Source organism: Burkholderia sp. BCC1972 (assembly GCF_905339605.1).
Classification (GTDB): domain Bacteria; phylum Pseudomonadota; class Gammaproteobacteria; order Burkholderiales; family Burkholderiaceae; genus Burkholderia.
This window is the reverse complement of sequence record NZ_CAJPGH010000018.1, coordinates 56818-114066: the sequence shown is the minus strand read 5'-3', so window position 1 is coordinate 114066 and position 57249 is coordinate 56818. Positions and strand designations below refer to the sequence as shown.

The 57249-nt window shown below is 68.2% G+C and carries 49 protein-coding genes (2 of these 49 cut by a window edge); 24 read left to right on the top strand and 25 right to left on the bottom strand.

What is annotated here, in order from left to right:
* From U5798_RS24250 to U5798_RS24235, 4 genes are all read left to right on the top strand, one after another.
* On the top strand, window positions 1-1322 hold the 3' portion of the coding sequence (locus U5798_RS24250) for a PLP-dependent aminotransferase family protein (protein WP_322083465.1). 151 nt of this gene lie to the left of the window's left edge; the window shows 1322 of its 1473 coding nt (coding positions 152-1473); its start codon lies beyond the left edge, outside the window; the stop codon is at window positions 1320-1322.
* A gap of 496 nt (window positions 1323-1818) precedes the next feature.
* Window positions 1819-2664, top strand: a complete 846-nt coding sequence (locus tag U5798_RS24245) for a CPBP family intramembrane glutamic endopeptidase (RefSeq protein WP_322083464.1) — start codon at window positions 1819-1821, stop codon at window positions 2662-2664.
* 41 nt (window positions 2665-2705) lie between these two features.
* The gene (locus tag U5798_RS24240) at window positions 2706-3599 is read left to right on the top strand and encodes a hypothetical protein (RefSeq protein ID WP_322083463.1); all 894 of its coding nucleotides are present in this window, start codon (window positions 2706-2708) and stop codon (window positions 3597-3599) included.
* A gap of 373 nt (window positions 3600-3972) precedes the next feature.
* A complete protein-coding gene (locus U5798_RS24235; protein ID WP_322083462.1) occupies window positions 3973-5541 on the top strand; it encodes a trypsin-like peptidase domain-containing protein in 1569 nt (522 codons plus the stop codon).
* Window positions 5542-5790: 249 nt separating this feature from the next.
* Here U5798_RS24235 and U5798_RS24230 read toward each other — a convergent pair whose 3' ends face one another.
* Window positions 5791-6114, bottom strand: a complete 324-nt coding sequence (locus U5798_RS24230; RefSeq protein ID WP_322083461.1) for a hypothetical protein — start codon at window positions 6112-6114, stop codon at window positions 5791-5793.
* A 1011-nt stretch (window positions 6115-7125) separates the two neighbouring features.
* On the opposite strand from U5798_RS24230, the gene U5798_RS24225 reads away from it, so the two are divergent.
* Both U5798_RS24225 and U5798_RS24220 read left to right on the top strand, forming a co-directional pair.
* Window positions 7126-8337 carry a multidrug effflux MFS transporter gene (locus U5798_RS24225; protein WP_322083460.1) on the top strand — a complete coding sequence of 404 codons (1212 nt, stop codon included), beginning with the start codon at window positions 7126-7128 and terminating at the stop codon, window positions 8335-8337.
* A 126-nt stretch (window positions 8338-8463) separates the two neighbouring features.
* Window positions 8464-9003, top strand: coding sequence for a DUF4303 domain-containing protein (locus tag U5798_RS24220; protein WP_322083459.1), 540 nt, complete (start codon window positions 8464-8466; stop codon window positions 9001-9003).
* A gap of 55 nt (window positions 9004-9058) precedes the next feature.
* Here U5798_RS24220 and U5798_RS24215 read toward each other — a convergent pair whose 3' ends face one another.
* The 7 genes from U5798_RS24215 to cobA all read right to left on the bottom strand — a co-directional run bounded on the left by U5798_RS24215 (window position 9059) and on the right by cobA (window position 15029).
* Complete coding sequence (locus U5798_RS24215; protein WP_124447079.1) at window positions 9059-9757, bottom strand: fumarylacetoacetate hydrolase family protein; 699 nt, start codon at window positions 9755-9757, stop codon at window positions 9059-9061.
* 126 nt (window positions 9758-9883) lie between these two features.
* Window positions 9884-10825, bottom strand: coding sequence for a helix-turn-helix transcriptional regulator (locus U5798_RS24210; protein ID WP_124447081.1), 942 nt, complete (start codon window positions 10823-10825; stop codon window positions 9884-9886).
* A gap of 91 nt (window positions 10826-10916) precedes the next feature.
* Entirely contained in the window at window positions 10917-11705 is a 789-nt protein-coding gene (locus U5798_RS24205; protein WP_322083458.1) for a YkgJ family cysteine cluster protein, read from the bottom strand.
* A 61-nt stretch (window positions 11706-11766) separates the two neighbouring features.
* Window positions 11767-12366, bottom strand: a complete 600-nt coding sequence (locus U5798_RS24200) for a uracil-DNA glycosylase family protein (RefSeq protein WP_124447085.1) — start codon at window positions 12364-12366, stop codon at window positions 11767-11769.
* Window positions 12367-12492: 126 nt separating this feature from the next.
* Window positions 12493-13545 (bottom strand): CmpA/NrtA family ABC transporter substrate-binding protein, encoded by a 1053-nt coding sequence (locus U5798_RS24195; protein WP_322083457.1) that lies wholly within the window; start codon window positions 13543-13545, stop codon window positions 12493-12495.
* A 5-nt stretch (window positions 13546-13550) separates the two neighbouring features.
* Entirely contained in the window at window positions 13551-14147 is a 597-nt protein-coding gene (locus tag U5798_RS24190) for an ANTAR domain-containing response regulator (protein ID WP_124447089.1), read from the bottom strand.
* 120 nt (window positions 14148-14267) lie between these two features.
* A complete protein-coding gene (gene cobA / locus U5798_RS24185) occupies window positions 14268-15029 on the bottom strand; it encodes a uroporphyrinogen-III C-methyltransferase (protein WP_322083456.1) in 762 nt (253 codons plus the stop codon).
* 664 nt (window positions 15030-15693) lie between these two features.
* Here cobA and U5798_RS24180 point away from each other — a divergent pair.
* The 4 genes from U5798_RS24180 to U5798_RS24165 are packed head-to-tail and all read left to right on the top strand — an operon-like array spanning window position 15694 to window position 24201.
* On the top strand, window positions 15694-17019 hold the full coding sequence (locus U5798_RS24180) for an MFS transporter (RefSeq protein ID WP_124447093.1): 1326 nt from the start codon (window positions 15694-15696) through the stop codon (window positions 17017-17019).
* A gap of 21 nt (window positions 17020-17040) precedes the next feature.
* Window positions 17041-19614 (top strand): nitrite reductase large subunit NirB, encoded by a 2574-nt coding sequence (gene nirB / locus U5798_RS24175; RefSeq protein WP_322083455.1) that lies wholly within the window; start codon window positions 17041-17043, stop codon window positions 19612-19614.
* Window positions 19615-19652: 38 nt separating this feature from the next.
* The gene (gene nirD / locus U5798_RS24170; RefSeq protein WP_059585049.1) at window positions 19653-19997 is read left to right on the top strand and encodes a nitrite reductase small subunit NirD; all 345 of its coding nucleotides are present in this window, start codon (window positions 19653-19655) and stop codon (window positions 19995-19997) included.
* A gap of 16 nt (window positions 19998-20013) precedes the next feature.
* A complete protein-coding gene (locus U5798_RS24165; RefSeq protein ID WP_322083454.1) occupies window positions 20014-24201 on the top strand; it encodes a bifunctional nitrate reductase/sulfite reductase flavoprotein subunit alpha in 4188 nt (1395 codons plus the stop codon).
* A 25-nt stretch (window positions 24202-24226) separates the two neighbouring features.
* On the opposite strand, the gene U5798_RS24160 is transcribed toward U5798_RS24165, so the two are convergent.
* The 3 genes from U5798_RS24160 to U5798_RS24150 all read right to left on the bottom strand — a co-directional run bounded on the left by U5798_RS24160 (window position 24227) and on the right by U5798_RS24150 (window position 26149).
* Window positions 24227-24679, bottom strand: a complete 453-nt coding sequence (locus tag U5798_RS24160; RefSeq protein ID WP_124447101.1) for a hypothetical protein — start codon at window positions 24677-24679, stop codon at window positions 24227-24229.
* A gap of 245 nt (window positions 24680-24924) precedes the next feature.
* Window positions 24925-25701, bottom strand: a complete 777-nt coding sequence (locus U5798_RS24155; RefSeq protein ID WP_322083453.1) for an SDR family oxidoreductase — start codon at window positions 25699-25701, stop codon at window positions 24925-24927.
* A 4-nt stretch (window positions 25702-25705) separates the two neighbouring features.
* Window positions 25706-26149 (bottom strand): heme-binding protein, encoded by a 444-nt coding sequence (locus U5798_RS24150; RefSeq protein WP_322083452.1) that lies wholly within the window; start codon window positions 26147-26149, stop codon window positions 25706-25708.
* Between the two features lie 106 nt (window positions 26150-26255).
* Here U5798_RS24150 and U5798_RS24145 point away from each other — a divergent pair, with 106 nt between their 5' ends.
* The 4 genes from U5798_RS24145 to U5798_RS24130 all read left to right on the top strand — a co-directional run bounded on the left by U5798_RS24145 (window position 26256) and on the right by U5798_RS24130 (window position 31986).
* Window positions 26256-27170, top strand: a complete 915-nt coding sequence (locus tag U5798_RS24145) for a LysR family transcriptional regulator (protein WP_322083451.1) — start codon at window positions 26256-26258, stop codon at window positions 27168-27170.
* Between the two features lie 76 nt (window positions 27171-27246).
* A complete protein-coding gene (locus U5798_RS24140; protein WP_322083450.1) occupies window positions 27247-27687 on the top strand; it encodes a hypothetical protein in 441 nt (146 codons plus the stop codon).
* 427 nt (window positions 27688-28114) lie between these two features.
* A complete protein-coding gene (gene mprF, locus U5798_RS24135) occupies window positions 28115-30709 on the top strand; it encodes a bifunctional lysylphosphatidylglycerol flippase/synthetase MprF (RefSeq protein ID WP_124447110.1) in 2595 nt (864 codons plus the stop codon).
* A complete protein-coding gene (locus tag U5798_RS24130) occupies window positions 30706-31986 on the top strand; it encodes a virulence factor family protein (protein WP_322083449.1) in 1281 nt (426 codons plus the stop codon). Before mprF ends, U5798_RS24130 begins: the two co-directional genes overlap by 4 nt.
* Before the next feature lie 80 nt (window positions 31987-32066).
* Here U5798_RS24130 and U5798_RS24125 read toward each other — a convergent pair whose 3' ends face one another.
* The 6 genes from U5798_RS24125 to uxuA all read right to left on the bottom strand — a co-directional run bounded on the left by U5798_RS24125 (window position 32067) and on the right by uxuA (window position 38995).
* Window positions 32067-32504, bottom strand: coding sequence for a DUF934 domain-containing protein (locus tag U5798_RS24125; protein WP_124447114.1), 438 nt, complete (start codon window positions 32502-32504; stop codon window positions 32067-32069).
* Window positions 32501-34285, bottom strand: coding sequence for a nitrite/sulfite reductase (locus tag U5798_RS24120; protein WP_124447116.1), 1785 nt, complete (start codon window positions 34283-34285; stop codon window positions 32501-32503). The genes U5798_RS24125 and U5798_RS24120 overlap by 4 nt, the downstream gene beginning before the upstream one ends.
* Before the next feature lie 201 nt (window positions 34286-34486).
* Window positions 34487-34882: a hypothetical protein gene (locus U5798_RS24115; RefSeq protein ID WP_322083448.1), complete on the bottom strand. Its 396-nt coding sequence runs from the start codon at window positions 34880-34882 to the stop codon at window positions 34487-34489.
* A 92-nt stretch (window positions 34883-34974) separates the two neighbouring features.
* Entirely contained in the window at window positions 34975-36420 is a 1446-nt protein-coding gene (locus tag U5798_RS24110) for a PLP-dependent aminotransferase family protein (protein ID WP_322083447.1), read from the bottom strand.
* Window positions 36421-36551: 131 nt separating this feature from the next.
* Complete coding sequence (locus U5798_RS24105; RefSeq protein ID WP_322083446.1) at window positions 36552-37862, bottom strand: MFS transporter; 1311 nt, start codon at window positions 37860-37862, stop codon at window positions 36552-36554.
* 71 nt (window positions 37863-37933) lie between these two features.
* Complete coding sequence (uxuA, locus tag U5798_RS24100) at window positions 37934-38995, bottom strand: mannonate dehydratase (RefSeq protein WP_322083445.1); 1062 nt, start codon at window positions 38993-38995, stop codon at window positions 37934-37936.
* A gap of 267 nt (window positions 38996-39262) precedes the next feature.
* On the opposite strand from uxuA, the gene U5798_RS24095 reads away from it, so the two are divergent.
* The 3 genes from U5798_RS24095 (at window position 39263) to U5798_RS24085 (ending at window position 43048) form a co-directional block, all read left to right on the top strand.
* Window positions 39263-39985, top strand: coding sequence for a FadR/GntR family transcriptional regulator (locus tag U5798_RS24095; protein ID WP_124447126.1), 723 nt, complete (start codon window positions 39263-39265; stop codon window positions 39983-39985).
* Between the two features lie 160 nt (window positions 39986-40145).
* Window positions 40146-41276 carry an extracellular solute-binding protein gene (locus U5798_RS24090; protein WP_124447128.1) on the top strand — a complete coding sequence of 377 codons (1131 nt, stop codon included), beginning with the start codon at window positions 40146-40148 and terminating at the stop codon, window positions 41274-41276.
* Window positions 41273-43048 (top strand): GGDEF domain-containing protein, encoded by a 1776-nt coding sequence (locus U5798_RS24085; protein ID WP_322083444.1) that lies wholly within the window; start codon window positions 41273-41275, stop codon window positions 43046-43048. Before U5798_RS24090 ends, U5798_RS24085 begins: the two co-directional genes overlap by 4 nt.
* 99 nt (window positions 43049-43147) lie before the next feature.
* Here U5798_RS24085 and U5798_RS24080 read toward each other — a convergent pair whose 3' ends face one another.
* The 3 genes from U5798_RS24080 to U5798_RS24070 form a co-directional block, all read right to left on the bottom strand.
* Entirely contained in the window at window positions 43148-43447 is a 300-nt protein-coding gene (locus tag U5798_RS24080; RefSeq protein WP_124447132.1) for a DUF4148 domain-containing protein, read from the bottom strand.
* 280 nt (window positions 43448-43727) lie between these two features.
* Window positions 43728-43982, bottom strand: a complete 255-nt coding sequence (locus U5798_RS24075; RefSeq protein WP_027791787.1) for a hypothetical protein — start codon at window positions 43980-43982, stop codon at window positions 43728-43730.
* A gap of 51 nt (window positions 43983-44033) precedes the next feature.
* The gene (locus tag U5798_RS24070; RefSeq protein WP_322083443.1) at window positions 44034-45353 is read right to left on the bottom strand and encodes a D-serine ammonia-lyase; all 1320 of its coding nucleotides are present in this window, start codon (window positions 45351-45353) and stop codon (window positions 44034-44036) included.
* A gap of 103 nt (window positions 45354-45456) precedes the next feature.
* On the opposite strand from U5798_RS24070, the gene U5798_RS24065 reads away from it, so the two are divergent.
* A complete protein-coding gene (locus U5798_RS24065) occupies window positions 45457-46413 on the top strand; it encodes a LysR substrate-binding domain-containing protein (RefSeq protein WP_322083490.1) in 957 nt (318 codons plus the stop codon).
* Between the two features lie 367 nt (window positions 46414-46780).
* Here the strand turns inward: U5798_RS24065 and U5798_RS24060 are convergent, their stop codons facing one another.
* Entirely contained in the window at window positions 46781-47629 is an 849-nt protein-coding gene (locus tag U5798_RS24060) for a sulfite exporter TauE/SafE family protein (RefSeq protein ID WP_322083442.1), read from the bottom strand.
* 382 nt (window positions 47630-48011) lie between these two features.
* Between U5798_RS24060 and U5798_RS24055 the strand changes: the two genes are divergently transcribed.
* Window positions 48012-48926 carry a LysR family transcriptional regulator gene (locus U5798_RS24055; RefSeq protein ID WP_322083441.1) on the top strand — a complete coding sequence of 305 codons (915 nt, stop codon included), beginning with the start codon at window positions 48012-48014 and terminating at the stop codon, window positions 48924-48926.
* Window positions 48927-49025: 99 nt separating this feature from the next.
* The gene (locus tag U5798_RS24050; protein ID WP_322083440.1) at window positions 49026-49658 is read left to right on the top strand and encodes a LysE family translocator; all 633 of its coding nucleotides are present in this window, start codon (window positions 49026-49028) and stop codon (window positions 49656-49658) included.
* A 70-nt stretch (window positions 49659-49728) separates the two neighbouring features.
* On the opposite strand, the gene yddG is transcribed toward U5798_RS24050, so the two are convergent.
* The 3 genes from yddG to U5798_RS24035 form a co-directional block, all read right to left on the bottom strand.
* On the bottom strand, window positions 49729-50673 hold the full coding sequence (gene yddG / locus U5798_RS24045) for an aromatic amino acid DMT transporter YddG (protein ID WP_148092899.1): 945 nt from the start codon (window positions 50671-50673) through the stop codon (window positions 49729-49731).
* 191 nt (window positions 50674-50864) lie between these two features.
* A complete protein-coding gene (locus U5798_RS24040) occupies window positions 50865-51146 on the bottom strand; it encodes a hypothetical protein (RefSeq protein WP_322083439.1) in 282 nt (93 codons plus the stop codon).
* Window positions 51147-51248: 102 nt separating this feature from the next.
* On the bottom strand, window positions 51249-52934 hold the full coding sequence (locus tag U5798_RS24035) for a metallophosphoesterase family protein (RefSeq protein WP_322083438.1): 1686 nt from the start codon (window positions 52932-52934) through the stop codon (window positions 51249-51251).
* Between the two features lie 335 nt (window positions 52935-53269).
* On the opposite strand from U5798_RS24035, the gene U5798_RS24030 reads away from it, so the two are divergent.
* From U5798_RS24030 to U5798_RS24015, 4 genes are all read left to right on the top strand, one after another.
* Entirely contained in the window at window positions 53270-53569 is a 300-nt protein-coding gene (locus tag U5798_RS24030) for a YXWGXW repeat-containing protein (RefSeq protein ID WP_322083437.1), read from the top strand.
* Between the two features lie 226 nt (window positions 53570-53795).
* Complete coding sequence (locus tag U5798_RS24025; protein ID WP_124447148.1) at window positions 53796-54581, top strand: RNA polymerase sigma factor; 786 nt, start codon at window positions 53796-53798, stop codon at window positions 54579-54581.
* Window positions 54578-54997, top strand: coding sequence for a hypothetical protein (locus U5798_RS24020; protein ID WP_322083436.1), 420 nt, complete (start codon window positions 54578-54580; stop codon window positions 54995-54997). Before U5798_RS24025 ends, U5798_RS24020 begins: the two co-directional genes overlap by 4 nt.
* On the top strand, window positions 54994-55488 hold the full coding sequence (locus U5798_RS24015; RefSeq protein ID WP_124447152.1) for a periplasmic heavy metal sensor: 495 nt from the start codon (window positions 54994-54996) through the stop codon (window positions 55486-55488). Before U5798_RS24020 ends, U5798_RS24015 begins: the two co-directional genes overlap by 4 nt.
* A 48-nt stretch (window positions 55489-55536) precedes the next feature.
* On the opposite strand, the gene U5798_RS24010 is transcribed toward U5798_RS24015, so the two are convergent.
* On the bottom strand, window positions 55537-57249 hold the 3' portion of the coding sequence (locus U5798_RS24010) for a M48 family metallopeptidase (protein WP_322083435.1). The gene runs 1254 nt beyond the window's last position; 1713 of the gene's 2967 nt are visible here — the last part of the coding sequence; the start codon falls outside the window, past its right edge — the gene reads right to left on this strand; its stop codon occupies window positions 55537-55539.

The following is a 57249-nucleotide window of genomic DNA, read 5'->3' as shown; positions in this document are numbered from 1 at the left end:
TGCCCGGCACGCGCGCGCTGGCCGAGACGCTCGGCGTGTCGCGCAACACGACGGCCGCCGTCTACGAGCAGCTCGTCGCCGAAGGCTTCCTGCAGTCCGACCGTCGCGGCACGCGCGTGGTCGGGCTGTCGCGGCCGGCGCCACCGCGCCGGCGAGCGGCGCCGCCGGCCGTCGCGCAGCGGCTCGGCCGGATTCGCCCGAGCCTCGTCGGGGCCGGCGAGTCGGAGGGGTTCCGGCCGGGCGTGCCCGCGCTGTCGCATTTCCCGGTGGATGCGTGGCGGCACGCGATCGACCGCGCGCTGCGCCGCGCCGGCCGCGACCTGCTGGCGTATGGCGACCCGCTCGGCGAGCCCGCGCTGCGCGAATCGATCGCGCGCCATCTGGCCGTGACGCGCGGCGTGCGCTGCGATCCCGAGCAGATCGTGATCACGGAGGGCGCGCAGGGCGCGATCGCGCTGTGCGCGCAGTTGCTGACGAACCCGGGCGATACGGTGTGGGTCGAGGAGCCCGGCTATCGCGGCGCGCGCACCGCGATGCAGGCGGCTGATCTCGAGGTCGTGCCGATGCCGGTCGACGCGGAGGGGCTGCGCGCGGAAGAGGACGACTGGCGCGAGCGGACGCCGCGCCTCGTCTACACGACGCCGTCGAACCAGTTTCCGACCGGCGCCGTGCTGTCGATCTCGCGCCGGCTCGCGCTGATCGATGCGGCGCGCCGGCATCGCGCGTGGATCATCGAGGACGACTACGACAGCGAATTCCGTCACACCGGCGAGCCGATCGGCGCGATGCACGGGCTCGCGCCCGATTCGCCCGTCGTCTATCTCGGTTCGTTCAGCAAGACGATGTTTCCGGCGTTGCGAATCGGCTTTCTCGTGCTGCCCGAGGCGCTGCTGGCCGCCGTGCGGCCGGCGCTGCCGGAGATGCTGCGCGGCGGGACGCGCCATGTGCAGCTCGCGCTGGCCGATTTCATCGAGACGGGCGAGTACGGCCGGCATCTCGGGCGAATGCGCCGGTTGTATCGCGACCGGCGGCGTGCGCTGCTCGCCGCGCTCGACAGCAGCCTGAGCGTGCCGCACCAGGTCGAGGGCGGGCCGTGCGGGCTGCATCTCGCGTTGCGGATGCCGGCACGCTATCGCGATCGTGCGATCGTCGAAGCGGCACGCGCGCACGGCATCGGACCGTTTCCGCTGTCGGGTTTTTCGATCGATGCGGCGCGGGCGGGCAACGGGCTCGTGCTCGGTTTCGGCAACACGTCGGCCGATGCGTTCGAGCCGATGTTGCGGATGCTGTCGGCGATTGCGGGGCGGGTGGGGCGTGGGTGACGCGTTGCGGCATGGCTCCGCCATTCATGCAAACGGCAGGCGCGGTGCTGGCGGGATGATCGCGGTGACAATCAGAAAGGAATCAGCGTCGTATTGCTGGCGCGTCAAGTCACGGCAAGCCGGCGAAATGCAGCGTTGGCGGTCGTAGCCGGAAAGCGAAGGGCGGGTAGCCAGGCGGCCCCGTGGTCCGAACGTCGAACGAACTCAGTGGCGGTTTGCCAGTGCTTTGGACGCGGCGAAATATAGCGGCGACCTTTTAAATATTAAATATCTTGAAAATCAGGTTGATTACCATCGATTCGCTGTTTCATTTCATGCGCGTATCAGCACTGTCGTTTTGATCGTCAAGAATGGTCAACGGTGCTTGCAAGGGCCAATGGGATAAGCGACGATGAATTCTCCGTAACAAACGGTTACTTTTTCGGGCGTCGTGTGCGGTTCACGTCCTGGCCCGTGTTTATTGCATATACCGATTTGCGAAATCGTATAGCGCCCCATGAACTCCGATTCGAATCGATATTGCTTCCCGAACCTGCTGGAAGCGTTCTTGATCGTCGTCGTGCTGAAGATGGTCGAGTATCTGATGAACTCGGTCATCTGGTCGACCGGCCGAAGCGCCGGGCTCCAAACGATGGCAATCGCCAGCATCGGGCGTGTTCTCGCGAACGGGCTCGTATTTACCGTGCTGCTTCATCACAGCAAATCGACCTACCGTAACCTGCTGCACGACAGCATCGATTCCTGGCAAACGACAATCGGGCGATTTCTCATTCCCGTCTTGCTGATCACACCGGGATTGCTGGTGGTGATGAGCGTGCTGGAAGTCGGCGTTGGGCAGTTTTTTCCGTGGAGCGGGAGCCGCGATGAAGCCCACGAGTTTTATGCGAATGGCGGGCTCGGCGTGATCGTGTTGACATGCCTGATTGCGCCGTTGTTCGAAGAGATGCTGTTTCGCGGCGTCATGCTCCGCAGCTTTTTGCGACAGTATCCGGCGGGAACGGCGATCGCTCATTCGGCTGCGGTGTTCGGGCTTGCGCATTTGAATGTGTATCAGTTCGTGCTCGCATTCGGACTCGGTTTGCTGATCGGCAAACTGTACGCGGCGACACGATCGCTGCTGCCCGGCATCTTGATTCATGCGAGCTACAACACGGCCGTCGCGATCGTCGCACTGAAATCGCCATTCGTATTGACCAGGGAGAGCCTGTTGGAGATCTGGCCCACGTCATGGTGGTTCGGTGCTCTTGTGTCGGGCGGCGTCGGCGCATGGTTGCTGGTCAAGTCGGTCGATGCGCTGCGGATCGGACCGGTGAATGCGACCAACAGCGACGGCGTGAACTGAGATCACGCCATTATTTTTACAACGAGAAAACGAGGTGAAGCATGCGGGGCAAGCAAGTCTGGCTGGCGGGTCTGACGAGTACGGTATTGATGCTGGCAGGATGCGGTGGCGGTGATGACGGAGGCGCCGCCAATACGAGCAGCAATGCATCGAACAACAATACGACGGGAACGTCGCCGACTACACCGACGCCGGGTACTTCGACCCAGCCTTCCGTACAAACGACATGCCGGCCCAACGGCAACTTCAGCTACTCGGGTTCTGCGTCACCGGTCGCGGCGAGCAACGGTCAACTGGCGGTGCTCGCGGTGCCGAATTTGCCGAGCGAATACGCGAGGAATCGTAACTTCACGGCGGCCAACGTGCCTGCGGCAAGCCTGGTTCAGCAGGGAAGCGGCGCGTTTACGACGCTGGCGTCGTCAGCGGCAGCGACCGACTGCCTTGGGCTCGACCATGGCGCTGTCACCGACATCCAGGGCATCGGTACCGATGTCGCGATCGGCCGCTGGAATCGCGCGATGGATACCGACGGCAATACCTATACCGACACCCAAGGCGTTCACTACGCGGTCGGTACGCCGCTGTCGTTGCCCGCAACGGGCGGCCTGCTCGCGTGTACGCAGGTGATTGCCGACACGGTGGCGAGCAACGACGGCAGCACGTCCGGTACGCTCGTTTCGGGTTCGGCCACGCTGGATCCAGGTACGCGGGTGCTCACCACGCTGAACCTGACGATCAAGCTGGCGAGTGCGCAGTACGGGCTGACGTACACGCAGGTGCCGTTGAACGGTGTGTTGAAGACCACCGGGCCCGCGACGATCCAGTCGATCGTCGTCGGGCACGACGCGGCACAGCCGCTGGTGGCCGTCGGGTACTCGGCCGCGTTGCCGACCACGCAGGGGGTCGGCGGCGTGGTGGTGTTGTCGTGCCACTGATTGGGGCCCGTGGAGGCTTGTCGATGGACGAGGGTCGATAGCAGACAGGCTGCGGATTGCGTGCTGTCTGTCAGTGATATGTGACAGGCGGGCCATCCATGGCAGGCAGCAACGTCTGCATTTACAACGACCGGCAACGATTCTCCGCTCGCGCTCGCATTGACGCGTGGTGGATGTTCGGATTGACGAATCGCCGACTTTGTTCGCAACGAGCGCCAACGCGGCTCGGCACATGCCGTCTCCCCGCCATACGGGTTTCGATTCGTATGTTCCGACCGGCGCGTGGGCTATAAATGGTTGGGTGTACCGGTCCTTGTCGGGTGCCTGCGCGTCTCGCGCAGGATGGCGTCGCGACTGCCGGGGGAGGTGCGCCGTGGTTCGCCAGACGCTTGCTCGCGCCGTGCTTCGCACCGCGTTGATCGGGGGCGTGTTTGCCGGAGGTTTGCCGCCGCCGGCCTCCATTGCCGCCACCCTCGCGCCGCCTGCCGCGCCACGCGCCCTGAAGCAACGGCCGCCCGCCGCGCCTTATGCGATGCCGGTCGATTTTCCGGCCATCGTCGAGCGTTACGGACCCGCGGTCGTGACGATCATGACCGCGCTCAACCAGCAAACCGGCGGGCCGTCCTTCGCGATCCTCGATACCGACGATCCGCTCGCCGTGTTCTTCCGGCGCGGCGGCCCGACGCCCGTGCAGGGCGCGCAGGTGCCGACACCCGACCCGGTGCTGCGCGCGGTGTCGGGCAGCGGCTCGGGCTTCATCGTCAGTGCCGACGGCCTGATCCTGACGTCCGCGCACGTGGTCGACGAGGCGACCGACGTGACGGTGCGGCTCACCGACCGGCGCGAATTCAAGGCGACGGTGCTGGCCGTCGATCCGCAAAGCGACGTCGCCGTGTTGCGTGTCAATACAACGAAGCTGCCGTTCGTGCGCCTTGGCGATTCGGCGAAGGTGCGGGCGGGCGAACCGGTGATGACGATCGGCGCGCCGGACGGGGCGGGCAACACGGTCACGGCCGGCATCGTCAGCGCGACGTCGCACCAGTTGCCGGACGGCAGCGCATTCCCGTTCTTCGAAACCGACATCGCGCCGAATCCCGACAACTCCGGCGGCCCCGTGTTCAACCGCGCGGGCGACGTGATCGGCATCGCGGTGCAGGTCTACACGGGCAACGATCGCTACGCGAGCATGACGTTCGCGATCCCGATCGCATTTGCCGCAAAGGTGCGCGCGCAGTTGCAGGCGCAACAACAGGCCCAGATGCAGGTGCAACAGGTTCAGGTGCCCGCTCCCGATGCGCCGGCCGGCAACGCGCTCGGCGCCGACGTACAGGACGTCGGCGTCGGGCTGGCCGCGGCATTCGGGCTGCCGCGTCCGGCAGGCGCGCTCGTCAACGGCGTCGCGCCGGGCTCGCCGGCCGCCGCGGCCGGCCTGAAACCCGGCGACGTGATCGTGAAGCTCGGCGACAAGGCGATCGGCCGCTCGGCCGAGCTGAACGACCTGACCGCCGCGCTGGCGCCCGGCGAAAAGGCGTCGCTGCGCGTGATCCGCAACCGCGCACCGGTGATGCTGACGATCGCGGGCGTCGACGAGACGGCCGGGAACGCACCGGCCACGGCAGCGGGCATGGCCGCGGCGAAGGCCGCGGCACGACCGGGCCCGGGGGCGGGCGACCATGGTGACCGCCTGGGACTGACGATGCACGCGCTGAGCGACGACGAGCGCCGTTCGACGGGGCTCGCGGTCGGGATGATGGTGGACGCGGTGCACGGGCCGGCCGCGAGCGCGGGCATCCAGCCGGGCGACGTCGTCCTGGAACTGAACGACACGCTGCTCGAGACGCCGGAAGACGTGCCGATGCTCGAAGCGAGCGGCGGCAACGTGATCGCGGTGCTGATCCAGCGCAACAACGCACGGAAGTTCGTGTCGGTGCGCGCGCGTTAGGGCGTTGACGCGGCGGGTGTCGCCCGCCTATGGCGCGACGAAGTTCCATTCGTCGACCGTTACGTCACTCGGGCAGGGTCTGCGTTTTTCCGCCCCCTCTTGCACGGCGGCGCCGATGAAAAATGCATAACGCGCCCTAGTCTAGTGAAACGGCGCGCTGAAGAGTAGGCACTCTGTGAGAGCGAGAGGTGACATTATCAATGCTCCTGCCGCAAGGCATATGCGCAGCAGGAGCCAATTCATCGTGCCTTAATTGCGATTGATCCAGAGGCCGATCGTATCAGTGCGAATGGAGCCGCTGTTGTTGCACGGAACGCCATCGGCGGCCCAACGCACGAGGACCGTCTGCCCGCTGCTGATTGCGGTCAAAAGAGTCGCGTGCATATTCTTGGTGTACTGGCCGCTGAACGCCGAAGGGGCTGCAGAATCGAATGCAGCCACAATTGTGCCGTCGTTCCCGGCATAGATGCTCTGAACATTGGCTTTGCACTCCGTGTACGCAAAGCTGGATTGCGCCGCAGCGGCGATCGATGCGGCCAATGCTACTTTGATGATGGTCTTCGTGGTTTTCATTGTTTTGATTCTCGTGAATTAGTCGTTGAGAAGGAGGTCAAGTGCACCGACTGGCGTCGTTGACTTGAGCGTGGCGTCTATCTTTCCCGAAGTTGCGCTAGTTGAATATCGGTCACCGTCGAAGGTTGCATATACCGGTACCGAGCGCGTGCCAGCAGGAAGTGTAATTACGTGTGACGCTTCGACTTGAGCGGTGTTCGAGAAAACCAATTGCGTGGACGAACATCCGTTTGAATTGCAGTTTTGAACGTAGTCATACCTGGGATATTCGGAGGTATGCTTGAGCTGTATCGCTGTGTAACTCGCTACTTCGGTGTTGTTGACGAAAATTCGTATCTTCGATGTTGAATTCTGTGGATTTGGCTGCACTCGCCGTACGACAATATCCCCTTTCAACAAAACGTTAATACTGACGGTCCGATCTTTTGCCGATACTGACTTCGTCGACGCCGTGATCGAGGACTGCGTTGCCGCGATGGCAGTCGAAGCGGAAAATGCGCACAGGACTGCAAGGATTGAGGTTTTTTTCATGTATTTCACAAGTTAATAACCGAGTGCCTCCGTTCGAGTTTGAATGACGGTCTGCGCATGAGATTTATTCGAGATGACATATAAAATCAAACACGTCATGCAGCGTGCGCGTGAAGCCTAATAGAAATTTATCAGAAAGTAAACTGTAATATTGTGCGTGTCAGCCGTGTTCATGCACGCGGTCGCGATGCCGGTAATAGCCTGAGCATTGGGCGGCACGGTGGACCCACGGCAGCAAGGTGATTTGCGTGACGCCGCCGGTACGCTTGAATTCGGAAAACGATGAAACGTTCCCGGAACGGGGGGTCGAGTCTATGATCGGCCATCAAAGCGGTGGTCGTGGGAATCGTCTGATTGGTCGCATAACCAGTCTATTCCGTCGGGCACCGCTTTCCTTTTGAGCTCAGCCTTAACGCGAATCCGTGAAGAACCTGTTTATATTGCGCACGGCGCTGCGGCACGTGCGCGGAGGGCGTCCGCTTGCAATCGAACCTGCCGATCGAATCCGCTCCGGCGTCGCCGCGACATGTGACGCTGATCCTGCTGTGCGCGCTCTCGGTACTGCCGCTGAGCCTGTTCCTGCCGGCGTTGCCGGCGATCGCCCGCGACCTGCATGCCGACTATGGGCTCGTCGCGCTGTCGCTCGGCGGTTACGCGGCGGTGGCCGCGTCGCTCGAGTTCGTGATGGGGCCGCTGTCGGACCGGTTCGGGCGGCGGCCGATCGTGCTGACGAGCGTCGGCGTGTTCGCGCTGGGTTCGCTCGGCTGCGCGACGGCGACCGATATCCGCGTGTTTCTCGCGTGCCGGATGATGCAGGCGGCGATCACGTCGGTCTATCCGGTATCGATGGCGACGATCCGCGATACCGGCGGCGGCGCGCGCGTGGCGAGCCGGATCGGCTATGCGGCGATGGCGGCCGCGTTCGCGCCGATGCTCGGCCCGACGCTCGGCGGCGCACTCGACCAGACGGTCGGCTGGCGGGCGAGCTTCTGGCTGCTCGGCGCGGCCGGCATCGCACTGTTCGGCTGGTGCGCAATCGACCTCGTCGAAACCCATGCGAACCGGTCGTCGAGCTTCCGGCAGCAGCTTCGCGCGTATCCGGCGCTGCTCCGCGCACGCCGTTTCTGGGCCTATGCGCTTTGCATGGCGTTTTCGACGGGCACGTTCTACGCGTTCCTGGCCGGCGCGCCGCTTGCCGCGAAAACGCTGTTCGGCATTGCGCCGGCGGAGGTCGGCTTTTACATGGGGACGATCACGGCCGGTTTCGTCGTCGGCAGCTTTCTGGCCGCACGTGTCGCGCGCCGCTACGCGCTCGCCACGACGATCCTGTGCGGGCGGGTCGTCGCGTGTGCGGGGCCGTTGATCGCGCTCGGGCTCGTGTCCGGCGGCGCGACGCATGCGCTCGCCTGGTTCGGGCCGTGCGTGCTGGTCGGCATCGGCAACGGGCTGACCAATCCCGGCGCGCATGCCGGCGCGGTGTCGGTGCGCCCGGAGCTGGCGGGCAGCGCGTCGGGGCTGGCCGGCGCGATGACGATCGCGGGCGGCGCCGCGCTGTCGTCGCTGACGGGCGCGGTGCTGACCGCACGCAACGCCGGTTATGCGCCGCTCGCGATGATGCTGCTGTCGGCGGCGATCGCGCTGGCGGCGGCCGTGTGCGTGCGGGTCCTCGATGCGCGGGACGCCATGCGATGACTGCGGGTGCGGCCCGGTACCGTGGCGCGGTCGATTGGCGGACAATCCGTCGAATACCGGGACACGATGCACTATCCGCGAGCCGTATTCCCGGACACGCGTGAACGGTGACTGGACGAGGATGCGATGAGCGACTTTTCGGATTTCCAGCGGGACATTGCCGATGCCGCGAGGGCGACCTTCAAGGCACTGCGGGCGTTGCACCCGGACGAGCATTTCTATGCGTTCGCGCTTTATACGGACAGCGGCGCGATGACGGTGGTGCCGGCCGCCAATACGGTCGAAGGGCTGCGCCGGATGCGCGCGCAACAGGCGATTCCGGATGACGATCCGTGGTTCGTGTGGGGCGTTTCCGAATGGGCGTACGAGGCGGCGGAGGCTTCGCCGTTCAACGCGATCTGCGGCAGGCTGGCCGACGAAGTGCTGAGTCCGCAGTTCGTCCCCTCGCGACTGGCGGAATTCTCGCGGCAACTGCAGGCCGACATGATCGAGGCATTGCGGCTGCTCGATCGCGACGGTGTGTTCGGCACGGGCGACGAGCGGGCGGCCATCACGCTGTTCGTGTCGATCAGCGACGACGATGCCGCCGAGGCGCTGGAAAACGCATCGGCGAAAGCGCTGAATCCGCCGGCCGTCGCCGACGCATTCCTGCGCCGCTACGGCTGACCGCCATCGGGATACCGCACGGCGGCCCGGGCGGGCGGCCGCCGTGCGTGCTTCGTTACGGCTTCGCGCCCACGACGAATTCGAACGTCGCGACGCCGTCGACGCCGCCCGTCACGCGGTCGCCGGGCTGCAGCGCGCCGACGCCGGCCGGCGTGCCGGTGAAGATCAGGTCGCCGGCCTTCAGTTCGACCGAGCGCGACACGTACGCGATGACGTCGGGCACGGCCCAGATCATGTCGGCCAGATCGCCTTGCTGGCGCGTGTCGCCGTTGACTGCGAGCCAGATGCGGCCCGTGGCCGGGTGCCCGGTGGCCGACGCCGCGCGCAGTGCGGTCACGGGGCCCGACGCGTCGAAACCCTTCGCCCAGTCCCACGGACGGCTCAGCTTCTTCGCTTCGGCCTGCAGGTCGCGGCGCGTGAGGTCGACGCCGACGCCGTAGCCCCACACGTGCGACAGCGCGTCGGCCGGGTCGATCGACCGGCCGTCCTTGCCGATGGCGACCACCAGCTCGATTTCATGATGGAGGTCGTTCGTCAGCGGCGGATAGGCGACGGTGCCGCTGGCCGGGACGATCGCGTCGCCTGGCTTCGTGAAGAAGAACGGCGGTTCGCGGTCGGGATCGGCGCCCATTTCGCGGGCGTGGTCGGCGTAGTTGCGGCCGACGCAGAATACGCGGCGCACCGGAAAGCGCGCGGACGACTGTTCGACTTCGACGGAAGGACGCTCTGCGGCGTCGATGACATAGGCGGACATCGGATGGCCTCGTTCGGTAGGAAGACGGATGCCGGCGCCCGTGCGGCGCGCGGGCCGGCATGCGTGCAACGATACCCGACGCGCATGCGGCCGGATGCGACGCAACTGCGTTTTACCGGGACAAAACTACGCGTCGGCGGCCGGCGGCGCGTCGTTGCTGTCCGGCAGCGCGGCGTTCGCGTCGCGGTACGCCTTCGGCGACACGCCGACGCGCGCCCGGAAGCGCCGCGCGAAATACCCTTCGTCGCGGAAGCCGACCGAGCGCGCGATGTCGGCGATGCGCCGGCTGGTATGGGCCAGCAGCGACTGCGCGAGCGCGATCCGGCGCTCGGTCACGAGATCGGTGAACGTACTGCCGGTTTCCTTGCGGACCAGGTGCGCGAGGTAGTTCGGCGACAGGAACGCGGCCTCGGCCGTTGCGGCGAGCGTCAGGTCCTCGCGGGTCAGGTTCGCGCGAACGTGCCGCAGCACGCGCGCGAGCGCATCGCGCCGGCCCGCACGCTGGGCGCCGCGCTGGGCGAGCTTGTCGAGCGCGCCCGCGTACTGCGTGCAGACGAGCCCGATCAGCTGCAGCAGGTAGCCGCGCAGCAACGTGGTCGAACCGAACGTGCGCACGCGATCGGTGTCGAGCATGCACAGCGCGAGGCGGCGTGCTTCGTCGTAGGTGTCGCCGGTCAGGATGAAGTCGAGATGTTCCTGGAAACGGAACGGCGTCAGCTCGGGGAAGCGGTGCGCGGGCACGTCCTCGAGGTCGAGCGGATCGACGTCGAGATCGGCGCGCAGGAACGCCTGGCTGAAGTTGATCACGATGAAATGCGCGCCTTCCGGATGCGGGATCAGGTGCTCGCGGTGCGGCAGCACGAACGCGAGCGCACCGCGCGGAAACGGACGCGTGACGCCGCCGATCCGCTGCTCGGTGTCGCCGCCGAGGTTGAACTGGATCTGGAAATACGCGTGCCGGTGCGGCTCGGTAATCGCCTGGCGCGACGCCTGGTCGCGGATGTAGAAGTCGAGCCGGTCGCTGCGTTCGGGCATCCCGTACAGGCGCGGCGGGGCGGTGGAGGGCATGAAGGATTCTGCTGTTCGTGACGCGGTGGAGCCGCGATGGTACAGCGAACCGGGCGCGGCCGGAACGTGCGGGCGCGCTGCGGCGCGGCATTCAGGCGTCCGGATGGAACCCGAGATAGCGGGCGTGCGGCCCCGTGCCGTTGCCGGCGAGCACGCTCGATGCGCCGACCGACACGAGCGTTTCCACCGTTGGCGCGCGGTTCGACACCAGCTTCCATTCGGTTGCCTCGACGGCTTTAGCCGGCGACGGGGCGCACAGGTCGGTCAGTGCGGCGAGCAAGGTGGCGGCGGCCGGCGCATGGACCATGAATCCTTCATTGGCGACGGCCGCCGTGTCGATGCCCAGCACCGCGCACAGCCGCGCGCGCAACGGCGTCTCGGCCTCGCTCGCCGCGCGCGAGCGTGCGATGTGCTCGCGCGTCGCCGCGTCGACGAGCGTGCCGCCACGGATGAGCGGCGCGTGCTGCCAGGCGTCGGGCGGGCATTGCTTGCCGCCGGGCATCAGCGCCACGAACGGATTGACCTCGGCCGGATAGATCCGGCACACGAGTGGGCGTTCGTCGTAGATCCCGCAGCGCAGGTCGTCGCGCAGGTTCGGGCACGGGCCCGCATGGGACGCGGTGAGCATGGCCGTGATGCGGACGGGCAGCGAACCGCTCGTCGCGGCGGTCGACCGCGCGCGCTTGTACGCAGCGAACACGTCGCCCGGCTCGGGTTCGACGGGCCACGGCATCGCGTCGCACAGCAATTCCACGTGGCCGTCGCGCCGCAGCCACGCGATCGCCTCGTCGAGCGTCAGCGGAATGCGCAGGTCGCGGCAGCATGCGCCGCATCCGGTGCAGGCAAAGTCGACGTCGAGGTCGGTCGAGGTGGTATTCATGAGGGTATCGCGGGGACATCGGGCGGCACGCGACGCACCGCGATGGCGCCGGTGATTGCGTTCATCGGTCGAGCAGCGGTGCCACTCGGCGGCGGAGTTCGGGCACGACGTCGGCGTCGAACCACGGATGGTGCTTGAACCACGCCTGGTTGCGCGGCGACGGGTGCGGCAGCGGCAGCACGCCGGGGCCGTAGTCGGGCCACGCATGCACGGTGTCGGTCAGCGTTGCCTTGCGTGTGTCGCGCAGGAAATGCCGCTGCGCGTACTGGCCGATCAGCAGCGTCAGGCGGATCGACGGCAGCTCGGCCACCAGCCGGTCGAGCCACAGTGGCGCGCATTCGGGGCGCGGCGGGTTATCGCCGCTCGCGCCGCGGCCGGGGTAGCAGAAGCCCATCGGCACGATCGCGAAGCGCGTTTCGTCGTAGAAGGTGTCGGCATCGACGTCGAGCCAGCCGCGCAGCCGCTTGCCGCTCGCGTCGTCCCACGGGATGCCGCTCGCATGGACGCGCGCGCCCGGCGCCTGCCCGACGATCAGGATGCGTGCGTCGCGATGGGCGCGCACGACGGGGCGCGGGCCGAGCGGCAGGTCGGCTTCGCAGGCACGGCACGCACGGATTTCGGTGAGCAGCACGTCGAGCGGCGCGCGCGTTCGTTTCGGCATCGATTCGGATCGGGGACGGAAGGGTCGTGCAACGTCGCCCGGACGGCGCCCGCCGGAGCCGCCGGGTGGCCCGGATCGGCGTGGCGCGGCCGTGGAGCGCGCGCCCGCGGCCTCATGCGGCACGCGTTACGCGTGCGACAGGCCCGCTGCGCCGCCTTCGGCGACCGCAGCATCATACAACGCGGTTTGCGCGATTGCCGCGGCGATCGCCGCGTCGTCATGCGGATCGTCGAGCATGCCCCAGCGCCGATATTGGGACAGGAACCAGCGTCCTTCGCGCGGATCGGGCCGGTTCACGGCGCCGCCGTCGTGGAAACGGATCGGCAGCGGCGGCGCGGCGAACGGCCCCGCGCCGTAGTCGCCGAGCAGGCGCGGCGCGATCAGCCGGGCCGGCACGCCGAGCGCATCGGGCGACGCGAGCCAGTCGGCCGCCTCGCGGCGATGCGCGGCGCTGTCGAGCCACGCACACGCGTCGACGAGCGTACGGATCAGCGCGCGCGCGGTGGCCGGATACAGCGCGACGAAGTCGCGCCGGGCGGCCAGCACCTTCTCCGGATGATCGGGCCAGATCTCGCTCGTGACCGCGACGGTCCGGCCCGCGCCGCACGCTTCGGCTACTGCGTGCCACGGTTCGCCGGAACAGAAGCCGTCGAGCTCGCCGCCGGCGAGCGCGGCGACCATCTCGGGCGGCGGGATCACGACGCTGCGCACGTCGCGCAGCGGATCGATGCCGTGTGACGCGAGCCACGCGTTCAGCCACATCGCGTGCGTGCCGGTCGGGAAGGTTTGGGCGAGCAGCGGCTTGCGGCCGAGCGTCGCGAACGCGTCGCGCACGCTGCCGGTTGTGCGAACCGCGTCGGCGAGACCGCGCGACAACGTGATCGCCTGGCCGTTGCGGTTCAGCACCATCAGCACGGCCATGTCGGCCTGCGGGCCGCCGATGCCGAGCTGCAGCCCGCAGACGAGCCCGTACAGCGCATGCGCCGCATCGAGCTCGCCGCTGAGCAGCTTGTCGCGCACGGCTGCCCACGACGGCTGGCGACTCAATTCGAGCGTGAGGCCGTGCCGCGCGCCGAGGTTCAGGCGCTGCGCGACGATCAGCGGGGCCGCGTCGCTCAGCGCGACGAACCCGAGGCGAAGATGCGCGCGTTCCGGCGCGGCGGGAGGTGAGCTATTCATGGCGGTCATGACTGGGGTGACGCGTCGAGCAGTTGTCGCGCGACGTCGACGATGCGCAGGCCCTGATCCATCGCACGCTTGCGCAGTGCCGCATACGCATCGTGCTCGGACAGCTTGCGCTGGTCCATCAGCGCGCGTTTCGCGCGGTCGATCAGTTTGCGTTCCGCGAGTTCGCGCTCGACGTCGGCGAGCCGGCGGCGCAGCGCATCGTCGTGCGAGAAGCGCGCGAGCGCGACTTCGAGAATCGGGGCGAGACGCTCGGCCGACAGCCCTTCGACTAGATACGCGCTGACGCCTGCGCCGACCGCCGCACGGATCAGTTCCTGGTCGGCGTCGTGGCTGAACATCAGCACGGGGCGCGGCGCGGTCGCGTGCATCACCGCGAGCTGTTCGAGGGTATCGCGCGACGGCGAATCGGTATCGATGATCACGACGTCGGGACGCTGCTCCTCGACGGCCGCGGGCAGCCGCGCGGGCGTCGCGACGTCGTTCAGCATCTCGTAGCCGAGGCGCGCGAGTGCGTCGCCGAGTTCGCCGATCGGCTTGTCGGTGTCGGTGACGAGCAGCACGCGCAGGCGGGTGGTCGGGGCAGGCGAACTCATGAGGCGGGCAACAGGGGCGGTGACGCTTCGGCGCAACGCGCGAACGATGCAGGCAGGCCGCATGCGCGGCCGGCGGTGACGGGAAGGGGGAACGGCCGAAGCCGCGCGACGCCGTGCATGTCAGGCGGCCCGCGAAAATGCGGTGTCGGCCGCGGCATCCGCGCACTGCGCGGCTGCTGCGCCGATTGCGCCGCCGACGAGGATCACGGCCGGGCTGCCGAGCCGCGCGGCCTCGATGCCGTGTGCGAGCGTGCCGAGCGTGCCGGTCCAGCGGCGTTCGTCGGGCGTGCCGGCCCATTGCACGGCGGCTGCCGGCGTCGACGACGGCAGCGCGGCGAGCAGGCCGGCCGCGATGCTGTCGACGCGGCTCATGCCCATGTAGATCGCGAGCGTGGTGCCGGTCGACGCGAGTCTTGCCCAGTCGGGTTCGCCGTGGTCCTGGCGGTGCGCGGTGACGAACGTGACGCCCTGGCAGTGCTCGCGGTGCGTGAGCGAGATGCCGAGACTTGCGGCGGCCGCGAATCCCGACGAGATGCCGTTGACGATCTCGACCGGAATCGCGGCGGCGCGCAGCGTCGCGAGCTCTTCGCCGGCACGGCCGAACAGCAGCGCATCGCCGCCTTTTACGCGCACCACGTGCACGCCGCGCAGCGCGTAGCGGCGCATCAGCTTTTCGATGAATGCCTGCGGCGTGGAGCGGCAGCCGCCGCGCTTGCCGACGCGGATCACGCGCGCCTGCGGCGCGAGTTCGACGATGCCGGGCGCGACGAGGTCGTCGAGCAGCAGCACGTCGGCCGCGGCCAGTGCCTTCACGGCCTTCAGCGTGAGGAGATCGAGATCGCCGGGGCCGGCGCCCAGCAGCGTGACTTTGCCAGTCGTCATGTCGTGTTCCATTGCCGCATGCGTCGTGCGGCGGCCGATAACGGATGGTCTGCGCGGCGGCGGGCGGTCGAGACGCACCGGTGTCCTGCCGTGCCGCGCACGGGAGGACGCCGTTGTCCTGACGGGCCCGCCGTGAAGGGCGGGCAGGGTTTGCGGGGACTGCCCACCGGCGCCGTTGCCGGTGTGATGCGTCGATCGAGCAATATCCGGGCCAACCGGCGCGCGGCGCCGGCGCGTGCAGCGCGCGACGAGCCGTATGACGGATGGGGGCGCGCGTGCAGGCTAGCAGGCAGCCGCCGCGCGCGGCGGCCGTCATGCCGCATCGGCGTGCATCGTGCGCCGCCGGCGCGCACCGCGATGTCGCACGGCGACAGTGCTGCAGCGCACCACATCTGTGCCTCGCTGCCTCAAAGCGCGTCGTGCGTCGCGTGTCGCGGCACATCGCCTGCCGACCGGCAAGCCTTGCAGCGCGGGGCCGAAGGCCCGATCGGCGGCGACATGGCACGGCGCTTGCGTTAGCCGATTCGGGCGGATCAATGGCGATTCGTCCGCAGTACCGATTACCGACGCGCCCGGCAACGGGCTTCATGGGCAACGGCGTCCTACGCATCGGGTCTCGACGAGACCGGGTGCGCAGGACGCCGTTTTTCGTTTGGCGGATGACATGACCGACAAAGCTACCCGTATCGATCTCTTCAGCTTCCGCACCGCGCCGATGCGCGCGTTCCACATGACGTGGATGGCGTTCTTCGTGTGTTTCTTCGCGTGGTTTGCGTGCGCGCCGCTGATGCCGCTCATCGCACGCGAATTTCATCTGACGGCGGCTCAGGTCGCCAACATCAACATCGCCGCGGTGGCCGCGACGATCGCCGTGCGGCTGCTCGTCGGCCCGCTGTGCGACCGCTTCGGCCCGCGCCGCGTGTATGTCGGCCTGTTGCTGCTCGGCGCGATCCCCGTGTTCGCCGTGTCGTTCACGCACGACTATCTGTCGTTCCTGATCTGCCGGCTCGGCATCGGCGCGATCGGCGCAGGCTTCGTGATCACGCAATACCACACGTCGGTGATGTTCGCGCCGAACGTCGTCGGTACTGCGAACGCGACGACGGCCGGCTGGGGCAACGCCGGGGCCGGCGCGACGCAGGCGCTGATGCCGCTGCTGGTCGCCGCCGGCCTGATGCTCGGCTTCGGCGAGGATTCGTCGTGGCGCATGGCGCTGGTCGTGCCGGGCATCGCGATGCTCGCGATGGCGTGGGCGTACTGGCGCTTCACGCAGGACTGCCCGCAAGGCGATTTCGTCGCGCTGCGCAAGCAGGGCGTGACAGTCGACAGCGGCAAGAAGGGCGGCTGGGCGAGCTTCTTCGCCGCATGCGGCAACTATCGCGTGTGGATGCTGTTCGTCACGTACGGCGCGTGCTTCGGCGTCGAGGTGTTCATCCACAACATCGCCGCGCTGTACTACGTCAATCACTTCAGCCTGTCGCTGAAGGACGCCGGTTTCGCGGTCGGCCTGTTCGGGCTGCTCGCGCTGTTCGCCCGTGCGCTCGGCGGCTGGCTGTCCGACAAGATCGCCGCACGCCGCAGCCTCGACGTGCGTGCGGCGCTGCTGTGCGCGCTGATCGTCGGCGAAGGGCTCGGGCTGATCTGGTTCTCGCATGCGCAAAGCATTGGCGTCGCGCTCGTCGCGATGCTGGTCTTCGGCCTGTTCACGCACATGGCCTGCGGCGCGACCTATGCGCTGGTGCCGTTCATCGACCGCAAGGCGCTCGGCGGCGTCGCGGGGATCGTCGGCGCGGGCGGCAACGTCGGCGCGGTGGCCGCGGCCTTCCTGCTGAAGGGCGTCGGCGACGTGCAGCAGACGCTGAGCCTGCTCGGCCTTGCCGTCACCGCGACCGCGCTGTGCGCGATGGCCGTGCGCTTCAGCGAAGAACACAAGGCACGCGAAGCCGAACTGCGCGATCGTGCGCTGGCCGCCGCCAATGCCGCGAACTGATCGATCGAAGGAAGCGTCATCATGAAACTCATCGTCATCGGCCACGGCATGGTCGGCCACAAGTTCCTCGAATGCGTCGCGGCGGAAGCCGGCACGGCGGGCGCGCTGCAGGTCACCGTGCTCGGCGAGGAGCCGCGGCCGGCCTACGATCGCGTGCACCTGTCGGAATTCTTCGCGGGCAAGTCGGCGGACGACCTGTCGCTCGTCGAACCGGGCTTCTTCGAGCGCTATCCGCGGTTCGACCTGCGCCTGAACGCGCAGGTCGCGTCGATCGACCGCGCCGCGCATACGGTCACGCTCGCGTCGGGCGAAACGCTCGCGTACGACAAGCTGGTGCTCGCCACGGGCTCGCGCCCGTTCGTGCCGCCGGTGCCGGGGCGCGATCGCGCGGGCTGCTTCGTGTACCGGACGATCGAGGACCTCGAGGCGATGCAGGCGTGCGGCGCGCACGCGAAGCGCGGCGTCGTGATCGGCGGCGGGCTGCTCGGCCTCGAATGCGCGAAGGCGCTGCGCGACATGGGGCTCGACACGCACGTCGTCGAATTCGCGCCGAGGCTGATGGCCGTGCAGGTCGACGACGGCGGCGGCCGGATGCTGCGCGCGAAGATCGAGGCGCTCGGCGTGACCGTGCATACGGGCAAGAACACGCTGGAAATCGTCGATGGCGACGAAGGCACGCACCGGATGGCGTTCGCCGACGGCACGCATCTCGACACCGACATGATCGTGTTCTCGGCCGGCATCCGCGCCCGCGACGAACTGGCGCGCGCCTGCGGGCTCGACATCGGCCCGCGCGGCGGCGTCGCGATCGACGACGCCTGCCGCACGAGCGATGCCGACATCTACGCGATCGGCGAATGCGCGGCGTGGAACGGCATGGTGTACGGCCTCGTCGCCCCCGGCTACGACATGGCGCGGGTGGTCGCGAAGCAGTTCGCCGGCGACGCAGACGACGCGGCCGCTGCCGCGTTCGAGGGCGCCGACATGAGCACGAAGCTGAAGCTCATGGGCGTCGACGTCGCGAGCATCGGCGACGCGCACGGCACGACGGCCGGCAGCCGCACCTACCAGTACGCGGACGAGCGCCGCCAGGTCTACAAGAAGCTCGTGGTGTCCGACTGCGGCAAGTTCCTGCACGGCGCGGTGATGGTCGGCGATGCAGCCGAATACGGCACGCTGCTGCAGATGATGCTCAACCGCATCGAACTGCCCGAGTCGCCGGAATTCCTGATCCTGCCGTCGTCGGACGGCGCGGCGAAGCCGGCGATCGGCGTCGATGCATTGCCCGCGGCCGCCCAGATCTGCTCGTGCAACAACGTGTCGAAGTCGCAGATCTGCACGGCCGTCGCCGACGGCGCGACGAGCCTCGGCGCGCTGAAGACGTGCACGGGCGCCGGCACGTCGTGCGGCGGCTGCGTGCCGCTCGTCACGCAAATCATGAAGGCCGAGATGAAGAAGCAGGGTCTGTCGGTCAACAACCATCTGTGCGAACACTTCGCGTATTCGCGCCAGGCGCTGTTCCACCTGATTCGCGTCGAGCGCATCACGACGTTCGACGAACTGCTGGCGAAGCACGGCCGCGGGCTCGGTTGCGACGTGTGCAAGCCGGCCGTCGCGGGCATCCTCGCGTCGTGCTTCAACGAATTCGTGCTGAAGCGGGAACACGCGAGCCTGCAGGATTCGAACGACTACTACCTCGCGAACATCCAGCGCGACGGCACGTACTCGGTCGTGCCGCGCATGCCGGGCGGCGAGGTCACGCCGGAAGGGCTGATCGCCGTGGGGCAGGTCGCGAAGAAGTACGGCCTGTACACGAAGATCACGGGCGGTCAGCGCGTCGACCTGTTCGGCGCGCGTGTCGAGCAGCTGCCGTCGATCTGGGAAGAGCTGATCGAGGCCGGCTTCGAATCGGGTCATGCCTACGGCAAGGCGCTGCGCACCGTGAAGTCGTGTGTCGGGTCGACCTGGTGCCGCTACGGCGTCGACGATTCGGTCGGCCTCGCGATCGACCTGGAAAACCGCTACAAGGGGCTGCGCGCGCCGCACAAGATCAAGTTCGGCGTATCCGGCTGCACGCGCGAGTGCGCGGAAGCGCAGGGCAAGGACGTCGGCATCATCGCGACCGAAAAAGGCTGGAACCTGTACGTGTGCGGCAACGGCGGGATGAAGCCGCGCCACGCGGAGCTGCTCGCGTCCGATCTCGATCGCCCGACGCTGATCCGCACCATCGACCGCTTCCTTATGTTCTACGTGCGCACGGCCGACCGGCTGCAGCGCACCAGCGTGTGGCGCGACAACCTCGAAGGCGGCCTCGACTACCTGATCGACGTCGTCGTGCACGACAAGCTCGCGATCGCGGCCGAACTCGAAGCCGACATGCAGCACGTGGTCGACACCTACGAGTGCGAATGGAAGAAGGCCGTGACCGATCCCGACACGCGCAAGCGCTTCCGTCACTTCGTGAACAGCGACACGCCGGATACGACCATCGAATTCGTCGAGACGCGCGGCCAGATTCGTCCCGCGACACCCGGCGAGCGCACGGGAGGCAAGCCCGTGTCGATTCCCGTCGTCGCCGAAAGCGCCACCGTTTGATCGTGACCGACGCCAGCGTCTTTTCCAAGGAGCCCATCATGAACGATCGTCTTCCGCTGTCCTGGACCCGCGTGTGCCCGCTCGACGACATCGTGCCGAACACCGGCGTGTGCGCACTCGTCAACGGCGAGCAGGTCGCGGTGTTTCACGTCGCGCATCCCGACGGCGGCGTGTTCGCGATCGACAACGTTGATCCCGTGTCGCAAGCGGCCGTGATGTCGCGCGGGCTGATCGGCAGCCTCGGCGAACGCGTCGTCGTCGCGTCGCCGCTGTACAAGCAGCACTTCGACCTGCGCACCGGCGAATGCCTGGAAGCGCCCGAGCAGTCGGTGAGCGCGTATCCGTCGCGGGTCGAGGACGGCTTCGTGTGGGTCGCGGCCTGAGCGCGCCGGAGCACGCATGACCGCCACTTCCGTCAAGAGCGTGTGCCCGTACTGCGGCGTCGGCTGCGGGATGGTGCTGCACGTCGAGGACGGCGAAGTCGTCAAGGTGTCCGGCGACGCCGACCATCCGACCAACTTCGGGCGGCTGTGCACGAAGGGTTCGTCGGCGCACGTCGCGCTGCGCCGCTCGGGGCGGCTCGACCGCGCGTTCGTGCGCCGCGCGCGCGAGGACGACCTCGTGCCGCTGCCGGCGCGCGACGCGATCGCCGAAACCGCGCGCCGCCTGCGCGCGATACTCGATGCGCACGGCCCCGACGCGCTGTCGTTCTACGTATCGGGCCAGATGTCGATCGAGGCGCAGTACCTCGTCAACAAGCTCGCGAAGGGCTTCGTCGGCACCCACAACATCGAGTCGAACTCGCGGCTCTGCATGGCGAGCGCGAGCACCGGCTACAAGCAGTCGCTCGGCGCGGACGGCCCGCCCGGGTCGTACCAGGACTTCGATCGCGCGAACCTGTTCTTCGTGACCGGCGCGAACATGGCCGATTGCCATCCGATCCTGTTCCTGCGGATGATGGATCGCGTGAAGGCCGGCGCGAAGCTGATCGTCGTCGATCCGCGCCGCACCGGCACCGCCGACAAGGCCGACCTGTTCCTGCAGATCCGGCCGGGCACCGATCTCGCGCTGGCCAACGGCCTGCTGCACCTGCTGCATGCGAACGGCCGCACCGATGCCGCGTTCATCGACGCGTACACGGAAGGCTGGGACGCGATGCCCGCGTTCCTCGCCGACTACACGCCCGAGCGCGTCGCGGCGATCACGGGGCTCGCGGAAGCCGACCTGCGCACGGCTGCGCAATGGATCGGCGACGCGCAGGAATGGATGAGCTGCTGGACGATGGGGCTCAACCAGAGCACGCACGGCGTGTGGAATACCAACGCGATCTGCAACCTGCATCTCGCGACGGGCAAGATCTGCCGCCCCGGCAGCGGCCCGTTCTCGCTGACCGGCCAGCCGAACGCGATGGGCGGGCGCGAGATGGGCTACATGGGGCCGGGCCTGCCGGGCCAGCGCTCGGTGCTGTCCGACGACGATCGCCGCTACGTCGAGCATCTTTGGCGCGTGCCTTCCGGCACGCTGCGCAAGGAGACGGGGCACGGCACGGTCGACCTGTTCTCGCGGATGGCGGCCGGCGACATCAAGGCGTGCTGGATCGTCTGCACGAACCCGGTCGCGACCGTGCCGAACCGGCAGAATGTGATCGCCGGGCTGCAGGCCGCGGAACTCGTGATCGCGCAGGACGCGTTCCTCGACACCGAGACCAACCGCTACGCGGACATCCTGCTGCCCGGCGCGCTGTGGGCCGAGGGCGACGGCGTGATGGTCAACTCCGAGCGCAACATGACGCTGATGCGTGCGGCGGTCGCGCCGCCCGGCGACGCGCTGCCCGACTGGCGCATCGTCGCGGAAGTCGCGCGTGCGATGGGCTTCGGCGATGCGTTCGACTATGCGTCGGCGGCCGACGTGTTCGACGAGATCGTGCGTTTCTCGAATCCGGCGACCGGCTACGACCTGCGCGGCGCGAGCCACGCGGCGCTGCGCGACGGCCCGGTGCAATGGCCGGTCGCGCCGGGCACCGCGCGCGAGCGGCACCCGATCCGCTACCTGAACGACGGCGTGAGCCAGACGCTGCGCGCGGCCGCCGACGGCAACGAGGCACCGCGCGTCGCGTTCCCGACGCCGTCGGGCAAGGCGCGCTTCTTCGCCCGGCCGCACGTCGATCCGGCCGAGCTGCCCGACGGCACGTTCCCGATCGTGCTGAACACCGGCCGGCTGCAGCATCAATGGCACACGATGACGAAGACGGGCAAGGTCGCGATGCTGAACAAGCTGAACCCGCGCCCGTTCGTCGAGTTGCATCCCGACGATGCAAGCGCGCTCGGCATCGCCGCGAAAGACAGCGTCGAAATCCGCTCGGTGCGCGGACGCGCGGTGTTGCCGGCCGTCGTGACCGAACGCGTGCAGCGCGGCAACTGCTTCGCGCCGATGCACTGGAACGACGTGTACGGCGACGACCTGTGCATCAACGCGGTGACGAACGACGCGATCGATCCGGAATCTCAGCAACCCGAACTGAAATACTGCGCGGTCGCGCTGCGACGCGTCGACACGGATGCGTTCGCGTCCGCCGGCGACGACACGGCGCGCTTGGACGCAGGCGAGGACGATGCACCGCCCGCGCCTGCGATCTCGCCGATCGCGGCTTCACAGGAATTCGACATGGCAGACATCGACACTTTCGCGGCCGCACTCGGCGTCGCCGATCTCGCGCCGCCGCCGCTGACCGACACCGAGCGGCTGTACGTGGCCGGCCTCGTCAGCGGGCTGAAGGCGAGCGTCGGCCGTCGCGAAGGCGGCGTGCCCGTGCTGCCGGCCGGCGCACCGTTGACGCCGCCCGTGCGGTTCTGGCTCGACGGGATGCTTGCGGGGCTGTTCAGCCGCTCGCTGCCTGCCGGTGCGCAGATCGCCGCGACGCCTGGACTGCCGGCCGACACCGCTGCCGCCGGCGGCGTGCGCATCGTGCGCGCGCGCCCGAAGGTCGTGCTGCTGTGGGCGTCGCAGACCGGCAACATCGAATCGCTGACCGAGGATTACGCAACGCAATTGATGAACGCGGGCTTCGAGATCCGCACCGCATGCATGTCCGACTATCCGGTCGCGTCGCTCGCCGGTGCGCAATACGTGCTGCTGATGACGAGCACGTTCGGCGACGGCGATGCGCCCGACAACGGCACCGAATTCTGGGACGCGCTGCAGGCCGGCAGCGCTGCGCGCCTCGACGGCGTGCATTTCGCAGTGCTCGCGTTCGGCGACCGCAACTACGACCAGTTCTGCGGCCACGGCCGCCGGCTCGATGCGCGGCTCGCGGAACTCGGCGCGGCACGCCTGTGCGCGCGCGTCGATTGCGACGTCGAATTCCAGCGCGATGCCGACCAGTGGCTCGAGCGCGTCGTCGCGCGGATCAAGGAGGCCGATGCCGCGCTGCACGCGGTGCCGTCCGGCGGGATGAGCGCGTCGGGGCTGCTGCCGACGAAGGCGCATCCGGCGCCGTCGAAGCTCGTCGCGAACCTGCGGCTGAACCGCCCGGGCGCCGCGAAGGATACGCGCTACGTGTCGTTGTCGACCGAAGGGGCGAACCTCGAATACGAAACCGGCGACGCGCTCGGCGTGTGGCCGACCAACTGCCCGGAACTGGTCGACGAGCTGCTGTCGGTCACCGCGCTGAAGGCCGATGCACCCGTGTCGGTGCCGGGCGTTGGCGACATCCGGCTCGGCGAAGCGCTCGCGCACCACTTCGACATCACGCGCCCGCATCCGGACACGCTGGCTTTCATCGCGTCGCGCAGCACGAACGGCGCGCTGAAGTCGCTGCTCGGCGAAGATCGCAAGGCCGACCTCAAGCAATGGTTGTGGGGGCAACAGCTTGCGGATGTGCTGCACGAATACCCGGTCGATCTGTCGGGTACGGAACTGGTCGGCATGCTCAAACGCATGCAGCCGCGTCTCTATTCGATCGCGTCGAGCCCGAGCGCGCACGCGGGCGAGATCCACCTGACCGTGTCGGCCGTGCGCTATCACAACGGCCGGCGCGCACGCAAAGGCGTCGCGTCGACGTTCCTCGCCGATCGCGCGCACGACGGCCGCGTGCCGGTGTTCGTGCAGAAATCCGCGCATTTCCGTCCGCCGGTGAACGGCGACGTGCCGATCGTGATGGTCGGCCCCGGCACCGGCGTCGCGCCGTTCCGCGGTTTCCTGCACGAGCGGCAGGCGCGCGGCGCACGCGGGCGCAACTGGCTGTTCTTCGGCGAGCAGCACGCGCAGACCGACTTCTACTACGGCGACGAGCTGGGCGCGATGCACGACAGCGGCTTCCTCACGCGGCTCGACCTCGCGTTCTCGCGCGACCAGGCCGACAAGATCTACGTGCAGGACCGGATGCGCGAGCAGGGCGCCGAGCTGTTCGCATGGCTGGAGGACGGCGCGCACTTCTACGTGTGCGGCGATGCCGCGCGGATGGCCAAGGACGTCGACATGGCGCTGAAGGCGATCGTCGCCCGGCACGGCGGCATGTCGGACGAGGCCGCGAACGACTACGTCGCGCGGCTTTCGAAGGCGCGGCGCTACATGCGCGACGTGTATTGATCTCCGGCGACGCGCGCCGGGCGGGTTACGCCTGATCGTCCGGTTGCGGGCGGCCGAACCACTGCCGGCTCGAGCGCGACAGCAACAGCAAGGTCGCCAGCACGAAAAGACAGTAGACGGTGCTCAGGAAATCGGACGGTCGGTGGGCGGCCGCGAATGCCATCATGGCCAGCGTGGCGACGACCAGCCCGATCATCGTGATGCGCGCCCAGTTCTTCCGGCGCGCGATCTGCACGACGAGCAGCGCGAGGACGACGGCGAGCGCGATGAACATCGTCGCGAGCATCTGGACGAGCCTGGTGCCGAACGCGTCGCGCGAGAAGCGGCCGAGCAGGGCTGGGACGATCTCCGACTCGAACACGGCGACCCGGTACGCGAAGATGCACCACGCGCCCGTCAGCAGCGTGACGGCTATCCGGACCGTTTCCGGCGCATCGCCGCTGAAAATCGGCATCTTCTTCAGCGAAGTCATTTTCATTCTGGCGTTGTCCTTCGCGGCGGCGGGCATGCCGCTTGCACTCGGCTGGCGGCGTAGCGGCCGCAGGCGGGAATCGATCGTCGCAGCGTAGCACAGGCGCGGGCGCCGGCCGGTTCGTTTCGCAGCCGGCGCGCGCCGTTTCTTCAAGCGGGCGCGAGCAGGGTGCGGAGCTGTTCTCTTCCCCGGAGGACGGCGCGCATTTTCCACGTATGCGGCGGACGGTTGTCCGCCGCTTCGCCGGCCGGTTACTGCTGCCGCTCCCACGCACGCGCCTGCTCGGCGCGCACGAACGCTTCCGACGAGGCCGGCAGCAGGTTGCGGAACGCGCCGCCGTCGCGGTCGATCACGTCGACCATCTTCGCGATCATTTCCTCCGGATCGTGCTGTTCGAGCGGGAACGTCAGCCGCTCGGGCGTCACGGTATGGACGGACGGGTCGTGCCAACGCCGTGCCGTTTCCATCATCCGGTCGTTGAAGCCCGTGCGGTACGGGCCCGGGTTCACGACCGCGACCTTGATCCCGTGCGGCGCCAGTTCCGCGTGCATCGCCTCGGCCACCGATTCGACCGCGTGCTTCGACGCGCAGTACGCGCCGGTGAACGGCCCCGTGATCAACCCGGCGATCGACGACACGAACACGATCTTGCCGTGCTTGCGCGCGAGCATCCCGCGTGCGATCTGCTGCGTGAGTTCGAGCGGCCCGAACACGTTCACGTCGAACAACTCGCGGACGATCTCGACCGGCAGGTCGACGAGCGCGCCGGCTTCGCCGACGCCCGCGTTGTTCACGAGCACGTCGATGTCGAGTTCGGCGGCGCGGGCGCGATCGTAGGCCGACGTGACGTCGAGCTTCACCGCGCGCAACGCGGTGCCGCGCTGCGCGGCGGCGTCCGTCAGTGCGTCGATCTCGACGGCGGTGCGTACGCCGGCCGTCACGTCGTGGCCGCGCTCGGCGAGGCGCAGCGCGACTTCGCGGCCGAAGCCCGTGCCCGCGCCGGTGATGAGGATGCGTTTCCGTGTCATCTGCTTACCTTGTGGAGTGAAGGGTTGCCTGAAAATGGTCGCGGCAGTGCTGCGCGATCGCGGTGTCTTCGTCGACGCTGCCGCCCGAGATGCCGATCGCGCCGACGCAGCGCCCGTCGCCGTCGACGAGCGGCTCGCCGCCGCCGAACGTGACGAGCCCGCCGTGACTGTGTTCGATGCCGCGCAGCGGACCGTCGCCCGACATCGCGCCGAGCGCGCCGGTCGACGCGCGAAAGCGGACGGCCGTCAGCGCCTTGCGCTGCGCGAGATCGATCGCGCCGAGAAAACAGTCGTCGGTGCGCACGAACGCGAGCAGGTTCGCGCCGGCATCGACGACGGCGATCGCGACGCCGGCCACCTGCAGCGATGCGGCATGCGCGAGCGCCGCGTCGATCGTGCTGCGGGCGACGGCGAGCGGCACGGGGCATGCAGCGGTGAGCGGGTTCATGTGAGGCTCCGAGGGGACGACAGCGCCAGTGTAGGCAGTTGCGGTATATGGGAGAATCCGCATTCCGCTCGAAGCAGTTTCAAGTTTTTTTAATGATGGACGGACGATGAGCAGACGCGATCCAATGGCCGGGCTGCACGTGTTCATGACCGTCGCGACGGCCGGCAACTTCACGCGCGCCGCCGCCGCGCTCGGCCTGACGCCGGCAGCCGTCAGCCTGGCGATCGGGCAACTCGAGGGCGAACTCAACGTGAAGCTGTTCAACCGCAGCACGCGCGGCGTGAGCCTCACGGAAGCCGGCCAGCGCTACTGGCGGCAGACCGAACCCGCGTACCGGCAGGTCAGGCAGGCACGCGACGAACTGAAGGATGCGCGCAGCGAGCCGAACGGGCTGCTGCGCGTGACCGCGCTGCCGCTCGCGCGCTTGCTCGTGATCGCGCCGGTGCTCGCCACGTTCCGCGAGCGCTATCCGAAAGTCCGGCTCGAAATTCGCTACGAGAACGAGCTCGTCGACATCGCAAAGGATGGCTTCGACGCGGGGATTCGCCTGGCCGACCGATTGCAGCCGGGCATGATCGGCGTTCGGATCGCGCCTGCGCTGACGTGTGCGCTGGTCGCGTCTCCGGCCTATCTTGCGCGGCACGGCACGCCCGAGTCGATCGCCGCGCTCGCGCGGCATGCGTGCATCCGTTTCCGGTTTTCGGAGAGCGGACGCCTGCACAAATGGCTGCTGCACGACGGGCGACGCGACGTCGATCTCGATCCGGACGGCGTGTTCGTGACGAACGACGACGATGCGGTGATCGACGCGGCGCGCGCCGGTGTCGGCATCGCGTTCGCGTTCGTACGCGAGCGGATCGAGCAGGACCTGCGCGACGGCACGCTCGTCGAGGTGCTGCCCGGTGCGTGCCGGACGCTGCCGCCGATGTGGCTTTACTACGTGAATCGCAAACACGTGCCGGCCAAGCTGCGCGCGTTCATCGACGTGCTGCGCGAGCGCGACGGCGCGGACGTGCCGTAATCGCATCGGCCGGCTGCAGCGATGGCGCTGGCGGTGCATGATGGCGGCTCCAGCCACGAAGCCATGGAGTCGCGTCATGACGGCATCCCCGCATTTCCCGATTCGAACCCTTGTGATTGCCGCGGCGCTGGCCGGCGCCGCGATCTGCAGCGCACCAGCCATCGGCCAGACCCAGACGTCGACCCTGCCGGCCGGCTCGGCGGCTGCGACGCCTGACAACGCAATATTGCTGACGGTTTTCCTGAAACACGACCAGTCGCGCCCGCTTGCCGAGCTGAATGCGCAACTCGCGAAGCAGGGGTTCTACAAGGCGTTTCCGCCGCCGGGCGTCGAAGTGGTGAGCTGGACCGTGACGATGGGGATCGGGCAGATCGTCGTGCTGCGGCTGCCGGCGTCGCGGCTGCGCGAAGTCAATCGCGTGCTCGAGGATACGGCGTGGGGGGCTTACAGAACGGAGTTCTATCCGACGTACGACTACAAGGCGATCGCGTTGGGGGAGCGTGAGCGGAGAAAGTGAGGCGAGCCGAGTGTCTCTGCACTGATGAAGTGCGCGGACGGGCGCCCCGGATCAACCCGTCCCCATTCCCGAAACACCCCGCGCCAACCCGTGTTCATCCTCGCCCGCCGGGCGTCGTCCGGCAGATTTCTCCCAAATGCATCGCAAGTCATTCATCTGATGAAAAAACCGCCGCGGTTCCCGGTATGATGCGCACCTTGCGTTCGTTGGACGCTGTTTCTTTATGCGTTTTTGATGTGCGAGAAACCACAAATCGGCACAAAGCCGACGTGAAAGATTCTGTAATATAAATTCCGTATACTTGAAAGTTCTGATCCAGGCGCTGCCAGCCTTGCCTTTCGGCCGGCCGCCCACGCAGAACAACCAGATTCGTCGCCGCCTGGCTCTCTTGCGCCGCGACACGCTATGCACCACCACTGAACAACTTATGTCTTCCCGCCACTCAGGTTCGCCCGGCCGTGCCGCGGCGGTGATCGCCCGTGCCCGGGCGTTGATCCGCAACGAGCGCGTGCTGTCGCCGCTGCTCGCGCTCGGTATCGGCCTGCTGCTGATCGTGGTCTTCCAGCATCTGTCGGAATCCGTCGACTACCGGTCGGTGATCCGCGAGTTGCGTCACATGTCCGTCGGCGAGTGGGGCGCATCGCTGGCCGCGACGGCCCTCAGCTATCTCGCACTCGTCGCCCGTGACGCGGTCGGCCTGCGCTATGTCGCCGCGAAGGTGCCGCGCGTCGCGTTGTGGATCGGCGCGATCGCCGGTTCCGCGCTCGGCAACGCAACCGGCTTCGGCGCGCTGACGGGCGGCGCGGTTCGCGCCCGCGTGTACGGCGTGTCGGGCGTCACGCCCGCGCAGATCGGCCGGATGACGGTGTTCACGAGCGGTACGCTGGCGCTGGCGATGGTGCTGATGACGGCGGTCGGCATGGTCTGCGTGCCCGAGGCGCTCGCCGCGATGCTGCACGTCGCGCCCGGCGTGCTCACGTGGGGCGGCGCCGCGCTGCTCGTGGTGCTGGCCGCGATGGTCGTGATGTGCGGCAACACCGCGCGCCCGGTCGTCACGCGCTTCAAGTGGCTGTCGTTCGACGTGCCCGCGCGGCGCGATCTCGTCGCGCAGGTCGTCTACGCGGTGCTCGACGTCGTCGCCGCGGGCCTGACGCTGTGGGTGCTGCTGCCGGCCGCACCGGTCGGCTTTCCGACCTTCATCACCGTCTACGCGGCCGCGCTGCTGCTCGGGATGATCGGCCATACGCCGGGCGGAATCGGCGTGTTCGAAGCCGCGATGGTGTTCACGCTCGGCCGCGAAGTGCCCGCGCACGCGATGGTCGCCGCGCTGATCGCCTATCGCGCGATCTATTTCGGCGTGCCGCTCGTGCTGTCGGCCGGCCTGCTGGCCGGCTTCGAGGGCCGCGCGCTGCGGCGCCGGCTCGTCACGCGGCAGGCCGTGCGCGTGTCGCAGCTCGCACCGGTGTTCCTGAGCCTCGTGACGTTCGCGGTCGGCGGGATGCTGGTGATCTCGAGCGCGACGCCCGCGTTCTGGCACCGGATCGCGATCCTGCGCCATATCGTGCCGTTGTGGGTGCTTGAAGGCTCGCAGGTGATTTGCAGCGTGCTCGGCGTCGCGCTGCTGTTCGTCGCGCGCGGGCTGCTGCGGCGGCTCGACGGCGCGTGGTGGATGACCTTCGCGTTGACGCTCGCGAGCCTCGCGCTGTCGCTCGCGAAGGGCCTCGCGTTCGTCGAGGCCGGCGTGCTCGGCACGCTGCTCGTGCTGCTGCTCGTCAGCCGCCGCCGTTTCAACCGCCATTCGTCGCTGCTCGCGGAGCGCTTCACGGTGAGCTGGTTCGTGTCGGTGACGATGGTGCTGATACTGGCCGTATGGGTGCTGTTCTTCGCGTTCCGCGATGTGCCGTACACGCGCGAACTGTGGTCGCATTTCTCGTTCGATGCGCGCGCGCCGCGGGCGCTGCGCGCGACGCTCGCATCCGGCGTGTTCGTCGCACTGTTCGCGCTGTGGCAATTGCTGCGTCCGGCGCCCGGCCGCTTCGTGAAGCCCGTGCCGCAGGACCTGTTCGACGCCGAACGGATCATTCGCGCGCAGGAGTGCAGCGATGCGGGCCTCGCGCTGATGGGCGACAAGTCGTTCCTGTTCTCGGAATCGCGCCAGGCGTTCCTGATGTACGCGAAGAACGGCCGCACGTGGGCCGCACTGCATGACCCGGTCGGGCCGCGCGAGGAGTGGCCGGCGCTGATCAGCAAGTTCATCGCGCTCGCGCACGCGCACAGCGGCCGCGCGGCGTTCTACCAGGTGCGGGCGAATGCGCTGCCGCTGTATCTCGACGCGGGCCTCACGCTGATGAAGCTCGGCGAGGAAGCGCATATCGCGCTCGACCAGTTCGACCTGAAGGGTTCGAACCGGTCGCACCTGCGCTACGCGCTGCGCCGCGGCGACAAGGACGCGCTGACGGTCGAGGTGATCGCGCCGGGCGACGTGCCGGCCGCGCTGCCGGCGCTGCGCGACATCTCGGACGGCTGGCTCGACAGCCGCGATGCACGGGAGAAGAGCTTCTCGGTGGCCGCGTTCCACGACGGCTATCTCGCGACGCAGTCGGTGATGCTCGTGCGCCAGGCCGACAAGCCGATCGCGTTCGTCACGTTCATGACGACCGACCTCAATACCGAGGCGACGGTCGGCGTGATGCGCCATCTGCCGGACGCGTCGCCGTACGCGATGGAGTATCTGTTTACGCAGCTCGCGCTGCATCTGAAGGAAGCGGGTTTCCGCAAGCTGAGCCTGGGTATCGCGCCGTTCTCGGGGATGGGGGCGGCGAAGATGCCGTCGCCGTTGCACCGGATCGGGCTGATGGTCTGGCGCTTCGGCGGCCGCTTCTACAACTTCCGCGGCTTGCGCGCATTCAAGAGCAAGTTCGAACCGCACTGGGAGCCGCGTTACCTCGCAGCCTCGGGCACGGTCGGCGTGTTCGTCACGCTCGCGGATCTGTCATTGCTGGCTGGAGGTCGGCGCTCATGAGTTTGAAGAAGGGAATCGCGCGGGCGGCAGCCGCCTGCGCGGGAATGATGCTGGCCGGCGCCGCGTGCGCCACGCAGCCGGCCGCTGTGAAAGCCGAAACCGTGTCGGGCGGCCGCTATGGGCCCGTCACCGTAACCCGGCCGAGCGGGCCGCTGCGCGGATTCGTCGTGCTGTTCTCGCGCGAGGCCGGCTGGAATGCCGCCGATCAGCAGGCGGCCGATGCGCTGGCGAAAGCCGGGGCGATGACGGTCGGCGTCGATTCCGAGCGTTACGCGATGAATCTCGCGGCGAAGCAGGAGACCTGCCACCACCTCGACGGCGACGCCGAGGCGGTCAGCCACCAGCTCGAACGTCTCGCGCAGTCGTCGCGCTACTTCACGCCGATCGTCGCGGGCGTGGGCCAGGGCGGTGCGATCGCGAAGCAGATCCTGTCGATGGCGCCGGAGAACACGATCGCCGGCGTCGTATCGGTCGGCCCGGCCGCGAAGCTCGATCCGCGCTTCAAGCCGTGCCCGCCCGATCCGACGATCGTGCGCCGCGCGATGCCGGGCTTCGTCGAAACGGCGGCCGCGGGCGACAACACGAAGCTCGTGCCGCTCGTGACGGCGCACCTGCGCGACACCAGCAGCAATGCCGAACTCGACGTGTCGGACCTGCCGCTCGTCGAGCTGCCGGCCAAGGGCGGCAGCGACCGGCTGGCGATCGTGATCTCGGGCGACGGCGGCTGGCGCGATCTCGACAAGACGATCGCCGAGGCGCTGCAGCGCGACGGCGTGTCGGTGGTCGGCATCGACAGCCTGCGCTATTTCTGGAGCGAGAAGCCGCCTGCGCAGGTGAGCCACGATCTCGCACGCGTGATGCGCACGTACGCGGCGCGCTGGCATGCGAGCCGCGTGGCGCTGGTCGGCTACTCGTTCGGCGCGGACGTGATGCCGTTCGCGTACAACCGGCTGCCGGCCGACCTGCGTGACAAGGTCGTGGTGATGTCGCTGCTCGGCTTCGCACCGGCCGCCGATTTCCAGATCCGCGTGACGGGCTGGCTCGGCATGCCCGCGAGCGAGAATGCGCTGAAGGTCGCGCCTGAAATCGCGAAGGTGCCGCCGCCGCTCGTGCAGTGCTTCTATGGCGCGGAAGAGAAGGACACGATGTGCCCGGCGCTCGCGAACACGGGCGCCGACGTGATCAAGACGCAGGGCGATCACCACTTCGGCCGCGACTACATCGCGCTCGAGAAGAAGATCCTCGGCGCGTTCGGCAAGCCGGTGGCGGCACGCTGAACGCCGGCGCCCGCGTCAGCGGCGGGCACCGGCCGGATTGCTTCCGGTGCTTTGTACGGGCGGCCAGCGTGCCGCCCGTTTCATTTTCCGGCCGGCGCTGCCGCGTTCTGCGGCGGCGTGACCGTTCTCGCATCGCGTTGATAGAAACCCGGAAACCGGTCGAGTTGTCGCCGTGCGGCCACGATGTCGGTATCGTCGCCGAGCACGGCGCTCGAGAACCCCGTGCGTTCCATCAGCAGCAACTGGTCGACCAGCACTTCGCCGGTCGCGCGCAGGTCACCCGTGAAACCGTAGCGCTTGCGCAGCAGGTACGCCTGGCTGTACGCGCGGCCGTCGGTGAACGACGGAAACTGCAGGTCGATGCGCGCGGCACGAGCGATCCGAGACGCGAGCGGCGGCAATTCTTCGTCGTTGCCGATCATCAGCGTCGTGTCGTCGTGCAGCGGCGTGTCGCCGGCGTGTTCGGCCGGCGTCAGCAGGCGGATGCGTGCGTGTGCGTTGGACGTTTCCTGGTTCATGCGTGCTCCGCCGAGTGGCGCGCGTCGTTCGCGGCGGCCTTGAAGGGTTCCGCGCCGATGCGGCGCACCGTGTCGATGAATCGTTCGCTGCGGCCGTTCGTATCGATCCGCGCGTCGAGGTATGCATTGACGATCGCGTCGACGACATCGACGATCTCGTCAGCCGCGAATGACGGGCCGATGACCTTGCCCGGCCGCGCGGGGCCGCTCGCGGCCGAGCCGTCCGACCCGCCGAGCGTGACCTGGTACCACTCCGCGCCGTCCTTGTCGACGCCGAGGATGCCGAGGTGGCCGCTGTGATGATGCCCGCACGAATTGATGCAGCCGCTGATGTGCAGGTCGATGTCGCCGATGTCGTGCAGCAGGTCGAGATCCTGGAAACGCTCGGTGATCGCGTCGGCGATCGGGATCGAGCGCGCGTTCGCGAGCGCGCAGAAATCGCCGCCCGGGCACGCGATCATGTCAGTCAGCAGCCCGACGTTCGCGCTCGCGAGCCCGATCGCACGGGCGTTCTCCCACAGCAGGAACAGGTCGTCGACGTGCACCCACGGCAGCACGACGTTCTGCGTGTGCGTGACGCGCGCCTCGCCGGCCGAGAAGCGGTCGGCGAGATCGGCGAGCGCGTCGAGCTGGTCCGGCGATGCGTCGCCGGGGGCCTGCAGGCGGCGCTTGAACGACAGCGTGACGATGCGCAGCGCCGGATCGCGATGTTCGGCGACGTTGCGCGCGAGCCAGCGTGTGAATGCCGGATGGCGGGCCGCCTGCGCGGACACGCGCGCATCCGCATCGGACATGTCGAGCGTGCGCGGCTTGAGCCGTGGCGGGACGAACGACGCGGCGATGCGGTCGAACTCGGCCTGCGGGATCGTGTGCGGGCCGCCGTCGAGGTCGACGATCTGGCGGAACTCTTCCTCGACGTCGTCGATATAGCGCTGCCCCTCGGTCTTCACGAGGATCTTGATGCGCGCCTTGTACTTGTTGTCGCGGCGCCCGTAGCGGTTGTACACGCGGACGATCGCCTCGATGTAGTTCATTGCGTGCTGCCACGGTAGGAACGCGCGCAGCAGCGTAGCGATCATCGGCGTGCGGCCCATCCCGCCGCCGACACTGACGCGAAAGCCGAGTTCGCCTGCGTCGTTGCGCACGAGCCGCAACCCGACGTCGTGCCAGTCGGTCGCCGCGCGGTCTTCGGTGGCACCGGTGATCGCGATCTTGAACTTGCGCGGCAGGAACGCGAATTCGGGGTGCAGCGTCGTCCACTGGCGCATCACTTCGGCGAACGGGCGCGGATCGGCGATTTCGTCCGGCGCGACGCCCGCGCGCTCGTCGCACGAAATATTGCGGATGCAGTTGCCGCTCGTCTGGATGCCGTGCATGTCGACGGTCGCGAGCAGGTCCATCACGTCGGCCGCTTTCGCGAGCGGAATCCAGTTGAACTGCACGTTGGTGCGCGTCGTGAAGTGCGCGCTGCGGGTCGGCAGGCGCAATGTGCCGAGCAGCGCCTGTGCGTCGCGCGCGGCGCGGTAGGTGGCGTCGTCGGGCACGTCGTAGTCGCGCGCGATCCGCGCGAGCACGCGAAGCTGCGCGCTCGACAGTTCGCCGTACGGCACGGCGACGCGCAGCATCGGCGCGTGGCGCTGCACATACCAGCCGTTCTGCAGCCGCAGCGGCCGGAACGCGTCTTCGCTGAGCGTGCCGTGCTGCCAGCGCTCGAGCTGGTCGCGGAACTGGGCGGCGCGGCTGTGCACGAGCGCCCGGTCGAAATCGGTATATCGGTACATGACGTGATACGCGAGAGGAGCCGTGGCGCGGAGCGTGCGGCTCGGGACAGACGTTGCGACGGGTGTCAGGCAACCGGAGACAGCGTAGGGAACGCGGTGCGGCGGGACAAGCAGCAGATGGGGACGAAAAGGGCGCAGCAGATGGCCGGCGTGACGCCGACGTGGGCCGGGCATGCGTGCGGGCATGCCCGGGGCGGGCGTTTATACGGCGGCGTCGACGACGAGCGCCGGATCGAGCGTGCGGATGCGCTGGTCGATGAAGTAACCGCCGCCTTCCTGGTAGCGCAGGAACAGGCGCCCGCACGAGCGGCAGCGGTTGACGGTGCAGCGGTTGTACGGGAAATGGCGCAGTGCGATCGGTGCGTCGTCCGACGCGTAGTGCGTGCCGGCCGGTTGATGTTCGGCGTAGGTCGGCTCCGTCTCGTCGGGCGGCGCGAGCGTGGCGACTTCGGTCAGTTGCGCGTCCTGCAGCGACAGTGGCAGGGTCGTCCATCCGGCGAGCGGCGTTTTCGTGCAGATGCACGACTGCGTGATGTGCGCGGCTTCAGCAGTCAGTTTCAACAGCGCGTCGTGATCGAGGTAGGGCAGTTGACTCATGGGCAATCGTGAAGGGCGGCGGGATCAGCACTGTAACCCGCGTGCGGATTGCGCGCATCACCGTGACGCAGGCGGTGCGCGCCGGGTGAGATTCAACCGCCCTTGCGGACCGACGGCTGCGCGACCAGCTCGCCGAGCACGCGGATCGCGCGCTCGATGTCGCGGCTCCACGGATGGCCGAAGTTCACGCGCACGCAGCGCTCGAAGCCGTGCGCTGCCGAAAACAGCGGCCCCGGCGCGAAGCTGATCCCGCGTGCGATCGCCTGGCGATGCAGTTCCATCGCGTCGATCGCGTCGGGAAACGCGAGCCACAGGAAGTAGCCGCCGTCGGGCCGCACCCATTCGACGCCGGGCGGCAGCCAGCGCCGCAGCGCGTCGTCCATCCGGTCGAGCTGCGCGTGCAACGCGCCGCGCAGCTTGCGCAGATGGCGGTCGTAGCCGCCGTGCTCGAGATAGTTCGCGATGCCGGCCTGAGCGGGAATGCTCGCCGACAGCGTCGTCATCAGCTTGAGCCGCTGCACCTTCTCGGCGAAGCGGCCGGCGGCGGCCCAGCCGATCCGGTAGCCGGGCGCAAGCGTCTTGGAGAACGAACTGCAGTGCATCACGAGGCCGTGTCGATCGAACGCACGTGCGGGCAGCGGATAGTCGGGGCCGAAATGCAGCTCGCCGTACACGTCGTCCTCGATCAGCGGCACCTCGCGCGCCGCGAGCAGCTCGACGAGCGCACGTTTCTTGTCGGCGGACAGCGTGACGCCGGTCGGATTCTGGAAATTGGTCATGAACCAGCACGCGCGGATGTCGTGCCGGTCGAGTGCGTTTGCAAGCGCATCGAGATCGAGGCCCGTGCGCGGATCGACGGGAATCTCGACCGCGCGCAGGTCGAGCCGTTCGATCGCCTGCAGTGCGGCATAGAAGCCGGGCGCTTCGACCGCGACGACGTCGCCGGGCCGCGTGACGGCCATCAGGCACAGGTTCAGCGCTTCGAGCGCGCCGTTCGTGACGACGATCTCGTCGATCGGCTGCGAGATGCCGGTGGCGAGATAGCGTCGCGCGATCTGCTGGCGCAGCGCCTCGTTGCCGGGCGGCAGGTCGACGACCGTGCTCCACGGGCTCACGAGCCGCGTAGCCTGCGCGAGCGACTTCGCCAGCCGCGGCAGCGGAAACAGTTGAGGCGCGGGGAATGCGGAGCCGAGCGGCACGATGCCGGGCTGCGTGGCGGCATCGAGAACGGAGAACACGAGGCTGCTGATGTCGACCTTGCGCGTGGCGCCGGCGCGGCTCGCGCGGCGCTTCGCGGCGGGCCCCGGCTCCGGCTCCGGCTCCGGCCTGGCGCCCGGCGCGACGTAGTAGCCCGAGCGTTCGCGTGCGCGGATCAACCCCCACTGTTCGAGCAGGTAATACGCGCGAAACACCGTGGACTGGCTCACGCCGTGTTGCGCGATGATCTGCCGCAGCGACGGCAGGCGCGTGCCGACCGCGAGGTTGCCGTTGCGGATTTCTTCGGCGATCGTGTGGGCGAGGGTTTCGTAGCGTTTCATCGGCGTGGGCGGAGCGCACCGTCTCCACGCGCGGGCCGGAGCGGCGCCGCGCGGGCGAGGCGCGGGACATTGTCCGACGGGCGGCCCGAAAAGGAAAGCGCGGGGGCCGGCGGCCGCGCGTTCCCGAAGCGTCAGGCCGCGTTCGGCGCCGCATTCCGCCCGTTCGCACCGCCACGCAGCGGCGGCAGCGGCTCGACCTTGCCGACGATGAACAGGTACGACAGCGCGCCCACCACGCACAGTGCGCCGGCCACCGCGAGCGGCACCGCGAACGAGCCTTTCGTGATCGACAGCATCACGCCCGTGAAGGTCGTGATGAAGATCCCCGCGAGATTGCCCGCGAAGTTCTGGATGCCGCCGATCGACGCGACGTGCGCGGGCGTCGGCGCGATTTCGCCGACGAGCGTCCACACGTTGGCGCCCGCGAACGACAGGCTCGCATACGCGAGTGCGAACAGCGCGAGGCACGCCCATACGTTTTCGACGAACGCCGACAGCGCGATCGACGACGACAGCAGCATCCCGAGCACGAGGCAGGTCTTGCGCGCAGCGGTGGCGCTCCAGCCGCGGCGGAACAGGCTGTCCGACACGTAGCCGCCGAGCCAGCCGCCGGGAATCGCGAGCAGCGCGGGCAGCATGCCCCACGTGCCGAGCGACGCGAGCGAGAAGCCGCGCGACTGCAGAAGGTAGCTCGGGAACCACGTGATGAAGAAGTAGATCGCGAAGTTCAGGCAGAACAGGCCGATCATCATGCCCCACACGGTGCGGTAGCGGAACAGGTCGAGCCACGACACCTTCGGGCCATCGGTTGCGGCCGCAACGGCCGGTGCGCCGCGTTGCGCGAGCAGCGCATCGACGGCATCGGGTGCGATCGCGCGGTAGCGTTCCGGGTCGCGATAGACGAACCACCACGCGAGTGCCCACACGATGCCGATGCCGCCCGTGATCACGAACGATCCGCGCCAGCCGACGATCGAGATCAGCCACGCGACGAGCGGCAGCGACAGCGCGGAGCCGACGCGCGAGCCGCTGTCGAAGATGCTGCTCGCGAGCCCGCGTTCGCTGCGCGGGAACCAGTTGAACGCGACCTTCGCGAACGACGGGATCGCGGCTGCTTCGCCGACGCCGAGCATCAGCCGCACGCCGACGAGTTGCGCGAGGCCGCGCGCGGCGCCCGTCGCGACGGTGAACACCGACCACCAGCAGACGGCCAGCGCGAGGCTCACGCGCACGCCGACCTTGTCGATGAACCAGCCGGCCGGCAATTGCAGGAACGCATAGGTCCAGAAGAACGCGCTCAGCACGAGCCCCATGCCGACCGCGTCGAGGCCGAGGTCGGCGCGGATGCTGGGCGCCGCGATCGCGAGGTTCGCGCGGTCGATGAAGTTGATGACGTTGGCCAGGAAGCACATCAGGATCATGGCCCATCGGATGCGTGGCATGCGGTGTCTCCGTGCGGAATGTCGTGACGGGCGGCCGGCGATCCGCAGCGCCGGCCGCCTCGATGGGCGGATCAGCGTGACGCGTGCGCGGTGGTGTCGAACTTCGCGAGTGCTTCCCACAGGCCGTTCAGGTAGACCGCGCCGAGCGCGCGGTCGTACAGGCCGTAGCCGGGCTTGCCCGTTTCGCCCCAGATCATGCGGCCGTGGTCGGGGCGCACGTAGCCGGTGAAGCCGGTGTCGTGGTACGCCTTCACGATCGCGGCGATGTCGAGCGAGCCGCAGCTCGACAGGTGCGCGGTTTCCTCGAAATCGCCGTTCGCGTCGACCTTCACGTTGCGGATGTGCGCGAAGTGGATGCGGCCCATCGCGCCGAACTCGCGTACCAGTGCTTCGACGTCGTTCTGCGGACCCGCGCCGAGCGAGCCCGAACACAGCGTCAGCCCGTTCGCGGGCGTATCGACGATGCGCAGGATCCGCGCGAGATCGTCGCGGTTCTTCACGATGCGCGGCAGCCCGAAGATCGGGCGCGGCGGGTCGTCCGGGTGGATCGCCATCTTCACGCCGGCTTCCTCGGCGACGGGGATGATCGCCTTCAGGAAGTACTCGAGGTTGGCCCACAGCGTGGCTTCGTCGACGTCGCGATAGTCGGCGAGCAGCGCCTGCAGCTGTTCGGGCCGGTAGCTCGAATCCCAGCCGGGCAGTGCGATGCCGTCGTTCGGATCGATCCGGTCGACCGCGTCGGTGCTGAACGCCAGGCAGGTCGAGCCATCGTCGAGCGTCTTCGACAGCTCGGTGCGCGTCCAGTCGAACACGGGCATGAAGTTGTAGCAGACGACGCGGATGCCGGCCGCGCCGAGATGGCGGATCGTCTGCCGGTAATGGTCGATCAGGCGGTCGCGGTCCGGCTTGCCGAGCTTGATGTCCTCGTGCACGGGCACCGATTCGACGACTTCGAACTGCAGGCCGGCGCGCTCGATCGTCGCCTTCAGCGCATCGATCTTGTGCACGGGCCAGACTTCGCCCACCGGTTCGTCGTAGATCGCGGACACGATATGCGTGACGCCCGGGATCTGGCGGATGTATTGCAGCGAGACCGGATCGGACTCGCCGTACCAACGGAAAGACATCTTCACTGGAGCGGCTCCTGGCTGGCGGTTCATGCGCGGACGACCGGGCGACAGCGTGCCGGCCCGTCGTCGGTGTTCGGATTATGATTGGTATGCCAGTTGTGCGGGATAGTGGTTTACCAGTTGTCTGATTCCCGTGCGCGAGACATGACGCTTCGGTGACTGCCCGTCAAGATTGGCCGACAGGACGAATCGGAGATGGGCCGAAATTGGTGTACCATTTTGGCGATCCGGTGCCGCGAAGGCACCAGCCAGCCCGTTGCGAGCCTTTCGATGACCGATCTTTCCAGCCTGCCCGCCAGCCGCGACACCGACGCCGCGGACCGCTCCTATATCGGCCTGGCGCGGCAGATTCACGCGATGGTGGCCGCCGGCGCGTTCGAGGCCGGCGCGCGACTGCCGTCGGAGCGCAGCCTGGCCGACCAGTTCGGCGTCAGCCGCACGCAGGTGCGCGAGGCGATCATCGCGCTCGAGGTGCAGGGGATCGTCGAAGTGCGGATCGGCTCGGGCATCTACGTGTCGGCGGCCGATGCCGCGCGGCCGGTCACGTTCGAGGTACCGCGCGGCCCGGGGCCGATCGAGACGCTGCGCGCGCGCGGGCTGATCGAGGCGGAAGTCGCGGCGCTCGCGGCGACCGAACGCAAGGACGCCGATCTCGACCGCCTGTTCTTCTCGCTGACGACGATGCGCGAGCAGATGGACGACAAGGCCGCGTACGACGCGGCCGATCGCCAGTTTCATCTGCGGATTGCCGAGTCGACCGGCAACACGGTGCTGCTGCACATGGTCACGGCGATGTGGGACTGCGCGCGCAGCGATCCGCTGTGGGACAAGATCGAGGAGCATTTCCACTCGACCGCGCTGCGCGAGGCGTCGCAGGAGGATCACCAGCGAATCTTCGCGGCGATCATGGCGCGTGACGCAACCGGCGCGCGCGACGCGATGCGTGCGCACCTGTCGCGCGTGATCGCCGAGTTCACGCAGGCCTGGCGCTGACGTTCGTTGTCGCGGCCCGAAGCGGGCCGGTGCAACTTGCCGCATTCATCCGCCGGTGCCGGCGACCCTGCATGCTGCGTGCGGCTTCTTCCGATTGCGCGACCGTACGATTTATGGTCTCGTTGCGTGATATCGCATCGACTCGAAAAAGGACAGTCGAATGCAGCCGGGCGATTCATACGGGGTCCGATTGATCAGGGGAATCGGTGCGCGCATGCGTGCCCGCGGAGCCGTGCGCAGGCAGCTCGTCATACTGACAATCGGCTTGCTGGCGCCCGTCCTGCCGGCTTTCGCCGCCTCTCCCGAAACCGTCAACGACAACGTGCTGCGCGTGCTCGCATGGCCCGGCTATGCCGACGGCGACGTCGTCAGCGCGTTCGAGACGCAGTTCCACGCGCACGTCGAAGTGACGTTCGTCGATTCCGACGAAGCGTTGTGGTCGCGCATGCACAGCGCGTCGCCGCCGGCGTACGACGTGCTGGCCGCGAACACGGCCGAGATCCAGCGCTATGCACACGAACGGCTGCTTGCGCCGATCGACCTCTCGCGCATCCCGAACCGGCGGCGGCAGTTGCCGAACTTCCAGCAGCTCGCGGCGATCGGCGGGCTCATGCAGGACGGCGCGACCTACGCGATCCCGTTCACGTATTCGTCGATGGGGCTGATCTACGACCGCAAGCAGGTACCGGCGGCGCCGCGCTCGATGCGCGAGCTGTGGAATCCGCGCTATCGCGGCAAGGTGCTCGACTTCAACAGCGCGCAGCACAATTTCTCGTTCACCGCGCTCGCGCTCGGCTATTCCGATCCGTTTCGGCTGTCGTCCGCGCAGACGCTCGCGGTCGCGCGCAAGCTGATCGACCTGCGCCGCAACCTGCTGACGTACTACACGCTTCCCGAAGAGGCGACCGCGCTGTTCGTCCAGCATCGCGCGGCGCTGATGTTCGGCAACTACGGCACGCAGCAGGTCGAGCTGCTGCGGCGTGCGGGCGCGGACGTCGGCTACGTGATCCCGGAAGAAGGCGCGCTCGCGTGGCTCGACTGCTGGGCCGTCACGCGCGGCGCGCAACGCCCCGAGCTTGCATTCGCATGGATCAACTACATGCTCGAACCGGCGATCGGCGCGCTGCTGACCGAGCGCCAGGGGCTCGCGAATACGCTCGAGCCGCGCTCGGGCCTCGACACCGGGCACCAGCATCTCGTGTGGCTCCAGCCGGTCGAGGACATCGCGCGCCGCGAATCGTTGTGGAGCCGCATCGTGTCGGGCGACCGGCCGGAGCGGTTCGGAAAATGATCCGGCTCGGGCTCACGTCGAAGCTGTCCGTGCTGTTCGCCTGCATCGGCGTGATCGCGTCCGGCACGACCGGCTACTACGCGTATCGCGCCAACCGCGCGATGCTCGTGCAGGAAGCGCAGCATAGCCTGCTGATGTCGACGCAACTGCTCGGGCAGCGCTTCACGACCGTGCTGTCGGACGTTGCCGACGATGCGCTCGTGCTCGCGCAGTTGCCGTCGTCCGCGTTCGTGGCCGGCGGCGACAATCCGGACATCGCGCGACGCACGCGACTCGAGCAGGTCTATCACAGCTTCATGAGAAATCATCCGGAATACCTGCAGATCCGGCTGATCGCGAGCGGGCATTTCGGGATCGAACGCATTCGTGTCTATCGCGATGCGCGCGGCATCGTCGTGCTGCCCGAAAGCGCATTCCAGGAGAAAGGGCAGTTTTCCTACGTATTCGATACGCTCGCGACGGCGCCCGGCCATATCTACCTGTCGCCGATCGTGATCAACCACGAGACGGGGTCGCACGCGGCCGAAGGGCTGCCGATCCTGCGCGTGGGCACGCCCGTCGTCGACACGTCGGGCCGCACGGTCGGCGCGCTCGTCGTCGACGTCGAGCTGTCGCGCGTGTTCGACCGGCTCGAGCGCGACCTGCCGGAAGACTATGCGGTCTATCTCGCGAACGAATGGGGCGACTTCCTCGTGCATCCCGATCCGGCGCAGACGTTCGGTTTCGATCGCGGCCGGCGCGTGCTGATGCAGGATCGCTTCACCGCCACGCGCGCATTGTTCGACAACGCGCGAGCGAACGTGACGCTCAATGGTCTCGCGCAGCCCGACGAGGCGCCGGGCCAGATGTTCGCGTTCGCGCGCACGCCGTTCGGGCACGACGAGGGCAACCGCTTCGTCGTGCTCGGCATGGCGCGTCCGCTCGCGGACGTGCTCGCGCCGGCCGGCGTGCTCGGCGAGCGGATCGTCCGGATGGTGCTCGTGTCGAGCCTGCTGGCGGTGATTCTCGCGATCCTGTTCGCGCGTGCGATCACGCGGCCGTTGCAGACGCTGGCGCGTGCCGCGACGCACGTGTTCGACGATTCGACCGTCGAGCGGCTGCCGATCGCGCGCGCCGACGAGATCGGCGTGCTCGCGCGCTGTTTCGACAGCATGCGGGTCGAGATCCGCACGCAGGTCGCGATGCTGCGTGCGAAGCAGCAGGAGCTCACGCATCTCGCCGGCCACGACCCGCTGACCGCGTTGCCGAACCGGCTGCTGTTCATGGAGCATCTCGATGCGGCGATCCGGCATGCGGCGGCGGTGCGCGAAGGGCTGGCCGTGATGTTCGTCGATCTCGACCGCTTCAAGCAGATCAACGACCAGCACGGGCACTCGGCCGGCGACCGCACGCTCGTCGCGGTCGCGAAGCGGCTGAGCCATGTGCTGCGCAGCGGCGACATGGTCGCGCGGCTCGGCGGCGATGAATTCGTCGTGCTGATCGTGGACGTGCGTTCGCCGGCGGTGATCGGCGACGTCGCGTCGCGCATCCAGATCGTGATGGCCGAGGAGCTGGAGTTCGGCGAGCGGCGTATGGCGGTCGGCGCCAGCATCGGCGTCAGCGAATTTCCGGCCGACGGCGCGTCGGCCGAGGAACTGCTCGTCAAGGCCGATGCGGCGATGTACGCGGCGAAGGCGTCCGCGCAATGTGCATGCGTGCGTTATCAGGATCTGGTCCGCGGTGGTGTCGCGACGGATGAAGGCGACCGGGTCGCATCGGGCGGCAGCCGCTGACGATCTGCCGGCAACGCACGCGTTGCAAACGCGACGAGCCCGTCATGGACGGGCTCGCTGCATGGCCGGACCGCGCGTGAGGCGCGCGGAGCGGCAGGCTTAGTGGCCGAAGTAGACCGAGTCGTGTGCGCTTTGCGGCTTCACGACCGGTGCGCCGCCTTCGACGGTTGCGGCCGGTTGTGCACCGTAGCCGGTGTTGTCGGCACCGCGCACGCGGGCTTGGGCGGCCTGGATGTCGGCGGGGTAGTACGGGCTCGACAGGCCCGGCTTGTAGCCGGCGTTTTCAAGCTGGACGAGTTCGTTGCGCACCTGGGCGCGGGTCACGGTGCTTTGGGCGAATGCGCCGAACGAGGCGGACAGGGCAACAGCGGCAACGACTGCGGAAACGAGCGATTTCATGATGACCTCCGATGTTTGTTGGCTTTCCGCGTTCGACACCATGTCGTCAGCGGTTGATTACATCGTAGGCGCCGGTCGACTTAGGGTAAACGTGAGTTTCAGCGAAAGATCGTTGCTGTAGAGGCAATAATTCCGCGGCAAATGTCTTCCGTCCCCATTGTGTATTGCCGGATTTGCAACGGAACGGTGGTGGGCGCGCCGCGCGGATGGCGCGCACGGGCGGGCTCCCGACGGTAGCGGGAAGCGGGGACGGAAGCGGGCGGGTGGCGGGGAGGCCGGATCAGACGTCGTCGTCGATTTCCTTGCGCTCCCGGCGTTCCTCGTTGCCGCGGCGCGCGCGCAGGCGCTGCCGCGACAGCACGGCAATCACCTGCTGGGTCGGCGCGCCGGACGGCAGTTCGTTGCGGATGCGATCGGGCACCATCGGCAGGCCCGCACGCTGCCGGCGCAGCGCCTTGGCGATTGCCCGGCGGCATTCGTCCCCGTGGCAATCCCATTCATCGCGGATTCTCTGGCAATAACGGCATTGTTCCATCGGGACAGTCTAACCGGTCTTCGGGAACGAAGCAGGGCGCCGGGCGGAAGGTCATGCACCGGGCCCGGCGAGCGCCTCCGCATGAGACTGGAAGCGGCGGTGTTCTTCCGGCGGAACGAGCGAGCCGCCGGTTGCCCAGATGACGTGCGTGGACGCATGCATGTCGATCGCGTGGCGCCGCAGGTAGTCCCTGCCGGCCGGTGACCGCGCCAGCCAGCCCGGCCCGCCGACGGCGGCTGCGGCCGACGGCTCCAGTTCTATCCCCGTCGCGCGTCGAACCGCGAGCAATTGCGCGTAGAGCTGCGCGTCGCTGACCGTGAAGACGCCCGACAACTGCGACGCCATCAACGGGCTGACCAGATGCGACGCCTGCGCAACGGCCAGGCCATCGGCCTCGGTCCGGTTGTCGAGCCCGATGTCGTAGACGGACACCGGGCTGCCTGCACCGGCGGCGAGCTGGACGAGCATGCACGGCGCCGCGACGGGTTCGGCGAAAAAGCAATGCACGTGTTCGCCGAACAGCGCCTTGAGCCCATACGTGATGCCGCCCGGTGCGCCGCCGACGCCGCACGGGAGATGGACGAAGAGCGGATGCGCGGCATCCACGCGGCGGCCCGATCCGGCAAGCTGCGCGGCGAGATGCCGGGCACTCGCCGCGTAGCCGAGGAACAGCATCAGCGAGCCTTCGTCGTCGACGAAGTGGCAGCGCGGTCGATCGCGCGATTGCGCCCGACCGGCCGCGACGGCCTGCGCGTAATCTCCGTCGTGCTCGACCACGCGGACGCCGCGTTTTCGCAGGCGCGCCTTCTTCCACGGTTTCGCATCGGTCGACATGTGGACGACCGACTCGAACCCCAGCGCGGCGGCCATCACGCCGATGCTCAAGCCGAGATTGCCGGTGCTGCCCACGACGACGGTATGCGTGGCGAACAGCGTGCGTGCGGCCGCCGACGCGAGGATCCGCCGGTCGCCCGTGGGGGCGAGCAGCCCGTGGTCGATCGCGATCGACTCGGCGAGCGCGAGCACTTCATGAAAGCCGCCGCGCGCCTTGATCGAACCGGCGACCGGCAATGCGTCGTCGCGCTTGATGAACCAGGCGCCGTGCGCGTCGTCCGCGTGCGGCAACGCGCGCCGCAACGCGTCCGCCGGCATCAGCGGCGATTCGATTTTTCCCGCGGTGGCCGCGAGTTCCGGAAACAGCTCGGCCATCAGCGGCTCGCAGCGCGCCAGCCGCGCTTCGGCCGCCGCGATGGCGTCGAACGAAGGCGCACCGTGCGGCAACGGGCTGCCGGCAGCGGGGTTCAGCCACAGCAGCGGGTGGCGGGATTGCAGTCTGGCTAATAGATCGACAGGTTGAAGCGGAGCGGTCACGGATCGGCCTTGGGTTCGTTGAGCGGAATTCAGAGCTGAAATGCTACGATTCCGCGCAACTGCGCAAAAGCGCCGATTTCTAATCAATGCGTTAGCTGGACTTATACAAATGCGACTGGACGGATCGATTCTCGGTGCGCTGTTCTGTTTTGAAACGGCCGGCCGGCTGTTGAGCTTCACGAAGACGGCGCAGGCGTTCAACCTGACGCAAAGCGCCGTGAGCCAGCAGATCCGGAATCTGGAGGAGCGGCTGGGTTATCCGCTGTTCGTGCGTCAGGCGCGCGGGTTGAGGCTGACGGAGAAGGGCGCGACCCTGCTCGCGACGATGTCGAGCGCATTCGGCGAGATCCATCGCACGCTCCAGACGCTTGGCATGTCGGATGCGCCGCTGCAAGTCAGTTGCCTGCCGTCGTTTGCGTTGCAGTGGCTGATGCCGCGCCTGACCGAATTTCACCGGCAGCAGCCCGACGTGTCGGTGCGTGTGCAGGCCGAATTCCAGGTGCTGGACCGTCATGCGATGGAGACCGGCGACATCGACGTGGCCGTGCGCTACGACCCGGTGCAATACGGCCGGCTGCATGCGGAAGCCGTTCTCGACGAAACCCTGTTTCCGGTCGCCACGCCGGCGTATCTGGCCCGGCATCCTGCGTTCGCCGGCGGGGAATCTCCGGACGGCGTCGTGTTGCTGCACGACGCCGCGCCGTGGGCCGGCGCGCCCGAGTTCGTCGAGTGGCGTACGTGGCTGGAGGCCGTCCGGCCAGCGTGGATCGCGCATCTGGACGGCCCTCAGTTCAACTTTTCCAGCCTGGCGATCACGGCCGCGTTGAACCATCAAGGCGTCGCGATGGGGCGCGCTGCGCTCGTGCATGACGAGATTGCGAGCGGGCGGCTGGTCGATGTGTTCGGCGTGCACGTGCGTGCGCCGGCGCGCTACGTGCTGCTGTCACGCAACCCGGACGATCCTCGAACCGCCGCCTTTTCGGGCTGGCTCAAGGCCGAGTGCGCGCGCTTCGGCGAAGCCTGGGCGCGCGTGATGTCGAACACGGCGCGATCTGCGTGATCGTTGTTGCCGGACGGCTGGATCGGAGTGCGAAGCAACAGGGTCGAAGCACGGCCGCAAACTACAGTTTCCGGTCCATCGCCATACGGATGGCTTGCGCGCGGACGGAGCCGGTCGCCTCACCTGAGCGACCAGATGCCCCAGATCGCGATCAACAGGCCAAGGCCGAGCCCGCAGCCCAGCAACACATAGGTTTCCATTTCGTGCCTCTGAAAACGTGGCAGCGCCGATGTCGGCATCAGTGCGCGAACCGTAAAGTCGGCAGCGTATCGTCGGCGTCGACGGCCGGAGCGCTACGCCGGGTCCGCGCATACTACGCGTTGCAGCTTTCAGAACCCATGCGTGCTCGGTGACGGCGCACCGCCGGCTATTTTCCGGCTGCGTGTGTGCCGTCGATCTGCGCAGCGTGCGGGCCGCCGTGCTGGAACACGCCCGATTTCCAGATCATCTGCGACGCCGCGACGAGCACGAACAGCAGGACGACCATCCGGAAGATTTTCGGCGACATCCTGTCACGCAGCGGGCGCACCAACCACATGCCGGCGAGGGCCGGCAGGCTGGCTGCCGCCGAGATCGCCAGGTCCGCGCCGCTTGCATGCGCGGCGCCGCTGAACGTCGTGATCAGCGTGACGATCGACACCACGAGGATGATCGCGATCTGCTTCGTGAACACGCGCCCGGTCGCGCCGGACGAAATCAGGTAGGTCGCGAGCAGCGGCCCGGGAACCGACGCGATGCTTTCCATCAGTGCCGCGCCGAAGCCGAGCGCGAACCCGACGGGCTTTTGCCATGCTTCCGGCAGGTTGAGTTTCGGTGCGGCGAGCATCAGCGCCGCGGCCACGATCAGCAGTGCGCCGGATGCCGCCTGCGCATGGCCGGGATTGAGCGACAGCAGGATCGCGACGCCGACGATATTGCCGATCACGGTGCCCGCGATCGGCGCGGCGATCTTCCGGGCCGTCGCCAGCACCTGGCCGCCTTCCAGCGCCTGCGGAATGTTGCCGAGGATGATCGGCATCGACAGCAGCAGCACCGCGTGCCGGATCGGCAGGAACTGGCTGAGGATCGGCATCGCGATCAGCGGCACGCCGATTCCGGTGATGCCCTTGGCCATGCCGCCCAGCAGCAACGCAATGGCGATGCCGGCCAGGTCGAGCACCGTGAGCGCCTGCAGGCTGGAAACCAGCACACCTTCAGTCAGATTGAAATGAATCATGGAGCGGCCTGTCGCGGCAGATCCGGCAGCGAGCGCTGTCGGTCGAACCCGTTGCGGTCGCGTGCGTTTCGCACGCATTCGTTCTTGTCTGGCATGAACCGGTCATGCGATCGCATGGCACCGCCTCGTGTGCGGCCGGCGGGCGCGCGGCTCCGGTCCGGGCCGGCAGGTCGTGCCGGCAAGCATGAGCAACGCGGTGGCGTGGTTCAACATCGATTGTCGACCGCCGGCCGGTGCGCATGCAAGGGCGCGGCGGATCGAGCGTGCATCTTACCTGAGCGATGCGGACACGGCGTTTCATGCGATGGTGTCGATTCAATATAATTCATGACGGCTTGCCGCGTCATGCGGCGAATACATGCCATCGACACAAGGAAATCCGATGACGCTTGCCCAGTTGCAGGCCCTCGCGGCCGTAGTCGAACTCGGTTCGCTGACGGCGGCTGCCGACCGGCTCAGCCGCAGCCAGTCCGCGATCAGTCACGCGCTGACCGAGCTGGAGGACATCACGCAGGTCAAGCTGCTGTGGCGTGACCGGCAGCCGGTCGTCCTGACGGCGGCGGGCGAACGCCTGTGGCCGTACGTCCAGAGTGTCGTTCGTGAAGCGCAGATGCTGCGCCAGCAGTTCAGCCTGTCGCGCGGGAAGCTCGAAGGGCGGCTGGTGGTCGCGTCGTTGCCGAGCGTGTCGCTGGCGTTCGTCGTCCCCGCGCTCGAGGCGTTGAAGGCGCTGCACGAGGGCGTATCGGCGGTGCTGCTCGAAGGCACGGACAGCGAAGTCGAAGGGTGGATCGACGACGGGACCGCCGACATCGGCGTGGTGGCCGGCACGAAGACGTTCGCGCACAACCTGCCGCTGCTCGACGAGGATTTCGTCGCCGTGGCGGCGGACGGGATGTTCGCCGGCCGCAAGAGCGTGTCGGCCAGGCAGTTGTCCGCGGCGCCGTTCATTTTTTCGAAGGGCGGGTGCGGGCCGGTGATCGCGGATTACTTCGCGCGCGGCGGCGCGCCGCTGCAGGCGGCGTTCAACGTGGTCGAGATGCGCACCATCCTGTCGATGGCGGAGGCCGGCATGGGCGTATCGATCGTGCCGCGCATCACGCTCACGTATACGCCGTTCGGCGGCCGCGTACTGGAACTGTCGCCGCGGCTGCATCGTTCCGTGCGGCTGGCGTGGAATACGGCCGGCAACGCGGTAGCCGATGAATTCGTGAGGCTCGTCGACGCACAGCGAGCGAAGGCGGGGAAGGCGATCCACGCACGCACAAAGCGGGCAGGTAGCAAGCAGGCGGCACGATGAACGGCGTTCATGGGTGACTTGCAATTTATTCATGCTGACGATGCCCGGAATGCAATACATTGATCGGACCTCATTCCCGTCGCCCCGAAGGAGATTGCCGTGCCGGCCTTGCCTACCCTGTTTGCGTTCGGACTCGTAGCGCTCGGCATGGTGCTGACGCCTGGACCGAACATGATCTACCTGGTGTCGCGTTCGATCTGCCAGGGCCGCCGTGCCGGGCTCGTGTCGCTCGGCGGCGTCGCGCTGGGCTTCGTGTTCTACATGGTGTGTGCGGCGCTGGGCATTACCGCGCTGGTGATGACCGTGCCGTATGCATACGATGCGCTGCGCTTTGCCGGCGCGCTGTATCTGGCCTACCTGGCGTGGCAGGCGCTGAAGCCCGGCGGCCGCTCCGCGTTCCAGGTCCGGCAGTTGCCGCACGACAGCCGCGTCAGGCTGTTCGCGATGGGGTTCGTCACGAACCTGGCGAACCCGAAGATCGCGGTGATGTATCTGTCGCTGTTGCCGCAGTTCATTTCGCCGGGCCACGGCAGCGTGCTCGCGCAATCGCTGGTGCTGGGCTGCGTGCAGATCGCGGTGAGCGTCGGCGTGAACGCGCTGATCGCGTGCATGGCCGGTTCCATCGCGGGCTTTCTGGCGGGCCGGCCGTTCTGGGCGTCGGTTCAGCGCTGGTTGATGGGCACCGTATTGGCCGGGCTGGCCGTGCGTATCGCGCTGGAGTCGCAACGCTAGAACACGGTGGCCGGCGCCCGGGAGAGCGGCCGGCAGCAAGCCGGCCTTGCGTCGACAGCTTCGGGCAACGTCACCCGTTGCAATTGCCTTCGGCCGCTTTGCCGACGCGAACGGGCGCGGCCTTGGCCTGGCGCCGGCTGCGCGTCGAGAGCCAGCACAGGATCGACCCGCCGCACACCATCGATGCGCCTTGCCAGAATTCGACCGACAGCGGCGCATGCAGCAGCGTCGCGGCGAACGCGGCGGCGAGCACCGGCGTGAAGTACGACGCGCCGACGATGACCGTCACGTTGCCGTGCATGATGCCGGTGTTCCAGGCCGCATAGCCGAACCCCAGCGCCGACGCCGCCAGCACGAGATACAGGACCGCGTGAAAGCTGAACGTCATGCCGCCGCCGCCTTCGATCGCGAACTTGATCCAGAGCGCCGCGGCGACCAGCATGAAGAACGGCGTGACGCCGTTCTTGCCGTCGGCGAGGCGTGCGGTGACCGTGCAATAGCCGGCCCAGATCAGCGCGCCGATGAACGCGAGGCCATAGCTCAGCGGGTTGTCCGCGACGTTGCGGAGCATGCCGGCCGGATCGAGGCCGCGGTCGCCGCCGAGCACCCAGCAGATGCCGAGCATCGACAGCAGGACGCCCGGCACGACCAGCAGGTTTGCCCGCTGCTTGTTGAACACGATGGCGGCGACCAGCGTGAGGCTCGGCCACAGATAGTTGACCATTGCGACTTCGATCGCCTGCTGCCCGTTGCTCGCATAGCCGATCGACAGCGCGAGGCACAGTTCGTACGACACGAACAGCAGGCCGCCCCAGAGCAGATAGCTTCTCGGGAACCTGCTCAGGTCGGGGAAGCCGACCGAAAACAGCAGCAGCACGGACGCCACCGTATAGATCATCGCGGCGCCGCCGGTCGCGCCGAGACTTTCGCTGACGCCGCGTACGAGCGCGACCACCGAGGCCCATAACAGCACCGCGCCGAGCCCGGCGAGCGTTGCCTTGTTCTTGCGTTTCATGCTTCCTGCCTGCTTCGACATGCCGATTCGATTGCGGATGATACGAGGCCGTTCGCGCGTGCTGCTGTCGCGAGCGGAAATGCGATGGAGTGATTTCGCCGGAAGCGCGCATTTTAACGGGGCGAAGCCGTTGCAGCGATCCGGCCGGACTCGTGTGTACGGCCTGCGGTCGATTCAGGCGCGCGAATCGGTCACGCGTCGTCGATCCGCCATGCGGCGCCGATTGCCGACAACGCGTGTCCGATCGCGTCGAGCATGGCGCGCCGCGTCGGCCCCAGCGTCGTGACCAGGAAGAATCCGTCTTCGTCGGTCGTCAGGCTGAGCAGCGGCCACGCGCCGCTGTCATCCCGAACGTCGAGCCGTTGTCGGCCGGGATCGATGTCGATGCTGCCATACGCCTGCCGCAGGGCATGCGCGATGGCATCGAATGCGGCGGCTGACGGGATCGTGTGGATGCGATATTCGAAACTCATCTGCGCGGCCCGGTGTGCGAGCCGGGCAGTCTAACCCGTGCCGCGGCATCCCGTCCTCGCAGGCAGCGCAACCGGCGCCCGCCGCAGCGGGCGCCGGCGTGATTACCGCTCGCGCCGCTTCTTGCTCAGCTCGATCGTTTCGAACAGCTCGTACTGCGCGGTCGGGTGCTGGTCGGCACCCGGCGCGTGGTAGTAGCGCATCGTGATCGTCGTGTGCCCGCCCGGCTTGCCCGGATCGTGGTCGAACACGGCAATCCCGTAGCCGGTGCCCGTATCGCGGCGCGCGGACCAGATCGCATCCTCGAGCGCATCGGCCGGCTGGCGCACGAACGTGTTCGGCGTGCTGCCCGGCACCGGCCGGTTCGGCTTCGTGAACACCTTCGCACGCGCGAAACCGGTCGACGGGTTTTCGCCGTACACGTCGAGCGGTGCGCTGGTGCCGCCGCCGCCGAGGATCAGGTGGATCGTGCCGTGGCTCGTGTCGAACTTCGTGCGGTCCGGGTCGTTCGAGCCGACCGGGCGCGGCTGCAGCGTCTCGACCACTTCGCCGGTCGTCGCGTCGACGCCTGCGCGGTGATTGCAGCCGCGCACCGGGTAGCTGCGTTCGTAGTCGTGATCGTGGCCGCACAGCACGAGGTCGACGCCGTAACGATCGAACAGCGGCAGCCACGCTTCGCGAATGCCCTTGTCGGAGCCGTTGCCCGTCTTCGACGAACTGAGCGCGTCCTGGTGCATCTGCACGACGGTCCAGTCGATGTCGTCGTCATGGGCGGCGTGACGCAGCGTGCGTTCGAGCCAGCGCGTCTGCTCGCCGTTGCTGTAGCCGCGCACGTAGAACGACGTGCCGGGTTCGATCGGCGGGCGGCCCGTGCTCGCGGCCGGCACGAGCGGCGCCGGGCCGCCGACGAATGCGGCGGCGTCCTGGTACACGACATCGTCGGCATCGAGCGACACGAACAGCACCGAGCTCACGCGGAAGCTGTACCAGCGGCCGGGGAAGTGCGTGCCGTTCTCCGGCAGCGTATAGCGCGCGAGATACGAGTCGAGCCCCTGCGGGCCGTTGTTGAACTCGATCTCGTGATTGCCGGGGCAGGGCATCCACGGGCGGTTCGCAGCCGACGTCTGGTTGTTGTTGCCGAAATCGCGCCACACCTCGGGCTGGTGCGCGGGGTTCAGGTTCGCGTAGCAGAGGTCGCCGTTCAGCAGGTGGAACAGCGGCTGGAACTGCTCGACGGCCTGCACCGCGAAGCGGCTTTGCGGCGACGACAGCACCCACGCGCCGTTCGGCGTCGCGAGATCGCCGTAGCTCGTGAAGCGGAACGGCGCACGGCCGCGCGGCGCCGTCGAGAAGGTCGCGGAGAACGGCTGCGCGGCGTTGCCGTCGTTGTCGGCGGTGATCTCGTAGCGGTAGTGCGTATCGGGCTTCAGCCCGTGCACGCGCGCGTGGTACGTGAACACGGTTTCGCCGTTCAGGCCGTCGGTGTACAGGCGCTGGACGCCGTGCACGGTACGCGCCGGCTCGCCGTCGGCGACGATGCGCGCACGCGGGTTGACGGCCGGCGCGAGCGATGCCCACGAGATCACGACCTCGGACGTCGGGTCGTTGCCCCACGTCAGGTGGACCTGTTCGGGCGTGCCGTCCGGATTCGAGGCGGCGGCGCGCGCGGCCGCGAGGCCGCCGGCAGCGGTGGCGAGGCCGGAGACGCCGGCCAGTTTCAGGAAGCCGCGACGCGATACCGAGGCGGCCGGCTCGTTCGGCTGATCAGGGGAAGTGTCCTGGTTCGACATGGTCGGTGTTTTCGTGGGTGGGGACGCGAGAGGGTGGAACCGCGCGGCCATGCGCGAGCGCGGCCGGGGCGTGGGCCGGAAACGAGCGGGATCCCGGTCGCATGCATTGTCGAAGGGCAGTTTTGCCGCGATGTGACAGCCCCGCAACCCGGCGCGGGCGGCCGCCAATACGCAGGATCTCGCAGGATCTTGCCGAGCGGCACCGCGGCACATGCCGACGCCACGTCGGTCTCCCCGAAATTTATTTGCAGACTCCGCGACGGATTCCGTTCGCCGGCGCCGTTTAACGCATGAACGACCGCAACCGGTCGATGCCCGTTACTTCGGAGTCTTTCATGAAACTTTCTGTTCCACTGCGATTCGCCGCGGCATGCGTGGCCGCGCTGGCGGCCTCCGCGTCGTTCGCGCAGGCCGTGATCGTCGCGCCTTACGCGCCGCCGCCGCCGCGCGTCGAAGTGCTGCCGGCGCCGCGTGCGGGCTACGTCTGGGATCAGGGCCACTGGCACTGGCGGCAGGGCCGCTACGTCTGGATTCCGGGCCACTGGCAAGTGGTGCGCGTCGGTTACCACTGGGTGCCCGGCCATTGGGCCGCGCGCGGGCCGGCCTGGCGCTGGGTGCCCGGTCACTGGGCGTGACGCATGCGCCGCCGCATGGCACGCGGTGCCGGCGCGGCAGTTACTTCGTGCAACATCATGAGTCGAAGCCATGCCTTTTCGAACCATCGTGATCCTCGCGGCCGCAGCCATCGTGCTGGCCGGCTGCGTCGTGGTACCGGCCCGTCCAGTGTATTACCGGCCCGCGCCGGTCGTCGTATATTGAGCGCGCCGGCCGCCGGTCGCGCGGCCGGCCGACAGGATCGACATGCCGCGCGAACCGGATGTCGATGAAACGGACATGGCCGACGCCGTGTGCGATGCCGGGCGCGATGCGCGCGGCAGTGCCGAACAGTCGGTGTGGCGCCGTCCGGTGATGGCCCGACGCATGCAAGGAGAGCACGACGATGAGCTTCAGCCGGGCGGCGGGTACCCCTGCCGTGACAGTGCGGCGCCCGCGCGCCGCGCGACGGAGCAGGCGGCGTTGAACGATCGCGGCGACCGCGATCCGGACGCGGAACTCGTCGCGCGCGTCGGCGCGCGCGATTCGTCGGCCGTGCGCGTGCTCGTCGCACGCAAGCTGCCGCGGCTGCTCGCATTGGCGACGCGCATGCTCGGCGACCGGAACGAAGCCGAGGACGTCGCACAGGAGACGTTCTTGCGAATCTGGAACCAGGCGCCGCGCTGGCGCGAAGGCGAGGCGCGCTTCGACACGTGGCTGCATCGCGTCGTGCTGAACCTGTGCTACGACCGCCTGCGCGGCCGGCGCGAGGAGCCCGTCGATACGCTGCCCGACGTGCCCGACACGCAGCCGGAGCCGGCCGCGCAGGCGGAGCTGCGTTCGCGCGATGCGCGCGTGCGGCAGGCGCTGGCCGCATTGCCGCCGAGGCAGCGGGAAGCGCTCGTGCTCCAGTACTATCAGGAAATGTCGAATGTGGAAGCGGCCAACCTGATGGGCATCACCGTCGATGCGCTGGAAAGCCTGCTCGCCCGCGCGAGGCGCAACCTGCGCGCGCAGCTGGCCGGCGACCCACCTAGCGAGGACAAGCGATGACACCCGAACGATTTCGCACCATCGTCGCCGCGTACGGCTCGGACGCGCGGCGCTGGCCGGCCGGCGAGCGCGCGGCCGCCGAGGCGTGGGCGCACGCGAACCCGCGCGAAGCGCTGCTCGCACTGGACGACGCAGCCGACCTCGATGCGTGGCTTGCATGCGATGCGGTCGCGCCGCCCGCGCCGTCGCTGGTCGAGCGCATCGTCGCGACGGCGCCCGCGCCGCAGCGCGCACGCAGGCGCGGCAAAGTCTGGTGGTCGGGCGCGGCGTTCGCGGGCGTCGGCCTGGCCGGTGCGCTCGCGGGCGCGGTGGCCGTGTCGATGCTGATGTTCGGCGGCGCGCCGATGTCGCAGCATGAACCGGGCTATCTGACGACGACGTTCGGCGGCCCGAGCGTCGACTGGAGCGATGAATGACTGAACGTGGCTGGAAATTCATCCTCGTCGGCTCGGTCGTGCTGAACGTGTTCATGCTCGGCGCGATCGGCGGCGGCGCCTATCAGTGGTTCTCGACGCATCGCGACCTGCATGCGGCGGGCGCCCCTGCATCGCGCACCGCATTGCGTTTCGCGGCGGACGAATTGCCCGATGCACGGCAGCGCGAATTCGCGGCCGCGCTGAAGGCGGCGCGCAAGACCGGGCGCGATTTCGCGCGGGAAGGGCGAGACGGCCGGATCACCGTGCTGGACCTGCTCGCCGCGCCGCAACTCGATCGTGCGGCGATCGATGCCGCGCTCGACCGCACACGCGCGGCCGATACCGCGATGCGTGCGCAGGTCGAACGCAGCGTCGTCGATTTCGCGGCGACGCTGACACCCGACGAGCGCGCGAAGTTCGTCGACGGGTTGCAGCGCAGCGGGAACTGGCGGTTGCCGCCGAAGAAGCGGGGCGTACCGGAGAGTCAGTAATCGTCGTCGCGAGCCGGCATTGCGGCTGGCGTCACCGAGCGCACGGTCCTACTTGCCGACGCTGTTATCGAGGCGGCTCGCCGTTGCCGTCCGGCTGATTCGCACCGCGGACGCGTCGTCGGGAAAATGCGCGAGTCGTGCCGCCAGCGCCTGATCGAAGCCGGGTGTCGTTCTCGCGAGATCCAGCCAATTCCGCAGATAGGGAGAGTCCGGCGCATCGTATCGCACGTGCGACAGCACCATCGCCGCCGCCGCGTTGCCACCGGCGGCGCGCACCAGGGTCTCGGGTGCGACGACATTGCCTGCGTCCAGCACGGTGCGCGTCGTGCCGCCGTCCTTCGTGCGAATGCTGGCCGGCGGCCGGGTAAAGACGTAGTCGGCCGAAGCGGGCTGCCATCGCAGCGGCGCGAGCCAGTGCGGCGGCGGCGCGGCTGCGCTGCCGTAGGCGGCCGTCCACAGGCGCAGCGGCGCAGCGGCGGCGACGGTGTAGACGAACCGCGCATGCAGAAAACCGAGCGGCGCATCGAACGACTCGATCGGCTCGCCATCGGAAGTCGTGCTGACGATACGGATATCGCGGCCGCCGTGAACGGTCACGTCGGCTGACGCACCCGGTTGCAGTTCGACGTGCCGTCCGTCGATCGTCGCGGACACGGTGCGCGCGAGGCCGTTGTACACGGAGACGGTGACGCGGCCTTGCATCCAGCCGAACACGAGCACGGATCCCACGATTCCGAGTGCCACGGCCGCGCGCGCAATCCCGGGAAGCACGCCGCTGGCCGTGCCGAAGCGCTCGCGAAAGGTCGGCTGGTCGACGTGCAGCACGCGCTCGGTGCCGACGACCAGCGTGTCGTACGCGGCCGGAACGGATGGCGCCGGCGGCGGCGCATCCGTCGCCGGTGCGCCGGAACCCGCATGGGCGGCGGCGACGATCGCTTCCGCGCGCAGCAGTTCGTCGAGCGTGGCGCGGCGCAACGCGGAAAGTTGACCGGCCGCATGCTGGACCCAGCCGCCGGCGGCACGCAGCCAGTCGTCTATGTTGCTTCGTACAGGCTCGCCGAGCGCGAAATACCCGAGCGCGTCGGGCCAGGTGTCGATGCCGAGCGCGGCCAACACGGACGCGCCCGGGCGTACATCCTCCGCATGGTGGAAGACTTGTGCCAATGCACGCTGCAGCTGCTCGGCCGCGCGGACGATTTGGCCAATGCCGTGCTCGGTGATCGTCCCGCCCGCCGTGGCGCGCTGCCGCCACAGCGACAGATGCGCGTGAGCGTCGCGCACATTCGCTTCGGTGTGCTCCGCATAGTGAAGCAGGCTCAGCAAGCCTTCGAGATACGCGCGCCATGGTGGCGACAGCGTGTCGGCGGCGGCCAGGTGGGCGCTGCGTACCGCCTTCAGCACCGCATGCAGGCGACCGCGGGCGGTGGATCGCTCGGCATCGACCGCATCGATCGCGCCGGGCAACTCGGCGCGCCGGAGTACCCGGCCGCGGTGGCGGATGACCCCGTCGATCGCTTGATAGCGCCCGTCGCGCAGCGAGCAAAGCAGCGCATGCTCGCGATCGAGCTTGCGCAGCCGCTCGAGGTCGTGGCCGATGGTGGCAGGGTACAGCGTGTCGGTATCGAGCGGACCGGCGCGAGTAACGCGCTCCGTCAACGACTGCACGGACCGCGCGTGCCGGGTAGCCGGGAAACCCATGTAGATGCCGCGATATTGCGGCCCAAGATGTTCCTGCACGAAATGTTCGTCCAGTTGCCGCAG

Excerpts from the sequence above, each read along its gene's own strand:
- U5798_RS24095 (WP_124447126.1), top strand. The coding sequence starts at position 39,263 with ATGACCGATCTTTCCAGCCTGCCCGCCAGCCGCGACACCGACGCCGCG.
- yddG (WP_148092899.1), bottom strand. The coding sequence starts at position 50,673 with ATGAAACGCAAGAACAAGGCAACGCTCGCCGGGCTCGGCGCGGTGCTG.
- U5798_RS24210 (WP_124447081.1), bottom strand. The coding sequence starts at position 10,825 with ATGCCCTCCACCGCCCCGCCGCGCCTGTACGGGATGCCCGAACGCAGC.
- mprF (WP_124447110.1), top strand. The coding sequence starts at position 28,115 with ATGTCTTCCCGCCACTCAGGTTCGCCCGGCCGTGCCGCGGCGGTGATC.
- U5798_RS24120 (WP_124447116.1), bottom strand. The coding sequence starts at position 34,285 with ATGTACCGATATACCGATTTCGACCGGGCGCTCGTGCACAGCCGCGCC.
- U5798_RS24090 (WP_124447128.1), top strand. The coding sequence starts at position 40,146 with ATGCAGCCGGGCGATTCATACGGGGTCCGATTGATCAGGGGAATCGGT.
- U5798_RS24205 (WP_322083458.1), bottom strand. The coding sequence starts at position 11,705 with ATGAATACCACCTCGACCGACCTCGACGTCGACTTTGCCTGCACCGGA.
- U5798_RS24140 (WP_322083450.1), top strand. The coding sequence starts at position 27,247 with ATGACGGCATCCCCGCATTTCCCGATTCGAACCCTTGTGATTGCCGCG.
- U5798_RS24055 (WP_322083441.1), top strand. The coding sequence starts at position 48,012 with ATGACGCTTGCCCAGTTGCAGGCCCTCGCGGCCGTAGTCGAACTCGGT.
- U5798_RS24130 (WP_322083449.1), top strand. The coding sequence starts at position 30,706 with ATGAGTTTGAAGAAGGGAATCGCGCGGGCGGCAGCCGCCTGCGCGGGA.
- U5798_RS24155 (WP_322083453.1), bottom strand. The coding sequence starts at position 25,701 with ATGACACGGAAACGCATCCTCATCACCGGCGCGGGCACGGGCTTCGGC.
- U5798_RS24190 (WP_124447089.1), bottom strand. The coding sequence starts at position 14,147 with ATGAGTTCGCCTGCCCCGACCACCCGCCTGCGCGTGCTGCTCGTCACC.
- U5798_RS24150 (WP_322083452.1), bottom strand. The coding sequence starts at position 26,149 with ATGAACCCGCTCACCGCTGCATGCCCCGTGCCGCTCGCCGTCGCCCGC.
- U5798_RS24080 (WP_124447132.1), bottom strand. The coding sequence starts at position 43,447 with ATGAAATCGCTCGTTTCCGCAGTCGTTGCCGCTGTTGCCCTGTCCGCC.
- U5798_RS24230 (WP_322083461.1), bottom strand. The coding sequence starts at position 6,114 with ATGAAAACCACGAAGACCATCATCAAAGTAGCATTGGCCGCATCGATC.
- U5798_RS24020 (WP_322083436.1), top strand. The coding sequence starts at position 54,578 with ATGACACCCGAACGATTTCGCACCATCGTCGCCGCGTACGGCTCGGAC.
- cobA (WP_322083456.1), bottom strand. The coding sequence starts at position 15,029 with ATGACGACTGGCAAAGTCACGCTGCTGGGCGCCGGCCCCGGCGATCTC.
- U5798_RS24195 (WP_322083457.1), bottom strand. The coding sequence starts at position 13,545 with ATGAATAGCTCACCTCCCGCCGCGCCGGAACGCGCGCATCTTCGCCTC.
- U5798_RS24200 (WP_124447085.1), bottom strand. The coding sequence starts at position 12,366 with ATGCCGAAACGAACGCGCGCGCCGCTCGACGTGCTGCTCACCGAAATC.
- nirB (WP_322083455.1), top strand. The coding sequence starts at position 17,041 with ATGAAACTCATCGTCATCGGCCACGGCATGGTCGGCCACAAGTTCCTC.
- U5798_RS24180 (WP_124447093.1), top strand. The coding sequence starts at position 15,694 with ATGACCGACAAAGCTACCCGTATCGATCTCTTCAGCTTCCGCACCGCG.
- U5798_RS24160 (WP_124447101.1), bottom strand. The coding sequence starts at position 24,679 with ATGAAAATGACTTCGCTGAAGAAGATGCCGATTTTCAGCGGCGATGCG.
- U5798_RS24085 (WP_322083444.1), top strand. The coding sequence starts at position 41,273 with ATGATCCGGCTCGGGCTCACGTCGAAGCTGTCCGTGCTGTTCGCCTGC.
- U5798_RS24245 (WP_322083464.1), top strand. The coding sequence starts at position 1,819 with ATGAACTCCGATTCGAATCGATATTGCTTCCCGAACCTGCTGGAAGCG.
- U5798_RS24145 (WP_322083451.1), top strand. The coding sequence starts at position 26,256 with ATGAGCAGACGCGATCCAATGGCCGGGCTGCACGTGTTCATGACCGTC.
- U5798_RS24105 (WP_322083446.1), bottom strand. The coding sequence starts at position 37,862 with ATGCCACGCATCCGATGGGCCATGATCCTGATGTGCTTCCTGGCCAAC.
- U5798_RS24035 (WP_322083438.1), bottom strand. The coding sequence starts at position 52,934 with ATGTCGAACCAGGACACTTCCCCTGATCAGCCGAACGAGCCGGCCGCC.
- U5798_RS24165 (WP_322083454.1), top strand. The coding sequence starts at position 20,014 with ATGACCGCCACTTCCGTCAAGAGCGTGTGCCCGTACTGCGGCGTCGGC.
- U5798_RS24220 (WP_322083459.1), top strand. The coding sequence starts at position 8,464 with ATGAGCGACTTTTCGGATTTCCAGCGGGACATTGCCGATGCCGCGAGG.
- U5798_RS24075 (WP_027791787.1), bottom strand. The coding sequence starts at position 43,982 with ATGGAACAATGCCGTTATTGCCAGAGAATCCGCGATGAATGGGATTGC.
- U5798_RS24240 (WP_322083463.1), top strand. The coding sequence starts at position 2,706 with ATGCGGGGCAAGCAAGTCTGGCTGGCGGGTCTGACGAGTACGGTATTG.
- U5798_RS24110 (WP_322083447.1), bottom strand. The coding sequence starts at position 36,420 with ATGAAACGCTACGAAACCCTCGCCCACACGATCGCCGAAGAAATCCGC.
- U5798_RS24060 (WP_322083442.1), bottom strand. The coding sequence starts at position 47,629 with ATGATTCATTTCAATCTGACTGAAGGTGTGCTGGTTTCCAGCCTGCAG.
- U5798_RS24030 (WP_322083437.1), top strand. The coding sequence starts at position 53,270 with ATGAAACTTTCTGTTCCACTGCGATTCGCCGCGGCATGCGTGGCCGCG.
- U5798_RS24115 (WP_322083448.1), bottom strand. The coding sequence starts at position 34,882 with ATGAGTCAACTGCCCTACCTCGATCACGACGCGCTGTTGAAACTGACT.
- U5798_RS24040 (WP_322083439.1), bottom strand. The coding sequence starts at position 51,146 with ATGAGTTTCGAATATCGCATCCACACGATCCCGTCAGCCGCCGCATTC.
- U5798_RS24015 (WP_124447152.1), top strand. The coding sequence starts at position 54,994 with ATGACTGAACGTGGCTGGAAATTCATCCTCGTCGGCTCGGTCGTGCTG.
- U5798_RS24125 (WP_124447114.1), bottom strand. The coding sequence starts at position 32,504 with ATGAACCAGGAAACGTCCAACGCACACGCACGCATCCGCCTGCTGACG.
- U5798_RS24215 (WP_124447079.1), bottom strand. The coding sequence starts at position 9,757 with ATGTCCGCCTATGTCATCGACGCCGCAGAGCGTCCTTCCGTCGAAGTC.
- nirD (WP_059585049.1), top strand. The coding sequence starts at position 19,653 with ATGAACGATCGTCTTCCGCTGTCCTGGACCCGCGTGTGCCCGCTCGAC.
- U5798_RS24025 (WP_124447148.1), top strand. The coding sequence starts at position 53,796 with ATGCCGCGCGAACCGGATGTCGATGAAACGGACATGGCCGACGCCGTG.